Origin of the sequence: Streptomyces sp. XY431 (assembly GCF_001279805.1) — a bacterium.
Taxonomy (GTDB): Bacteria; Actinomycetota; Actinomycetes; order Streptomycetales; family Streptomycetaceae; genus Kitasatospora; species Kitasatospora purpeofusca.
This window is the reverse complement of record NZ_LGDO01000057.1, coordinates 1-41,174: the sequence shown is the minus strand read 5'-3', so window position 1 is coordinate 41,174 and position 41,174 is coordinate 1. Positions and strand designations below refer to the sequence as shown.

Below are 41,174 nucleotides of genomic sequence, written 5' to 3'. Positions count from 1 at the left end.
TCGCTCGCGAGGTCTACCGCGTGCTCACCAGCACACCAACCGAACAAATCACGCAAACCGACCTTGCTCCCGCAACTTGACGTCTATAGGAGCATCCGCCGGACGACAACGGGTGTGCGGCCCGGAGGAGCTCTCCTCCGGGCCGCACACCCGTGCGTGGTGCGCGGTGCACGCGGCGTCAGCCGGCGACGGCGCGGGCCAGTTCGGCCAGGCGCGGCAGGCTGGCCAGCACCTCGTCGGTGGGGACGCCGAAGTCGATCAGGCAGGCGATCTCGTCGACGCCGGTGCCGGCCAGCCGCTCGGCCAGGGCCGTCGCGGTCTCCACCGTGCCGAACAGGCCGTGCCGGTCGAAGTAGCGCTCGAAGGCCTGGCCGACCAGGAAGTCGAGGTCCCGCTCGGACAGTCGCGACAGGTCCGGCATCCGCCCGCCCGGACGGGCCAGCAGGCCGGTCAGGTGCAGCGAACTGCGCAGGTAGCGGGACATCGGCCCGCGCACGGCGGCGCGGACCCGGTCCACGTCGTCCCCGAGGAAGGTGTGCAGCATCAGGGTGACGTGCCCGTCGCCGCCGTCACCCAGCGGGCTTGCCCGGTACGCCTCCCGGTAGAGCCCGATCCGCTCGGCCAGGGTGTCGAGGTCCTGGCCGAGCAGGTGGGTGAGCAGCCCCGCCCCGAGCCGGCCCGCGGCCGCGAAGGTGTCCGGGTTGCCGGAGGAGGTGAGCCAGACCGGCAGTTCGGCCTGGACCGGGCGCGGGTACACGGTGATCTCGCTGTCCTGCCCGCTGCCGTCGCGGCGGGTGACCGTGCCGCCCGCCCAGAGCCGGCGGACCTCGGCGATCCGGTCCTCCGTCAGCTGCCGGCGGTCGGCGTAGTCGTCGGGCGCGAGGACGAAGTCCCGACTGTGCCAGCCGGAGGCGAACGAGACGTCGACCCGGCCGCCGGAGATGTTGTCGACGAACGCCCACTCCTCCGCCACCCGGATCGGGTCGTGCAGCGGGAGCACCACGCTGCCGGCCCGGATCCGGATCCGGTCGGTGGCCGCGGCCAGCGCGGCGGCGGTCACCGCCGGGTTCGGGTAGAGGCCCCCGAAGGGGTGGAAGTGCCGTTCCGGCGTCCAGACGGCGGTGAGGCCCTCGCGGTCGGCGAACCGGGCGCCCTCCAGCAGGAGGCGGTAGGCGTCCGCCGCCGAGCCCTCCTCGGCGGCGAAGTAGCTGAGACTGAGTTGCATGGCGGGACTCCCCCAGTGGTGCGGATCTGACGTGCGGCTCAGGCGGCCGGGCCGGCGGCGGGGACGAGCGAGGCGGCCTCGGCGAGCAGCGGCAGCTGGCCGAGGTCGGCCGGGTTGTTGATCTGGGCGTACCAGTGCACGGCCCCGGCGTCCCGGTAGGCGGTCAGGGTCTCGGCGATCTCCTCGGGCGTGCCGACGGCGCCGTAGCCGCGGATCTCCTCGACCGGCTCGCCGGTGTCGAGGACCCTGGCGGCCAGCTCCCGGGTGTCGCGTCCGACGCACAGCACCACGGCGGCGGTGACGGTCACCTCCGCCGGGGCCCGGCCGACCTCGGCGCAGGCCTTCGTCAGCCGGTCGATGCCGGCGGCGACGTCCGCGGGGGCGCCGAAGGGGATGTTGAACTCGTCGGCGAAGCGGGCCGCGAGCAGCGGTGTGCGGCGCTTGCCCTGGCCGCCGACCAGCAGCGGGGGCCGGGGCCGCTGGACCGGGCGGGGCAGCGCGGGGCAGCGGTCGATTCCCGTCCGCAGCCCCTGGTAGGACACCTCGGTGCCCGGTTCGGCGGCCCACAGCCGGGTGACGATCTCCAGGGTGTCCTCCAGCCGGTCGAACCGCTCGGCCACGCCGGGGAACTCCAGTCCGTAGGCCTGGTGTTCGCGCTCGTACCAGCCGGAGCCGACGCCGAGGGTGAGCCGGCCGCCGCTCATCGCGTCGACCTGGGCCGCCATCAGCGCCAGCACGGCGGGCTGGTGGAAGGTGGCGGCGGACATCATCGTGCCGAGCCTGATCCGCTCGGTGTCCCGGGCCAGGCCGGCCAGCGTGGTCCAGGCGTGCAGCGGGCCGGGGCCCGGGTCGCCGTCCCCGATCCGGAGCAGGTGGTCGCTGGTCATCAGGGCGTCGAAGCCGAGCCGTTCGGCCTCCCTGGCGAAGGCGGCGACCGCGGCGTAGGTGGTGCCCTGCTGGGGCTCGACCAGGAGGCGTAGCGTCATCGTGGATCCGTTTCGGATGGTCGGGGTGGGGTGGGGCGCCGGGGCCGGCCCGTCACAGCGGTGGGCCCGTCACAGCGGGCGCAGCGGCGGCGGGTGCGGGCAGTCCCGGCGGGGGAGCGCGAGCGCGGCGGCCACCGGGACGCCGAGGTCGAGGGCCCAGACGCTCCACTCACCGGGGGCGGCCCAGCGGCCGGCCGAGCGGAGGCTGTCGCCGGGGGCGTCCGGGTCCACCCGGACCTCGGTCAGTCCGCCGCCGCCGATGCCGTGCCCGGTCGCCTTGGCGAGGGCCTCCTTGAGCGTCCAGTGGCGCAGCAGCGCCGGCCAGTCCGGCTCGCCCGCCGCCCGGAGCTCCTCCGGGTGCAGGACGGCCGCCGGCAGTCCGGGCGGCGGGGGCGGGCCGGCGGGGCGGTGCCGCTCGATGTCCAGGCCCAGGGGCTCGACGCCGACGGCGCACGCGGTCCAGTCCCGGCTCTGGCTGACACTGACCGTCAGTCCGGCGGGGCGGCCGCGGCATTCGACCCGCAGCGGCCCGGCGGGCGTGCGGAGCAGCTCGACCTCGGCCGGCCCGCAGTCCGCGGCGGCGGCGACCAGCCGGCGGGCCGTCAGGCGCCGCCACAGGTAGCGGACGGCGGCGGGCCGGCTGCGGTAGCGCTCGGCGTGCCGCAGTTCCTCGGGCCGGCTGGCGGTCTCCGGAGGGGGTTCGGCGGGCACGGTCCTGACGGCGAGCCGCACCGGCGGGTGGTGGCCGGCGGGACAGTCCTGCGGCGCCGTCGTCACGAGGCGGCGCGCACGCCGGCCACCGTCGGCCTCCCGGCCGCGGCCGGGAGGGCCCAGCGCTCCCGGATCGCGGCGACGCTGCGTTCGGCGGCCCGGCCGTCGCCGTAGCAGAGCAGTCCGGGCTTGCGCATCGCCTCGTAGGCGGCGCGGTCGGCGAGCAGGCCGAGCACCTCGGCGACGATCCGCCGCCGGTCGGTGCCGATCAGCTTGGCGCAGCCGGCCGCCACGCCCTCCACCCGCTCGGTGCGGTCGCGCAGGACCAGGACCGGGCTGCCCAGCGAGGGGGCCTCCTCCTGGACGCCGCCGCTGTCGGTGAGCACGAGCGTGGCGCGGTGCAGCAGCCCGACGAAGTCGGTGTACGGCAGCGGTCCGCACAGCAGGACCCCGGGGTGGCCGCCGAGCGCGCGCTCGAAGACCTCGCGGACCTGCGGGTTGGGGTGGAGCGGGACGACGAAGCGCAGGTCGGGCCGGGCGGCGCAGAGTTCGGCGACGGCCCGCGCGACCTCCTCCGTCGGGCGCCCCCAGGACTCCCGGCGGTGCATGGTCAGCAGGACCACCGGGCCGCTGTGGGCGACGAGTTCGGACAGCCGCGGGTCGTGGAAGTCGACCGGGCGGCGGAGGATGGTGTGCAGCGCGTCGATCACGGTGTTCCCGGTGACCACGATGTCGGCCGGCTTGATGCCCTCGCCGAGCAGGTTGGCGGCGGCCTCCCGGGTCGGGGCCAGGTGCAGCGCCGCGACCTGGGCGATCATGCGGCGGTTGATCTCCTCGGGGAACGGCTCCTGCGGGTCCCCGGTGCGCAGCCCGGCCTCCAGGTGGACCACCGGGATCCGCGCGTAGGTGGCGGCCAGGGCGGCCGAGAACGCGGTCGTGGTGTCTCCCTGGACGACGACGAGGTCCAGTTCTTCGCGCCGCAGCGGCTCCTGGAGGGCGTCGACCAGGTCGGCCGCCATCGGGCCGAGCGGCCGGCCGGGTCTGAGCACCTTGAGCCGGTAGCGCGGACACAGCCCGAACGCCTCGTTGATCTCCTCGACCATCTCCTGGTGCTGGCCGGTCGAGACGAGCACCGGACGGAATCCGTCGGCGGCCGCGAGCGCGAGCGCGAGCGGCGCTATCTTGATGGCTTCCGGGCGAGTTCCGTAGACAATACCCACACGAAGGGTCATTGAGTTCCCTTCCCCCCAGTTTGTGAGCGAATCGTTTGCGCGCCGAATCGGACAGGGCCGTATTGCGGACCGACCGAGCGGAATGCGCCGCAAAGATCGCCACCACTGCGGAGAGAGGGCGGCAGCCACACCGACGAGGTACACGGGCCGCGGGTCCGGGCCCCTGCTACGGGGCGGCGCGGCGGGGCCACCCGAGGGCCCGCGCCACTTGACTGTCCGGCGACACATCAGCTTTGCACGCGTCAGTTGCCCAGGTCAACGGCTGATCGTCAGGTTCATGCTCGACTTCTGCGAACCCTTGACGCCCATGATCGCTGTGCTAGCGTGCGAGCTGCGGTTGCCGACCTGATAGTTGGGCAACCCGGACATTCAACCGCCAGTCCGGCAAAGGGCATCCGTGGATACGGACCAGCCGGGACTGCGCGACAAGCACATATGTGAACATCTGTGGGGGTAGATGTGAATGAGGCGCTCAAAGTCGCCGCGCGCACCGAGGATGTAATTCTTCCATTCGGCCGCCCTATTTACGACGAGCGTGAGACCGACGCGGTCGTTTCGGCATTGCGCTCCGGAGATCTGGCCACCGGCCGGATCGTCCAACAATTCGAGGACGACTTTTGCGCCGGCTTCGGCTTCGGTCACGCGCTGGCCGTCACCTCCGGCAGCACCGCCAATCTGCTGGCCCTCGCCGCGATGGTGGAGCTGGGACGCGCCCGACCCGGTGACCGGGTGGTCGTCTGCGGCGCGACCTTCGTCAGCGCCGTGTCGCCCGTCTCCCAACTGGGCCTGGTGCCCGTCTTCGTGGACATCGCCGAGGGCGATGTCAACATCGACCTCGACCTGGTCGAGGAGGCCGTCACCGCCCACGGCGCCGTCGGCGCGCTGCTCCCCCACACACTGGGGCAGCCGCTGCCGATGGACCGGCTCGCCCGGATCAAGGAGCGGCACGGCATCTTCCTGATCGAGGACTGCTGCGAGTCGCTCGGCGCGACCTCCGGCGGCGTCCCGATCGGCACCGTCGGCGACGCGGCCACCTTCAGCTTCTACGCCGGCCACCATCTGACGATGGGTGAGGGCGGCGTCGTCGCCTGCTCCTCGGACGAGGTCGCGCAGATGCTGCGCAGCCTGCGCGCGTTCGGCCGCGACCCCGGCTACCGGCTCGGCCGCTTCGGCTACCCCGTCGGCGACCGCCCGGTGGCCGCCGAGGAGCGGTACGTCCACCTGCGGCTCGGCTACAACGCCAAGATCACCGATTTCCAGGCAGCCTTCGGCCGGGTCCAGCTGACCCGCGCCGCCGAACTCGCCGACCAGCGCCGGGAGACCGCGGCCGCGCTGGAGGAGGTGCTGACCGCCTTCGGCTGGCAGGTCCTGGGCACCCCCGCCGCCGCCGAGGCGGTGCCGTTCGGCATCGCCGTCCTGCTGCCCGAGGGGCTGCGCAACGTCGACGTGGTGCAGCCGCTGATCGAGCACGGCATCGACCCGCGCGGCTTCCTCGGCTCCTCGCAGGCCGACCAGCCCTGCTTCGACGCCGTCCCCACGGTCGTCCACGAGCCCTACCACCGGGCACGCGAACTGGCCCACCGCGGACTGCTGTTGGGCTGTCCCCCGGCCACCGACCACGTCGCGGCCGCGGCCGCGCTGCGCAGAGCTCTGGAGTCGCTGTCGTGAAGATCCTCCTCGTGGCGGAGAAGTACCCGCCGATCGTCGGCGGCGGCGAGACCCACCTGCACCAGCTGGCCGAGGGCCTCGCCGCCCGGGGCCACGAGGTCACCGTGGTCACCGAGACCGTGCCGCCGGGCCCCGAGCGCGACGCCTACCGCACCGGCGCCGTCCGGGTGGTGGAGGTGGACGGCCTCATCGACGCCTGCCAGCGGCTGGACGGCAAGCAGGCCGTCGCGAGCCTGTACCGCGAGTTCACGGCGAGCGACGCCGACGTCGTGCACGTCTTCAACTACGTGCCCGCGCTGCTGACCACCTGGCTGCGCAGTGCCGTCAGGGGCCGGCTGGTGGTCTCCCTGTTCGAGACCCACATGCCCGGCATCCGGGTGTTCGACCTGTGGGGCGACTACGACCTGGAGCGGACCCTCCAGCGGAGCCTGGTCGACAACCTGCGGGCGGACCTCATGGTCGCCGGATCGCAGGCCTACCGCCGCTGGGCCCTGGACGCCGGCTTCGAGGACCGGGACATCCACGTCGTGGAGTTCGGCACCGACCTCGGCCGCTTCACCGAGGACGCGGAGGGCCGCGCCGCCTGGCGCGCCCGGCACGGGGTCGCCGACGGGGACACCGTCTTCCTGGTGCCCGCCCGCCCGGTCCCCCGCAAGTGCATCGAGGACGCCGTCGCCGCCCTGGCCGTGGTCGCGAAGTCCCACCCGGGCGCCCGGTTGGTGCTCACCGCCCCCACCGCGCGCTCCAACGACGCGTACGTGGACGGCCTGCGGGACCAGGCCGAACGGCTCGGGGTCGCGGACCGGATCATCTGGGAGTACGGCCTCGCCTGGCAGGACATGCCCGGCCTCTTCGCCGCCGCCGACGCCGTCGTCCTCCCCTCCTCGCACGAGGGCTTCGGCATCGCCCTGGTCGAGGGCATGGCCGCCCGGCGGCCGGTGATCACCTCCGACGTCGAGGGCCACGACGAGGTCATCGACGACGGACGGACCGGCTTCCGCTACCCGCCGCAGGACGTCGCGGCGCTCGCCGGGCGGATGACCACCGTCATCGAACAGGACATGCGGCAGCTCGTCGACGAGGCCCGGGCCGAGGCCCGGCGCCGGTTCTCCTCGGAGGCCGTCGTGGCGGGACACGAGCGCGCCTACGAGGCGGCGCTCGCACTGCCCCCGCGCACCGAGGGCACCCCCTCCGACCGAGTGAGTGAAATCCAGGCATGAGCGTCAACCACCTCGCCGCCACCGCGGCCCCCCTCGCACCGCCGAACCGGTTCACCGACCTGGCCGCGGCGCTGACGGACTGGCTGCGCCGCGGCGGCACCCGGGCGGAGAACGGCGCGTACTGCGGCTGGCGCACCGCCGAGGGCGAACTCTCCTACCACTACCCCGAGATCACCGGCTACATCCTCACCTTCTTCGCGTACAGCGCCGCCGACGAGGCCGACCTCGGCCGGGCCCGCTCGGCCGCGGACTGGCTGATCGACCGCTTCGACCGGGGCGACCTGTCCGGCCGCCCCGACCGCGGCGACGGCACCGTCTTCCCGTTCGACCTCGGCATGATCACCCACGGCCTGCTGACCTTCGGCGCCCGGACCGGGGACGAGCGGATCCTGGCGGCCGGGCGCCGCGCGGCACGACTGCTGCTCGACACCCGGACCGACGGCGTCCTGCCCACGCTGCTCACCCCCGAGGGCGCTCCCGCGCCGCGGCCCGCCTGGTCGACCACCGGCCGGGCCCACCTGCTCAAGGTGCTCCAGGCGCTGCTCAGCGCCGCCGAGCACGGGGTCGAGGGCGCCGCCGAGGCCGCCGAGCAGCTGGTACGGGAGGCCGACGCGACCGGGGCCCGGCCCGGCTCGGCGCCGCTGGCCACCTGCCCGGAGAGCGACCTGGTCAGCCTGCACGCCTCCTGCTACGCGGCCGAGGGGCTGTGGATGTGGGGCACCGCCCGCGGCGACGCGGCGGCCCTGGAGCGCGCCCGGACGATCACCGCCTGGGTGTGGGAGCAGCAGCTCGCCGACGGCGGCTTCACCACCTACGCCCACCTGACCGGCGGCCCGGCCGGCGACCACCGGCAGAGCGACGTGCTCGCCCAGGCCGTCCGGCTCGCGGTGCTGCTCGACCTCGACCCGCCCCGGCTCGCCGACGCGGCCCAGGCCCTGGTCGAGAGCACCGAACGGCACGAGGACGGCGCGTCCACGCTGTACTGGCCGGCCGCGCCGGAACGCCACCGCAACTGCTGGAGTTCGCTGTTCGCCCTCCAGGCCCTGCGCCTGCACGGCGACCGCGGTGCCTCCCTCGACTGGCGGGAGCTGGTCTGACGGCCATGGACGACCACCGCACGCTCCCCGCACCGTCCTCGCTGCTGTCCACCCGGATGCCGTTCGAACCGCTCGACTACAGCCACGCGGCGGGCTCCTGGATCCACCTGGCCGACGGCCGCCGGCTGCTCGACGCCTCCAGCGGACTCGTCTGCGTCAACATCGGGCACGCCCACCCGCACGTCCTGGCCGCGATGGAACGCCAGGCGCGGATCGCGACCTTCGCCTCCGCCGGCGCGCTGCGCCCGGCGGTCCAGGAGGAGCTGGCCGCCCGCCTCACCGAGGCGGTCGGGCGCCCCTCCGACGCGGTGAGCCTCACCAGCTCCGGCACCTCCGCGGTCGAACTCGCCGTCTCCCTCGCCCGACTGGTCCAACGCGGCCGGGGCGAGGAGGGGCGGCACCGGGTGCTGACCGCACGGCTCGGCTACCACGGCAACAGCACCCTCGCCCTCGGGCTCTCCGGGCACCGGCGGCGCCGGCCGCACCCGGACGACGCGCTCGGGCTGGCGCCCGCGTTCGACCCGCCGTACCCGGGGCACCACCGGGCCTGCCCGTTCGACACCTGCCGGGCGGAGTGCGTCGAGGAGGTGGTGAAGGCCCTCCACGAGGCGGGTCCGGAGACGGTCGCCGCCGTCCTGATCGAGCCGGTCAACGGCACCACCGGCGGCGCCTTCACCCCGCCGCCGGGTTATCTGGCCGCCCTCCGCGAGGCCTGCCACCGGGCCGGCGTGCTGGTGGTCCACGACGAGGTGCTGACCGGCCTCGGCCGCACCGGACTGCCGCTCGGCGCCGACCACTGCCCGGGCGGCGAGGCCGACCTGCTGGTGCTCTCCAAGGGCCTGTCGGCCGGCTACCACCCGGTGGCGGCCGTCCTGGTCGCCCCCGAGCACGCCGAGGTCCTGCGCGGCGGCGGACGCCCGCTGCCGCTGATGGGCACCATGTCCGCGACGCCCCTGGCCGCGGCCACCGGTCTGGCCGTGCTCGACGTCCTCCGGGAGATCGGCGCGCTCGCACCCGGCCGGGTGCGCGGGGCGGAGGTCGGCGAAGCCGTCCGGGCCGCCACCGAGGGCCTGGCGGCCGTGCGGCGGATCCGCGGCGTGGGCTACTTCCACGCCGTCGAACTCCGCCCCGGCACCCAGGCGGCGGCGCTGCGCGAGGCGCGCGAGGCCGGACTCCTCCTGTACCCCTTCAATGGGTTCGAGGCCGACGGGGGCGGAGAGGGCCTGATCGTGGCCCCGCCGCTCACCGTGACCTCGGACGAGATCGACTTCCTGACCGGGGCCCTGCGCGGCGCGCTCGCGCGTACCGCCCCGGACCGGAATCCCTGATGTGAAAGGCAACATGCTGATGGCAGGTCCCACAGCAGCACCCGCGGCGGCACCCGCGGCGGTGGCACTCGCGGCCGACTGGTCCGGCCGCCGGGTCATGGTCACCGGCGCGGACGGCTTCATCGGCTCGCACCTCACCGAGGCGCTGGTCGCCCGCGGCGCCGAGGTCACCGCCGTGGTCCGCCGGGTGTCGCACACCCAGGTCACCAACGGCTTCCGCAACCTCCCCGGGGCGGCGGCCCGCCGGCTCGCCGGGGTGCTGCACCTCGACCTGGCCGGCGCCTCCGCCGTCCAGGTGCTGAGCCGGGTCGAGTCGGACGTCTGGTTCCACCTGGCCGCGGACGCGTACGTCCCGGCCTCGCTGCACCAGCCGGCCGCCGTCGTGCAGACCAATGTGACCTCCACCCTGAACGTGCTGGAGGCGGCGATGATCCGCCGGCCCGAGCACGTCCTGGTGACGAGTTCGAGCGAGGTCTACGGCACCCAGCCCGAGGCGATCACCGAGCGGCACCCGCTCGAACCCGCCACCCCGTACGCCGCCTCCAAGGTCGCCTGCGACCGGCTGGCCTGGTCGTACCACAACGCGCTGAAGGTCCCGCTGACGATCGTGCGGCCCTTCAACTGCTACGGCCCCCGGCACGTGTACGACGCGGTGCCGCTGTTCCTGGCGAAGGCGCTGCGCGGCGAGCCGATCACCGTCAACGGCACCGGCGAGCAGACCCGCGACCTCACCTATGTGGCGGACACCGTCGAGGGCTTCCTCGCGCTGGCCCAGCTGCCGCCCACCGGCGAGGTCTACAACATCGGCACCGGCACCGACCACCGCGTCGTCGACGTGGCCCGCGCCGTCCTGGAGCTCACCGGCTCGCGCAGCGAGCTGCTCTTCGGCCCCGAGCGCGCCGGCGAGGTGCACAAGCTCCAGGCCGACCCGGCCAAGCTCACCGCCGCCACCGGCTGGCGCCCCGGCCACGACCTCACCGCCGGTCTCGCCGCCAACCTCGACTGGATGCGCACCCACCTGGAGCAGCTGTGGTCGACGCGGTCCTGATCGACGCCGGGGGCGTCCTGTTCAACAACATCTCCGAGGAGACGGACTTCCTCGACCGCCTCGCCCGCCGCTACGGCGCCGACCCCGCGCTGCTGCCCGCCGCGCTGGACGAGCGCGACGCGGCCTACGAGGTGGGCCGGGCCCACGTCCACGACGTGCTGCGGGACGCGCTGGTCGCCGCGGGCGCGCCCGCGGACCTGGCCGTCGAACCGGACTGGCTCGACGCCCAGTACCTGGACTGCCTGGTGGCGCACGCCCCGGCCTTCACCATGCTCGCGGAGCTCCGCGAGCACCGGCCGGACCTGCTGCTCGTCCTCGCCAACAACGAGGCCGCCCACTGGGACCGGGTGAAGGACGGGCGCCACGGCCACCTGGGGCTGGTCGACGTGATCGCCTCCTCGTGGCAGGTCGGCCGGGTCAAGCCGTCCGCGGAGTTCTTCGCCGCCGTCTCCCGGTCCTGCGGGCACCCGCTCGACCGCTCCCTGCTCATCGACGACAACCCGGAGGTGCTGGCCGCCGCCGAACGGCTCGGTCTGCACGTCCTGCACGCCGCGTCACCCGCGGCGCTCCCGGGCCAGGTGGCCCGCCGGCTCTCCTACGAGTCCGCCGCCGCCCGTCCCGCCGCCCTCTGATCCAAGGACCACACCTCATGACCCAGCTCGCCCCGGAAGACATCGCGGCCGCCCGGGCGCTGCCCCTGCTCCCCGAGCAGCGTCGCTTCCTCACCCGCAACCTGCCGGAGGAGCACCACTGGAACCAGGTGGCGCTGCTCAAGGCTCCCGCCGAACTGACCGCCGACCACGTCCGGTCCGCGTTCCTCTCGGTGATCAACTCCCACGACGGCCTGCGGCTCTGCCTGTTCGGCAAGGAGCGCGGTCCGCTGGGCGTCCAGGCCCGGCCGCTCGACACCATGCCGATGGAGAGCGTCGACCTGCGCGGGCTCGCCCCGGCCGAGGCCGAGGCGGCGCTCACCCGCGAGTGCACCCGGATCCAGGGCTCGATGCGGATGCACCAGTCCCCGCTGGTCCGGCTCGCGTACTTCACGCTGGACGGCGGCGAGCGGCGGATCCTGCTGGTGATCCACCACTTCGTCTGCGACGGCCTGTCGTTCGGCATCGTCCTCTCCGACCTGGAGCGGGCCTGCCGCGCGGTGCTCGCGGGCCGCGCCCCGTCCTTCGCGCCGGCCGGGACCACCGCCGCGGACTACGCGATCTGGCTCACCAAGCTGCTCGGCCGCCCGGAGCTGCGCGAGCAGATCCCGCTCTGGGAGCGGATCGGCCGCGCCACCGACCCGGTGCCGCTGGACCGGCCCGAGGCCAACACCATGGCGACCACGGACACCGTGGTGGCCGGCCTCGGCCACCAGGACACCGCCCGGCTGATGGACGAGGTGCTGCCCGCCCGCGGCCTGGGCATGGTGGACGTCTTCCTCACCGCCGCCGTCCCCACCCTCCAGGGCGCGAACGGCACCCGCGGCCTGCGCACCAACCTGATCGGCCACGGCCGTCGCGGACTGCCGGAGCAGCCGAACATCGCCCGCACGGTCAGCTGGCTGTCCACCCGCTACCCGCTGACCGTCGAGGTCGACACCGCCGGCGACTTCGACGCCCAGCTGGAGTCCGTCGGCAAGCAGACCTCCGAGGTCCCCATGGACGGCGCGGGCTACGGCCTGCTCCGCTACCTCGGCGACCCGGAGACCGCCGCCCGGCTGGGCGCCTCCGGCGAGCCGGACATCACCGTCAACTACCTGGGCAAGCAGGGCGGCGGCGCCTCCACCGCCACCAAGCTGCTGACCCGGGCCCCCGAGTCCCCCGGGCCGGACGAGACCGAGTCGGGCGAGCGCGAGCACGTGCACGGCATCGACGTCCTGGTCAGCGGCGGCGAGCTCAAGGTGGTCTGGTACTACAGCACCAACCAGTTCGACCGCGGCACCGTCGAGGGCTACGCCGCGGAGCTGCTCGACCGGGTGCGGGGCGGGCTGCTGCGATGACCGGCCGGCCGCACCCCGGGCCCGGCCGCACGGACGCGGAACTCGCCGCCGTCCAGGCCGAGGCGCTCTACGTGATGGACGACGAGGGCGTGCTGACCGCGGTCAACGACGTGGGCCGCCCCGCCCCGGCCCGGTGCTTCCTCTCCCGCACCCGTGCCTCGGTGCGGGTCTGGACCAGCGCCGAGCTGCCCGCCGCGACCGCCACCGCGATCCGCGCCTGGGCCGCGGCCCAGCCCCCGGTGGAGGACCTCACCGAGGTCGCCGAGGTGCCGGCCGAGGTGGCCCGGCTGGTCGCCGGGCACCGGCCGGTCACCGACACCTTCGTCGGCCCCGCCTTCGCGGTGCTCGACCCGCTCGCCTCCCCCGAACTCCCGGGGCTGCGGTTCGAGGTGTGCGGTCCCGACCGGGCCGAGGTGTTCCGGGCCGACTTCCCCGAGGTCACCGCCACCCTGGCGGAGCGCCAGCCCACCGTGGCGGCCTTCGACGGGGACCGCCCGGTCGGGGTGTGCTGCTCCGCCCGGGTCGGCCGGTGGGCCTGCGAGGCCGGCACCGAGACCCTGCCCGAGTACCGGGGCCGCGGCATCGCCTCCGCCCTGGTGGCCCGCTGGGCCGAGCAGGTGGAGGCCACCGGCAGGACCGCCCTCTACAGCACCGAGTGGGACAACCACTCGTCGCTCGCCGTGGCCCGGCGCCTCGGCCTGCCCCTGTATGCCGTCAACATCAACCTGTACTGACCGTGGTGCGGCCCGCTCCCCCGGAGCGGGCCGCACCGGGAAGGCAAGAAGCGACGTGTCGCAACTGACGACCGGCCACCTCCTGCGCCGGGCCAAGGACCTCGCCGACGGCAGCGGCGACCGGGAGTTCCGGCAGGTGGTGCGGCAGATCGCGGCCGCGGCGGACGCCCGGGAGCTGCTCAGCCTGGCCCGGATCGTCGACTCGCGGACCACGCCGCCGCCGGCCGACCGGCGGATCCGGGTGGCGCTGGCCGGGAGCTTCACCACCGACCTGCTCGGCCGGATCCTGCGGATGGCCCTGCTGCGCTGCGGCGTGGACGCCCAGGTGGACGTCCACGGCATCGGCCAGTACGGCAGCCTGCTGGCCGACCCGTCCAGCGAACTCCATCTCAGCGCGCCGGACTTCGTGGTCCTGGCGGTGCACCACGACGAGCTCGGCCTGCCGGCCGACTCGGCCGATCCCGACCGCGAGGTGGCGGCCGAGGTGGCACGCTGGCGCGCCCTGTGGGACCGCGCCGCCGGCCCCGGCGGGGCCCGGGTGGTGCACTGGCTGTTCGCGCTGCCCGACGACCTCGCGCTCAGCTCCTTCTCCGCCCAGCAGCCCGGCTCCCGGTACCGGATGGCCCGGCAGGTCAACGCCGCGCTCGCCGACGCCGCGAACCCGGACGTGCTGGTGGTGGACTGCGAACGGCTCGCCTCCTCGGTCGGCGCCGCGTCCTGGTTCGACCGGCGCACCTGGCGGCTGGCCAAGCAGCCGATGGCCACCGAGGTACTGCCCCTGCTCGCGACCGAGACCGCGGGACTGATCGCCGCCGACCTCGGCCTGTCCAAGAAGTGCCTGGTACTGGACCTGGACAACACGGTCTGGGGCGGGACGATCGGCGAGGACGGCCTGGACGGGCTGGTCCTCGGCGGCGACGCCGGCGAGGGCCACCTCGACCTCCAGCGGCTCGCGCTGCGGCTGCGGGACAGCGGCATCGTGCTCGCGGTCTGCTCCAAGAACAACCCGGAGGACGCCCGGCTGCCGTTCCGGGAGCACCCGGACATGCTGCTGACCCTCGACGACATCAGCGTGTTCAGCGCGGGCTGGGAGCCCAAGGCCGTCCAGCTGCGCCGGATCGCCGAGGAGCTCGGCATCGGCGTGGACGCGCTCGTCCTGGTCGACGACGACCCGGTGGAGCGGGCCCAGGTCCGCGAACTGCTGCCCGAGGTCGACGTGGTGGACCTGCCCGCGAGCAGCGGGGACTACGCGCACACCCTGCGCCGGTACCCGCTGCTGTGGCAGGTCAGGAGCACCGAGGCGGACGCCGGGCGGGCCGACTCCTACCGGGCCAGGGCGGCGGCGGGCCGGCTCCTCGAGGAGAGCCCCGGCCTGGACGACTTCTACCGCAGCCTGGCGATGACCGGCGCGTTCCTGCCGGTCGACGACATCTCCCGGCCGCGCGCGGTCCAGCTGCTGATGAAGACCAACCAGTTCAACGTCACCACCCGCCGCCACACCGCGGCCGAGCTGGACCGGCTGCTCGCCGAGCCCGGGGCCGTCCACTTCACCGCCCGGCTGACGGACCGCTTCACCGCGCACGGCCTGGTGGGCCTGCTGCTCGCCCGGCGGACCGCCGAGGTGCTCGCGATCGACACCTGGCTGCTCAGCTGCCGGGTGATCGGCCGCACGGTGGAGGACTCCATGTTCCACACGCTGGCCGAGCGCGCGGCGGCCACCGGGGCGCGGGCGATCGAGGGCAGCTACCTGCCGACCGCCAAGAACGTCCCGGTGGCCGAGCTCTACCGGCGGCTCGGCTTCGACCTGGTCCGTTCCGACCCGGACGGCGCCACCCACTGGCGCTACGACCTCTCCGGCGCGGGCCGGCCGGCCCGCAACCCGTTCATCACCGAAGGACAGTGAATGCCGCTCACCACCACCGAGCTCGTCGGGATCATCGCCGCCGAGATCGAGGACATCCGGTTCGGGGAGATCCCGGCCGCCGACATCGCGCCGGACACCCTGCTGTGGTCCGTCTCGGAGGAGGCACTCAGCCTCGGCCTGGAGTCGGTCGAGCTGTTCGAGCTCGTCTACCGGGTGGAGGCCCGCAGCGGGCTGCGCTTCCCGGAGGACTTCGAACTCGTCTCGATCACCAGCGTCGGCGACCTCGCCGAGCGGCTGACCGCCGGCTGACCGGCACCGGACGCGGAACGGGCGGTGGCCCCCACGGATCCCGTGGGGGCCACCGCCCGTCGCGTGCGCGGTCCCATCGGCCGCTCGGGGGGCCGGGCCGCCGGTCAGGCCGCGGTGGCGACGACCACCAGGGCCTCGACCGGCACCTCCAGCGGCCCCGCCGGGCCGGCGAACGGCGCGGCCCGGCGCAGGAACTCCTCCCGCAGGGCGGCCCGGCCCGGCGTCCTGAGCAGGTGCCGGGCACCGACCGAGGCCCGGGCCATGCCGTCCCACCAGGCCTCGGCGGAGGGCAGGGCGACGGTCCGGCGGTGCCGCTCGAAGCGCGGCCCGGCGAAGCCCGCCCCGAGCAACCCGGCCCGCAGCTCCCCGGGCTCCGTCCGCCGGGCCCGCTCGGCCATCACCGCGCGCACCTCCGCGGGCGCCTCGTCCAGCAGCAGCTCCCCCAGCAGACCGGTGAACGGAGAGCGGTCGGGGCCGCTCCAGGTGGTCAGCACCAGCTCGCCGCCCGGCCGCAGGACGCGCCGCAACTCGCGGAGTCCGCCGTCGAGTTCCGGCAGGTGCGGGAGCAGGAAGGCCCCCGCGGCGGCGTCCGCCGCGCCGTCCCGGAACGGCAGGGCCGTCGCATCGGCGGCGAGCACCGCTCCCCGGCCGAGGGTCGCGACGGCCGCCGCGCACATCGCCGGCGAGAGGTCCGTCGCGACGCAGCGCAGGCCCCGCTCCCGCAGCCGCGCGCCGAGCGTGCCGTCGCCGCACCCCAGGTCGAGCACCGTGGCGCCCGGCCCCGGTGCCAGGGCGGCCGCGGTGGCCTCGGCGAACAGCGCCGTCACCGGACCGAAGAAGTCCAGGTAGGCGGCGGCCTCCCGGCGGGCTTCGAGCGCCCGGAACTCCCGCAGCCGCTCCTGGGTGTGCTGGGTGTCCTGGGTGCGGGCTTCGAGCCTCACAGGCCGATCTCCTTGCTCAGCGGCCGGACGACCCGTCCGGGCCGGTCCGGACGGGTGGTGTGCCGGTGCCGGGCCCGGCCGGGGGTCGGTCCTGCGGTCCGTCGCCGGTCCTGCGGTCGTCGCCGGTCCCGGGGTCGTCGCCGTCATGGCCGGCCCCCGCCGGCCCGGGCCGCCCGGCGCAGCTCACGGGCGCTCAGGCCGGTCGGCGCGGGGTCGGGCCCGGCGCTGCCGTCCGCCCGGTCGGTCCGCTCGGTACGGTCGGTACGGTCCGCCCGCTCGGTACGGTCGGTGCCGGTTTCCGCCGGGGCGAGCCCGGCGGCCATCCGCCGTACGGTCGACTCCGTGAAGACGGTCAGCGGCGCGACGTCCAGGCCCAGCTCCGACCGGAGCTCGGCGGCCAGCCGCAGCGCCCCGGCGGAGTCCCCGCCCAGGTCGAAGAAGTTGTCGTCCGGGCCGACCTCGGGCCGCTCCAGCACCCGGCCCCAGATCCCGGCCAGCCGCTGTTCGAACTCCCTGCCGCCGAGCCGGGCCCGGGCCGGGCCCGAGGTCCGGGCCGGTGCCGGCGTCCGTCCGGACGGCGGCACCGACGCGCCGGGGCGGAGCAGCTCCGGCAGGTCGAGCTTGCCGTTGGCGGTGAGCGGCAGCCACGGCCGGACCACGACCTCGTCCGGCAGGTGACCGGCCGGCAGCCGACCGGCCAGCCAGCCTCCGACCTCGGCCGGGTGCAGCGTCCCGCCGGGGAGCGGGACGACGCAGGCGACCAGGCGCGGGGCCGTCCCCGGCGCCGCGTCCAGCGCCACGGCGGCGTGGGCGACCCCGGGGGCCTCGCGCAGCCGACGGGCGATCTCGGACGGGGAGACCCGGTGGCCGCGCACCTTGACGGTGCCGCCCGCGCGGCCGAGGAACTCGACCGTGCCGTCCCAGCGGAGCCGGCCGCGGTCGCCGGTGCGGATCAGCGAGTGCCCCGGGTCCCCCCAGGGGTCGGGGCGGTGGACCTCGGTGGTGCCGTCCTCGTCGTCCAGGTACCCGAGGGTGGGCAGCGGGCTGCGGACCGCGATCTCGCCCACCGCGCCCACCGGCAGCGGCCGGTCCGCCCGGTCGACCACCGTCAGCCGGGCCTCGACCGCGCCGGCGCCGAGCCCGGTACGGGCCGGACCGGCCCAGTCGGGAGCGACCTCCGCCGCGCTCGCGGCCTGCGGCGTCTCGGTGGTCCCGTAGATCGTGACGATCCGGGCGGCGGGCGCCGTCCGCCGCCAGGCCGCGACGGTGGCGCCGGACAGCTGGTCACCGCCGAAGCAGGTGAGCCGGACCCGGTCCAGCACGGTGTCCCCGGCGGCGGCGGTGCGGGCCAGCAGGTCGCCCATCAGCGGGGTCAGGTGCAGCACCGTCGGGCCGAAGCCGGCCAGGGCGGCGAGCATCCGTTCCGGGGCGATCCTGGTCCGCTCGGAGGGCACGGCCACGCAGGCGCCGTTCCAGAGCGGCAGCAGCAGGTCCCGGAGCATCGGGTCGTGGGTGCGGCCGGACAGCAGCACGAAGCGGTCCCGCGCGGTGAGGCCGAAGCGGTGCGACCAGTCCGCGAGGAAGGCCGTGAGCGGCTCGGCCGCGCCCAGCACCAGCTTGGGCTCGCCGGTCGACCCGGAGGTCGCCAGGACGTAGCGCGCGGTGGCGGACCGGCCGGCGGGCCTGCGCACCCGCTCCGCCGGGAGCGGCGCCGCGCGGTCGGCGGGAGCCACCGCCGGCCCCGCGTCGCCGTGGGTGAGGGTCCAGTGCGGGCGGGCCCGTTCGACCAGGCGGTCGCGCCAGGGCTTCGGCTGGGCCGGGTCCTCGGTGAGGACGACCGCGTCGGCCGACCAGGCCCCGAGGATCGAGGCGACCAGGTCGCGGCCCTCCGCCGCGGCGATCCGCACCAGCTCCCCCGGGCGCAGTCCGGCCCGGTGCAGCGCCTCGTGCACGGCCGCGGCGGCGGCGCGCAGTTCGCGGTAGTCGCAGGTGCCCCGCTCGTCCACGACCGCGGGCGCGTCGCCGGGGTGCGCGGCGATCCGCTGCTCCAGCGACCGCTCCGCCGACCGGCGCGGTGCGGCAACCGGGACCGGGGCCGGGCCGATCTCGACGCCGGTGCCGGTGGCCGGGCCGTCGAGGAGGGTGCGCAGCGTGTCCGTGACCTGCTCGGCCAACGACTCCGCCCACGGGGGGTCGAAGCGCTCGGCGTCGCAGACCACGTCCAGCACGGTGCGCCCGTCGCGCCGGTCCACGTAGAGGGTGAGGTCGAACGGGGCCCCGGAGACCGGCGGGACGGCCCGCCGGGCGGTGGCACCGGGCAGCCGCAGGCCGCGCTCCGGGAAGCTCAGCGCGTTGAACCAGACCGAGAACAGCGGGGCCGGGCCGCCGCCGCTGCCCGCCCTGACGGCGGCCACGACCTCCTCGTACGGCACGTCCTGGTTCATCTGGGCCTCCGTCAGCGCGCGCTGGGCCCGCCGGACGGTCTCCGGCAGCGCCTCGGCGAGCTCCAGCCGCAGGGCCACGGTCGCGTTGAAGAAGCCGACCGTGTCGCCCGTGGCGGCGGTGGTCCGGCCGCTGAGCGGAGCGCCCAGCACCAGGTCGGTGCGGTCGCTCCAGGCGCCGAGCACGGTGGCGAAGCAGCCCAGCAGGACGGCCGCCGGGGCGCAGCGCAGCTCACGGGCGGCCGTGTCGAGCCTGCGCGCCAGCTCCTCGGGCAGCTCGTGCCGCACCCGGACCGGTGCGGGCCGGCCGGTGGCGGCCCGCACCGGCAGGTCCGGCGCGGCCGGCAGGTCACGCAACCGCCCGGTCCAGTGGGCGAGCTGCTCGGCGGGCGGCGCCTGCCCGGCGGCCTCGGCGCTGTGCGCCGCGTAGGAGGGCGCCGGGGGCAGCGCCGGGGTCAGGCCGGCGGCGCGGGCCCGGTAGCACTCCGACAGCTCGTCCCAGAGCACCTCGACGGACCAGCCGTCCAGGACCATGTGGTGGGCCACCAGGGCGAGCAGTCGGCGCCCGTCGGTGGTCGGCAGCAGCGCCCAGCGGGTGAGCGGCCCGGTGCCCAGGTCGAAGCGGGTGCGGGCCAGCCGGGCGAGGTGGTGCTCGGCCGCGGCGGGGGTCAGCGGCCGGGGCAGGACCTCCAGGCCGTTCGCGGGCGCGGCGTGCCGGTGCTGCACCGGGCGGCCGTCCACCGTGCGGAAGGTGGTGCGCAGGGCGTCATGACGCTCCAGCAGGTCCCGGACGGCGTGGGCGAGCGCGGTCTCGTCGACGGGGCCTTCGAGCTCCCAGACGTCGACCACGTTGTAGGCGCTCTGCCCGGGCTCCAGCTGTTCCAGGAGCCACATCCGGCGCTGGGCCGGGGCGAGCGGGACGTCCTGACCGGGCGGCAGGCCCGGCCCGACCGGGGCGTCCGGCCCGACCGGTGCGGCGGCGCGGACCCGGGCGGCCAGCTCCCGGACGGTGGGCCCGGCGAGCAGTTCGCGGATCTCCAGGACCACTCCGAAGCGCTCCCGCAGCCGGACCAGCAGCCGGGCGGCGAGCAGCGAATGCCCGCCGAGGGCGAAGAAGTCGTCGTCCGGGCCGATGTCGGTCCGCCCGAACAGCTCGCCCCACAGGGCGGCGAGCGCGGTCCCGACGTCCCGGCCCGGGTCCGGCGGGGCGTCCCGGCCGAGGTCCTCGCCGCGGTCCTCGCCGGGGTCCCGGCCGGTCGCCGGCCCGGCCGCGCCGTCCGGCCGCGCGGTGACCAGCGCCAGCAGCGCCGCCCGGTCGAGCTTGCCGGTGGCGGCGACCGGCAGCGCGTCCAACCACTCGATCGCGCTCGGGATCATCGCGGCCGGCAGCCGGGCCGCGAGCAGGGCCCGCAGTTCGGCCGGGGCCGGGCGGGGCCGCTCCCCCGGCACCAGGAAGGCCGCCAGCGCCCGGTCGCCCAGCGGGTCCAGGAACGGCAGCACGGCCGCCCGGCTCGCACCGGTGGCGGCCATCAGCAGCCGGCGGACCTCGCCGGGCTCGATCCGCTGGCCGTGGATCTTCACCTGGTCGTCGATCCGGCCGACGTAGTCGTACTCGCCGTCCGGGCGCAGCCGGACCAGGTCGCCGGTGCGGTACAGCCGGCCGCCCGGGGCGTCCGGGTCGGGCAGGAAGGCCCTGGCGGTCAGCTCGGGCCGCCCGAGGTAGCCGCGGCCCACCCCGGGGCCGCCGATCCAGAGCTCGCCGTCCTCGCCCGGCGCGACCTCGTGGCCGTCACCGTCCCGGACGGACAGCCGCGAGCCGGCCACCGCGGGGCCGATGGTGACCGGCCGGCCGTCCCCGGCCCGGGAGACCCAGCAGGTGGCGAAGACCGAGCACTCGGCCGGACCGTAGGGATTGACCACGGTCGCGGTGCTGTGCTCGCGCAGCCGGCGCAGCAGCGGCTCCGGCAGGGCCTCCCCGCCGACCACCAGGACCCGCAGGGCGTCGAGCCGGGCGAAGCGCCGGTCCTCCATCAGGACTTCGAGCATCGACGGCACGAACTGGGCGACCGTGACCCGGTGTTCCCGCATCATCCCGACCAGTCGGACCGGGTCGCCGTGCGCCCCGGAGGGCACCACCAGCAGCCGGGCGCCGCACACCAGGGGCCAGAAGAGTTCGCAGACCGAGTAGTCGAAGGCGTAGGCGGTCTTGTGCAGCACGGTGTCGTCCGGTCCGAGCGGGACCGTCCGGGCCAGCCAGCCGACCTTCCGGGCGATCGCCCCGTGCTCGTTCAGCACGCCCTTGGGGCGGCCGGTGGAGCCGGAGGTGAAGACCGCGTAGGCCGCGTGCCCCGGGCCGACCTCGGGCAGCGGCCGGTCGGGACCGACGGCCGAGGGCGCCGCGCCGGGCCGCCGGTGCCCGAGGTCCGTCAGCCCGGTGCCCTCCGGGAGCGCGCCGGCCGGCGGGGGCCCGGAGACCACCACCTGCCGCACCCCGGCATCGGCGAGCATGCCGCGCAGCCGCTCGGCGGGCTGGTCGGGGTCGACCGCCAGATAGGCGCCCCCGGCCCTGAGCACGCCGAGGACGGCCGCCACCAGGACGGCTCCGCGCGGCATCAGCACCGCGACCACCTCGCCCGGCCGGACGCCGCGGGCCACCAGCTCGCCGGCGATCGCGCCGGCCAGCTCCCAGAGCCCGCGGTAGTCGAGGGCCTCCCGGCCGTCCTCGACCGCCACGGCGTCCGGGGTGCGGCGGACCTGGTCCTCGACCAGGTCCGTGAGGGTGGTGGGGGTCTGCGGTTCGGCCACGCGGCTCACTTCCTCGCTGCTCACTGCCTCGCTACTCGCTTCCTCGGCGGTCGACGCCGTCCCGGTCCTCGCGGACGTGGCCCGCGTCGACGTGGCCCGAGCCGTCGCGGTCCGCGCCGTCGCCGGGCTCCAGGCCGTGGTGGTCGACGGCGACGAAGCGGAACTCCGTCGTGTACCGCCCGATGCCGGGCCGGGACAGCCACAGCCCGTCGGGGTCCGGCAGCATCTCGCTGATCACGAGTTCGGCCGGGCCCTCCTTGGCCGCCTTGCGGACCATCCGCAGCAGCGAACGGACCAGCAGCGGGTTCCGCGCGTCGACGTACACCGGCTTGCGCTCCCCGGTGACCCGGACGAAGGTCCGCCGGGGCAGGCCCAGCCGCTCGGCCAGCAGCCCGAACGCCCGGTGGTCCGCGGCCTCGTCCGGCGAGGCGCCCAGGTCGAGGCCGTCGGCCGGCACCCGCCAGGTCTCCCGCACCACCACCAGGCCGTCGATCGTGATCCGGGGGACGTGCGGCAGGTCGGGGACCATCCCGAAGGCGTTCACCGTGACCATGGAGAGCAGTTCGCCGAGCACCTCCAGCAGCTCGGCCCGGAAGCCGCCCCCGGCGTCGCCCACCCACAGCACGCCGTCCTCGCGGGTGATCGTCAGCCCGGCGGCGGGCAGCACCGCGGCGGTGGGCGCACCGCCCGGGTCGTTGCCGATCGACCAGTAGGTGTACGTGGGCGACAGCAGGGCGAGCGGCGGGAAGGTGCGGGAGGTGACGGCCCGCCACTCCTTGGGCACCCGCCACTCCTTGGGCAGCATCGGCACCACGCGGTGGCCGATGCCGTCCCGCTCGACCCGTTCCAGCAGCTGGGCCGGGTCGGGGTGCTGGGCGCAGAACACCCGGTTCTCGGTGGTGTTGACGGCGGCGTGCAGCTCGCCGAGCACGAACAGCGCGTCGCCGGACGCGACATCGGCCGGGTCCGCCGCGCTGACCATCAGGTCGGGGCTGTGGTAGCGGGCCGCCGTCCAGCCGGCCCGCGGACAGTCGAAGGTCTCGCGCACGGCCGCGCGCAGCTCCGCCGAGTCCAGGGTGACCGGCCCGTCGGCCCGCTCGACCGCATCGGCGAGCAGCGCCCACCACCGCTCCCGCAGCCGGGACGACACCTGGGCCGGGACGACGGCCTCCGCGCCCACCAGGTGCGGGCCGAGCAGCAGGGTGAGCGAGCTCAGCCGGACGGGGCCGTCCGGGTCGCGCGCGACCAGCCCGTCGTACAGCTCGTCGGCGATCCGCAGGTACTCCCGGGCGACCTCGTGGGTCAGCCAGCGCGCGGACTCCAGGACGAGTGCAAGGGCGGGGCCGAAGGCGGCCACGGCCGACCGGCCGAGCCTCAGCTCCACGTCCCGGACGGTGTCCTCGTACACCACCGTCCGGCCCGCCCCGAACTCGCCGTCCCTGCGGTAGGCGCCGGCCCCGGTGACCTCCTCGAACTCCCGGTGCAGCGCGGCGACCGCCGCCACCACCGCGTCCGGGTCCCCGGCCGCCCCGGCCACCCGGTCGCGGGCCGCGATCAGCCGGTCCAGCTCGGCGAGCGCGGCCCGGACCGGTCCGTCCTGCGCGCAGGCCAGCAGCCGCGCGCGCAGGTCCTGCTCCGGCCGGGAGCCGAGCGGCACGGTCAGGTCCCAGCGCAGCAGGCCGCGGCGTTCGAGCGCGGCCAGCCGCTCCGGGACGGCCTGCTCGTCCGCGGGGTCGAGCAGACCGAGCCAGCTCGCCTCCTCGGCCAGTTCCCGGGCGGAGCGGGTGCCGTTGGCGGCGGCGAGCAGCACGGCGGACAGCTCGTCGAGAGTGATCGGCGCGCGGTACGGCGCCACCGCCACCCCGCCGCGCAGCTCCACCGAGGGGTTGCGGCGCGGCGCGACCCACGGGCGCAGGCCGTGCCGCTCCAGCAGCGCGTCCGCGACCGCGTCCACGGCCCACACCTCGAAGTAGACGGAGCGTGCGGACAGCAGCCCGGCCCCCGCGTCCACCCGCATCCCGTCGCCGTCGTCGACGGTGCCCCAGGCGACTGGTCCGAAGAAGCCGATGGTGTCGTTCTTGGTGCAGTAGCGCTGCACGTAGCGGGTGAGGACGGTCTCCTTCTCCCGGACCCGGTTGTTGCGCCGCTCGGGCAGCGGGCGGGCCGCGAAGCCGTCGAGGTGGGTGGCCACCAGCTTCGGGTTCTGCCAGGCCACGGCCTCCCGGAAGAGCGGCTCCCGGGCCACCTCCAGGAGTGCCTCGGCCGAGCTCCGCGCCGCCTGCTCGAAGCGGGCGGCGTACGCGTCCGGCCGCTCGTCCGCCGCCGGCGGCGCGGGGTCGGTCGCGAGCCGGTCGACCCACTCCGCCGGCATGCCGGCGGTGCGGACGACGAACTGGTCCCAGAGCGCGAACGCGCCGGTGTCCAGCGGGATGTGGTGGGCCGCCCGGCCGGGGCGCGCGGGTCGCTCAGCCATGGAGGGCCTCCGCCACGGTGCGCTGGAGCTCGCCGAGGGTCGGGTGGTCGAACATCGCCGAGATCGGCAGCTCGACCCCCAACTCGTCCCGGATCCGGTCCACCAGCTGAATGGCCGCCAGACTGTCACCACCGGCGTCGAAGAAATCCTCCTCCGGACCACCCGCAGCACCCAGCACCTCCGCCCACAACTCGGCCACCGGACCACCGACCGGCACCACAGCCCCGACCGCCGCCGGTACCGCCACGGCCTCGACGAGCGGTTCCGCCACCGCCGCCTCCCGGCCGCCCCGCAGGGAGGCCTGGGTGAACGCGCGGACGCGGTCGAGCTTGCGGCGCAGCCCCTCGGGGGCGATCACCACCTGCGGGCCGAGGTCCCGGGCCAGCAGCCCGGTGAACAGCCGGGCGCCCAGGACCGGGTCGAGCACGGAGTCCTCGACCCCGGCCCGCTCCGGGTCGGCCGGGACGGCGGGCAGGACGGGGACGGCGGAAGGCGTGCCCGGGGTACCCTCGGCGCCCTCGCCGCCGGCGTCCCCGCCGGTCCGGCGCAGCCGCTCGACGGCCTGGGCCGCCATCGCCCGGTCGATCACCCGCAGCGTGAACCCGCGCACGGTGACCACCTCGCGCCCGGCCTCGTCCAGCAGTGCGAGGTCCCGGACCAGCGTGCCGCGGGCAGCGTCGGCGTGCGGGGTGACCAGTGCCGTGACGGTCGCCGGCAGCGCCTCCCGGACGACGATCTCCCGGTACGCGAAGGGCAGCGCGTTGACGCCCTCCGGCAGCGGCAGCGCGAAGGAGGTGGCGCAGTCCAGCAGGGCCGCGTGCAGTTGCTCCGTCGCGACGTCCGCGGCGTGCGCGACCGGCAGCGACAGTTCGGCCAGGACGGTCTCCCCGCCCGCGGCGATCCGCCGCAGGTTGTGCCAGCGCGGGCCGACCGTCATCAGCCCGGAGCCGTCGTTGTACTCCGGCAGCGGCCGGGGCTCGGGGTGCTCGGCGCGCAGCCGGCCGAGGTCGTGCACCGGCATCTCCTCCGCCACCGGGGTGACGGTGCCGCCGGCGTGCTGCACGGTCCTGCCGCCGTGCTCCGAGGTGACCCTGAACCGCCGTCCGGCGCCGTCCGGTTCCAGGGTCAGCGCGAGCCGGACCGGACCGTCGACCGGCAGCGGCGCGGTGAACGTGACGTCGGAGAGCCGCAGCGGCCCGGGGTGGAGGGTGCGGGCGGCGCGCAGCACCAGCTCCAGGTAGCCGGTGCCGGGCAGCATCGGTACGCCGTTCAGCCGGTGCTCGTCGAGCAGCCAGGCCTCGGGCGTCAGCACGACCTCGAAGGCGCCCTCGGGGCCGTCCGGACGCGCGGTGATCCCGACGCCCGCGTCCGAGCGCCACCGGGGGTCGTGGCGCGAGGCCTGGGCCGAGCTGTCGGCGGCCATCCCGGCGCCGTCCCAGGAGGGCCAGTTCACCGAGACGGTGCGCCCGGGCCGGCGCCGGGCGCGGTCGTGCGCGAAGGAGTCCAGGAAGGCGTTGGCCGCGCCGTAGTCGGCCAGGCCGAACTGGCCGCTGAGCGCCGCGACCGAGGAGAACAGCATGAAGAACTCGGGCTCGTCGCCCAGGAGTTCGTCGAGCAGCAGGGTGCCGCGCACCTTCGGGGCGAGTACCCGCTCCGAGGTCGCGCGGTCCTTGACCGCGATCATGCCGCCGCCGGTCACCCCGGCCGCGTGCACCACCCCGCGGACCGGCCCGAGCTCGGCCCTGGCCCGGGCGACCGCGGCCGCCAGGGCGTCCCGGTCGGCGACGTCCCCGGCCAGCGGCAGCACGGTCGCGCCGGTCGCCTCGATCCGGGTGATCGCCGCCACGGCGGCCAGCTGGTCGGCGGTCAGGCCGGTGCCGGAGTGCCAGTGCTCCCGGGCCGGCAGGCCGCGACGGCCCAGCAGCGCGAGCCGGACCCGGCCCAGTGCGGCCAGTCGTTCGGCGGCGATCAGGCCCAGGGCGCCCAGGCCGCCGGTCACCAGCCAGACGTCGCCGTCGGCCACCTCCGGCTCGGCCGCCAGCGCGGCGGGTTCCACCGGGCGGTAGTCGGGCGTCCACACCCTGGTCCCGCGCACGGCCAGCTGCTCCCAGCGGGCGCCGCGGTCCTCGGCCAGCACCGCGCGCAGGGTGCGGGCCGACGGCCCGTCACCGCCGTCCGCCGTCCCGGGCCCGGCGTCGATCACCCGGGTGCGCAGCCGCTCGGACTCCTGGGCGGCGATCTGCAGCAGCGGGACGGCGGCGGCCTTGGCCGGCTCGACGGCCTCGGTGCCGGAGACGTCCCGGATCCGGTCGCCGAGCACGGTGAGCCGGACCGGACGGCCCGGCCGGCCGCTCCGGGCGAGCTCCCGGACGGTGTCCAGCAGCGCCCGGTAGCCCCGGTCCAGCCAGTGCTCGGCCGCGGCCCCGTCGTCGAGACCGTCCGGGCGACCGCCCAGGAGGCACAGCTGGACGATCTCCAACGGGCCCTCGTGGGCGCGGAGTTCCTCGGCCACCCGGGCCAGTGCCCGCTCGCTGTCCGCGGCTCCGACCACGACCGAGGTCACCGTCGCGGCGTCGCCGAGGAGCCGCTCCGCGAAGCCGGCGCAGCGCTCCTCGGTGTCGCCGAGCAGCAGCCAGTGCCGGCCGGCGGTGTCCACCGACGCGTCGGCGCTCCCGTCGAGCGGCCGCTCGCGCCAGCCGGGGACGGTGATGCGGTCGTCCACGGGTGCCTCGGCGTCCGTGCCCGCCGCGGGCCGCGCCGGACCGGCCGCGGCGGTGTCCGTGCCCGGGGCCGCGACGGGCTCCACCGGGTCCGGGTCGATCCAGAACGACGACCGGTCGAAGACGTAGCCGGGCACCGCGGCCGGGATCCGCGGGTGCTGCCCGGAGACGGCCCGCCAGCGGACGGGGACGCCCTGCTGCCACAGCCCGGTCGCGGCGGCGCAGAGGACCGCCGAGGCGTCGGCGGTGGCCTGGGAGGGGAGCGAGACCGCGACGGACCAGTCCTGCGGGGCCCTGGCCGCGGCCCGCCGGATCGCCGGCGCGAGCGACTGCCCGGGCCCGAGCTCGACGAACACACAGGCCCGGTCGGCGCCCGCCGCCTCGACCGCCTCCCGGAACCGCACCCGCCCGGAGAGCTGGCGGCCCCAGTGCGCCGGGTCGACCGCCTGCGCGTCGGTGACGGCGGCACCGGTCAGACCGGAGAACCAGCGCACCACCGGCGGGCGCGGGTCCGACTCCGCGGCCAGGGCGGTGAGTTCCTCCGCCGCGGCGGCCATCAGCGGGGTGTGGCAGGCGCGGTCCGCGGCCGGCACGCCGACCCGGCGGCCCTGGGCCTCCAGCAGGGCACGGACCTCGGCCAGAGCCTCGGCCGGTCCGGCCAGTACACAGGCCCGCGGGCCGTCCTCGGCGGCCACCCAGACCCCGTGCTCCTCGGCCAGGGCGGCCGCCTCGGCCTGCGGCAGCGGCACACCCAGCAGCCCTCCGGCCGGCGAGGCGGCGACCAGCTCGGCGCGGCGGACCACCAGCCGGGCGGCGTCGGCGAGGTCGAGGACCCCGGCCAGGGCGGCCGCGGCGACCTCGCCGACCCCGTGGCCGAGCACGGCGTCGGGGGTGACGCCCCAGGACTCCCAGAGCCGCCCGAGCGCCCACTGCACCGCGAACAGCGCGGGCTGGGCGTACCGGGACTCCCCGAGCCGCTCGGCCGCCTGCGGGCCGCCGTGCAGCAGCAGTTCCCGCAGCTCCTTGTCGAGCACCGGGCCGAACAGCTCCAGGCAGTGGTCGAAGGCCTCCCGGAACACCGGCTCCCCGGCGTGGAGTCCGCTCGCCATGGCCGGGTGCTGGGCGCCCTCGCCGGGCAGCACGAACACCACGTCCGGCGCCTCGCCGACCGGCTCGGAGCCCCGGCGGGCCAGTTCGCTCAGGGCCTCGGCGAGGGTGTCCGCGTCGTCGCCCGTCACCACCAGCCGGTGCGGGTGGTCCAGCGGGCGGCGGTGCAGCGCCCTGGCGACGTCCGGCAGCGCGGAGCCGGTCCCGGCCAGGTGGTCGGCCAGGCGCTCCGCCATGGCCCGCACCGAGGCCGCGGAGGCGGCGGCGAGCGGCAGCACCACGGCGCCCGGCGCCTCGTCCCGGCCGCGGACCCGCTGCGGGGCCTGCTCGATGACGACGTGGGCGTTGGTACCGCCGATGCCGAAGGAACTGACGCCGGCGATCCGCGGCCCGGGCGCCCAGGGCTCGGTGCGCGCGCTCAGCGTGAACGGCGAGGCGGAAAGGTCGATCAGCTCGTTCGGCGCGGTGAAGTTGGCCGTCCCGGGCATGACGCCGCGGTCGACCGCGAGCACGGCCTTGATGAACCCGGCGATGCCCGAGGCGGGGCCGAGGTGGCCGACGTTGCCCTTGACCGAGGAGAGCCGGCAGAAGCCGGTCCGGTCGGTGAACCGCCGGTAGGCCCGGGTGAGCGCCTCGACCTCCAGCGGGTCGCCCAGCGCGGTGCCGGTGCCGTGGGCCTCCAGGTACCCGACCTCGGAGACCTCCACCCCGGACACCGCCAGCGCCTCGTGGACGGCGCCGAACTGGCCGTCGACACTGGGCGCGGCGAACCCGGCCTTGCGGCTGCCGTCGTTGTTGATCGCCGAACCGCGGACCACCGCGAGGATCCGGTCGTCGTCGCGCAGCGCGTCCGCGAGCGGCTTGAGCACGACCGCCCCGGCGCCGTCGCCGAAGATCGTCCCGTCCGCCGCGCTGTCGAACGGCCGGCAGACGCCGTCCCGGGAGAAGATCCCGCCCTGCACCCAGCGGTAGCCGCCGCCGTGCGGGAGCTCCAGCTGGACGCCGCCGGCCACCGCGACGTCGCAGTCGCCGTTGCGCAGCGCCTGGCAGGCCAGGTGGATCGCCACCAGCGAGGTCGAGCAGGCGGTGGCGACGGTCAGGGCCGGGCCGCGCAGGTCGAGCTTGTAGGAGACGATGGTCGCGATGTAGTCGTTGTGGTTGCCGGCCTGGATGCCGATCTCGCCGTAGGTGCGGGTGGCCCTGGCGTTGCGCCGGACGTTCAGCTCCGCGTACCGGTTGGTGGCGCCGCCGCCGAAGACGCCGATCGAGTCGCCGCCGCGCAGGTCGACCCCGGCGTCCTCCAGCGCCGAGTACGCCACCTCCAGGAACACCCGCTGCTGCGGGTCCCGCAGTTCGGCCTCGCGGGGGCTGAACCCGAACAGGCCGGCGTCGAAGTCCGCCACCCGGTCGAGCAGCGGGGCGCGCTTGACGTAGTGGGGGTCCGCGACGGCGGACTCCGGGACGCCCGCCGCGCGGAGGGTGTCGTCGGACAGGTCGCTGACGCTCACCCGGCCGCTCAGTACGTTGGACCAGTAGGTCTCCACGTCGGGAGCACCCGGGAAGCGGCCGGCGACGCCGATCACCGCGATGCGGTCGTCCTCGTGGGTCATGGAGGGTCCTCCTGTCCGGGCACCGGGGAGCGGCACCCGATCGATAAGACGGGGGTTCGGATCGCGGGCGCCGGCCGCCGGGGGTCCGGCGGCGCACGGTGACGGACCACCGGGGTGGTCGGCGGTCGGCGGTCCGGGCGCGAAAGGCGAACGGCGAAGGTGACGGTGACGGTGAAGGTGACGGTGACGGGTGAAAGGGCGGAGCACGGGGAGCGAAGGGTGGGGAGCGGAGCGCGCGGGGCGGGAGCTCAGCCGCTCCCGGCAGGTACCTCCGTCGGCGCGACGTCCGCGGGAACGCCTGTCCCGTAGGGGAGTTCACTGGTCGGGACGGGCAGCGACACCCCGCCGTCGACGGCGAGGTTGACCCCGGTGATGTAGGCGGCGGCGTCGCTGCACAGGAACAGCGCCGCGGCGGCCGTGTCCTCGGGCCGGGCCAGCCGGCCGAGCGGCACCCGCTGGGCGTGCCGCTCGAAGGAGGGCGGCAGGTCGGGCCGGCCGACCGCCATTCCGCTGAGGGCGCCCTCGGACGGGGTCGGCCCCGGGGCGATGGCGTTGACCCGGATCCCGTGCCGCCCCCACTCCCGCGCCCAGGTCGTGGTGAGCCCCAGCACACCGGCCTTCGCCGCGGCCGCGTGCGCGAAGTAGGGGAAGCCCCGGTGCGGGTCGGTGACCACGATATTGAGGACCACGCCGCTCTGCTGCTCGATCATGTGCGGCACGACGGCCCGGGTGCAGTGGAAGGTGCCCAGCAGATCGATGTCGACGACGGTCCGGAACGAGCGGGCGGACATGGTCTCCGCCGGTGACCAGAAGTTGGCGGCGGCATTGTTCACCAGCACGTCCACCGCGCCGAAGTGGTCCAGGGTCAGCTCGACCGCGCGCGCGACCTCGTCCTCGTTGCGGACGTCGCAGACCGCCGTCTCGCACCGCACACCCAGGGCGCGCAGGCGCCGGGCGGCCGCGTCCAGGCGGTCCCCGCTGCGCGAGGCCAGCACGACACCGGCGCCGTGCAGGCCGAATTCCCGCGCCATCGCATACCCGATACCCGAAGCCCCACCGGTGATGACTACCGATTTGCCGGCATAGAGCTTCGCCACAAAATGACTCATGAAGAAACCAACTCGCGCATTGCAGGATTGCACCCGGAGAAACCGCTCCGGGTCAATGGAAAAGCTCTGTCGAAAAGCCTTGACAAAGGGGGTCGAACAGAACTTCCGAGATTCCGCGGACGACACACGGGGGAATCCTTCACACACTCCGACAGTGCCTGCCGGAATCCCCCTCGACGGGGCCGGACCCGACCCGCACGAGGGCTGCGGCAGTACCGCGAACCACCCGGCCGTCAGCCGCCCCAACGCCCCTACCTGGCCTGCCGTCGAACCACGACGACCCCCGTCGCCCCCGCCGTCCGCGCGGCGGTCGGGCCCGGCCATTCCGGGCCGGCCGGCGGGGAAACCAGATCACCACCGATTGCTCACATATTCCGCCGGTCAGTACTGGAGAATTTCCATCGACACCCCGGCGCCCCCTCCCACCTGGGACGATACGGATCTTGTCGTGCCATGTCAAGGAACTCTTTCGCCCCTGGGGCGGGGCCCGGCCGGCCCCGAACAGGGGTGGCAAACGGCTCCCGGCGACCGCGGTCGCAGTTCGCCCGACACGCACCCCCGGCCCGGGGGGAACCAATGCGGTGCGGGAATTCCGAACTCCCGCACCGCCGTCAGGCACCGTCGTCGGGGCCTTCGACCGCCCGATCACCGACTGCACCGCCGGCCTTCGCGCGTTCACCCGGACCGGCGCCGCCGACTGCACCGCGGGCGAGCCGATCCGGACCTCCACCGCCCCCGGGCCGCGCGAGTACGACACCCCCGGCACCGGGTACATCGGCGACCAGCTCTACTGCGCCGCCGAGCGATCGCCGGACTGCCCAGGAAAACGCCACCGGGACACCGCACTTGACGATCGATCATATTCTGCACGCCGACGACATCACCTGCTGCAACGCCCGTGAGGGCCCACTGCGCTGCCAGCACCCCCCACGGGGGCGGTGGCCAACCGCCCGGAGCCGTTCGGCGTTCCGGCACGCGTTCCGGGAGCGCGTTCCGTCGTTCCGAGGCGCTCCCGGCCCGGGCCCAGCCCTAGCCCGGCAGGGCGTCCAGGGCGGGGGCGATGGTGGCGAAGGCGCGGTCGGTCAGTTCGGCCGGGTCCTCGGCGCCGTCGCTGGCGCTCCACAGTTGCAGGACGACGTCGAACGCGGTCAGCGCCATCCCCGCGGCGAGCCGGGGGTGGAGGCCGGTCGCGGAGCCCAGGTCCAGCCGGTCGGCCAGCTCGGCCGCCAGCTCGTCGCGCCACTGCGCCTGGCGCTCCAGGAAGCGGGCGTGCAGCGCCGGCGTGCCCAGGATCAGCTGCACCACCCGCAGCGCCTGCTCGGCATGGCCGGCGCAGGCGTCGATGGAGACCCAGACGGTGTGCCGCAGTGCCACCGACGGCGACTCCTCGGCCGGCCTGCCGGCGAGCTCGGCCCGCATGCCGACGCCCATCTCCCCGAGGAACTGGACGACCACGTCCTCCTTGGACGCGAAGTAGCGGAAGAAGGTGCGCTTGGACATGCCGGCCGCGGCCGCGATCTCGTCGACCGTGACCGCGTCGAACCCCTTCTGCGCCAGGAGGTTCAGCGCGGCCTGGGACAGCTCGTCGGAGACCAGCTGACGCTTGCGCTGGGCCAGGCTCGCTTCAGGGCGGGTAGTCACCCCCTCATGTTACACGCCGCGCCGTCTTTGACCCCTAAGGGCGCGCTTGACACTCGGTGACAGGTAGGGCAACGTGTGACGCATGACGAAGCAGCAGGGCTGGACCGCCGATCGGATTCCGGACCAGACAGGGCGGGTGTTCGTCGTCACCGGGGCGAACAGCGGCCTCGGCCTGGCGACCACCCGGGCGATCGCCCGCAAGGGCGGCCAGGTGATCCTCGCCGTGCGCGACGAGGTCAAGGGCCGACGGGCGGCCGCGGAGATCACGGCCGCACAGCCGGGCGCCCGCCTGGAGGTGCGCCGCCTCGACCTGGCTGACCTCGACTCGGTCCGCTCCTTCGCCGAACGGCTGCGCGTCGACGGGACCCGCCCGGACGTCCTCGTCAACAACGCGGGCGTGATGGCGCCGCCGCGGACGCTGAACGCGCAGGGTCACGAGATCCAGTTCGCCGCCAACCACCTCGGCCACTTCGCCCTCACCGGGCTGCTGCTCGACCTGCTGGCCGAGGGCAAGGACCCCCGGGTGGTCACGGTGAGCTCGACCAACCACCGGCAGGGGAAGGTCTTCTTCGACGACCTCTCCGGCGAGCGCAAGTACTCGCCGATGGGCTACTACAACCAGTCCAAGTTCGCCAACGCCGCGTTCGGCTGGGAGTTGCACCAGCGCCTCACCGCGGCCGGCAGCCCGGTCCGCAGCCTGCTCGCGCACCCCGGCTACACCGCCACCAACCTCCAGACCAGTTCCCCGGTCGGCATGGTGAAGGTGCTCTTCGGCCGCATCCTGACCCCGCTCGCCCAGGCCCCGGACCAGGGCGCGCTGCCCCAGCTGTTCGCCGCCACCGCCCCGGACGTCGAGGCCGGGCAGTTCATCGGCCCGAGCGGGATGGCCGAGCTGCGCGGCGCCCCGAAGGTGGTCCAGCTGGCCCCGTCCGCCGCCGACGCCGAGACCGGCAAGCGCCTGTGGGAGCTGTCGGAGCGGCTGACCGCCGTCCGGTTCACCTTCCCCGCCGTCGCCTGACCCCGTCGTCCGACCCCCGGACGACCCCTGCCCGACCCCGCCGCCGGATCCGGCCGCGGGAGCAGGCCCCCGAACCAGGGGTCGCCGCGCATGACGCCCCCGGCATGCGCGGCGACCCCTGCGCCACTCGCGCCCCCGCACCACCCGCGCCGACCCCCTTGGCCCCTGCGCGGGACAACTCGTTCACACCCCCCGAACCCGGCTCCCCGTTCTCCCCGCGGCGGCACCGGGAATCTCGGCATTCCGTTTTGCAATATCGCCGCAATGAAAATCCAGCACCCCCCTCCGAACGACACGAACGGAACGACTCCCACCGCTTCCCGGAGGAGCTTCTCCGGCGAACCAAGGACTTTCCCCGAGCCAATCGTCATGAGCATGTGAGGTGGATCACTATCGAAGATCCGTCCGATGACGACCTGTTAGGGTGATGGCTCAATGTCGAGTTCCATCCACGGGGGTAAAAGTGGGGGAAGTAGCAAGCGTTGATGTGGCCGCCTTTCCGGCGTTCCCGTTCATCGGGTCGGACCACGACCCGTTCATTCCGGTCAGAGATCACGACCTGAAGCACCTCGACGAGTCGACCGGCAGAATCAGACTCCCCTTCGGCGGCTGGGCCTGGCTGATCACCAAGCACGAGGACGTGCGGCAGCTGCTGCGCCACCCGGGCTTCAGCTCCGACCAGTACCGCCCCGGGTTCCCGGTCCTGAACCCGATCCCGCCGACCCGCGAGGGCGCGTCCGGGCTGTTCATCTTCATGGACGGCGACGCCCACAGCCGCTTCCGGCGCATGCTGACCGCCGAGTTCATGATCAAGAACATCCGGCGGATCGAGCCGCTGATCGAGGAGACCGTCAACGAGGCCCTCGGCCGCATGCGCGAGATCGGCCCGCCGGCCGACCTGATGAACGAGTTCGCGCTGCCGGTGCCGTCGATGACCATCTGCCACCTGCTCGGCGTGCCCTACTCGGACCACGACTTCTTCCAGCACCACAGCCGCGCGATCATGGACCGGAACTCCGGTCCGGCCGAGGTCGGCGCCGCCATGGGCGCCCTGAACGGCCTGCTGGGCGACCTGATCGCGCACAAGCGGACCCACCCCGGCGAGGACCTCCTCAGCCGGCTGGTGGCCGAGCGCGTGATCCCGGGGGAGCTCAAGGAGGAGGAGCTCCTGAGCATGGCCATGCTGCTGCTGGTGGCGGGCCACGAGACCACCGCGAACATGATCGGGATGTCGGCGCTGGCGCTGCTGGAGCACCCCGAGCACCTGGACGCCCTGCGCGAGGACCCGGGCCTGGCGCCCAACCTCGTCGAGGAACTGCTCCGGTACTGCACCGTCGTCCGGACCGGTCTCCCCAGGCTCGCCCTGGAGGACGCCGTCATCGGCGACCGGGAGATCAAGGCCGGCGAGAGCGTCGTGGCGATGCTGTCGATGGCCAACCGGGACGGCTCGGTCTTCCACGACCCCGAGTTCTTCGACCCCCGGCGCAACGAGGCCCACCGGCACATGGCGTTCGGCTTCGGCCTGCACCAGTGCATCGGCCAGCCGCTGGCCCGGGCCGAGCTGCGGATCGCCCTGGTCCAGCTGGCCAAGCAGTTCCCCAACCTCCGGTCGCAGACGACCCTGGCGGACGTCCCGAAGCGCCACGAGGCGGTCACCTTCGGGCTGGGCGAACTGCCGGTGACGTGGTGACCATGCACATCACCGTCGACCGGGACCTGTGCTGCGGGTCCGGCAACTGCGTGGAGACCGTCCCCGACGTGTTCGACCAGGACAACCGGGACGGCATGGTGCTGCTGCGGATCTCCCAGCCGCCCGAGCACCTCCAGGAGGCGGTCGAGCGCGCCGCCCAACTGTGTCCGGTGGGCGCCATCGAGATCTCCCGCCGGAATTCGACGGACTGACCGACGCAGCACTGCACGGGGGCGAGCACGCCGCGTCTCGACAATCCGCCCTTCCATCCCCGCACCGTGTCCGGAATCCGGCCACCCGCAGAATTCTCCCGCGCGGGCGGCCGGATCCGGCCCGGGTGCGCCGCGCACCCGAAGCGGCTTTCCACGGATTTCCCGGCGATTTCGAGAGCGTCTTTTACTGTCCATTTCACCGGGTAACGCGACCACGATCTCGCGCTGCCCGGAAATGCGGGCCGAGCCCGGCGTGCCGATCATTCACGCCCGGCCGGCCCCGCCCCTCCCCCCTGTGTGCCCACATAACAGGAGAGCGGAAAAGTTGGATAGTGGCAGCAGCCAGACACGAGTATTTGTATGCAGTAGACACCCCTACGCGCGACTGGGCATTCGTGGGGCACTGAAGCAGGACGACGCACTGACCGTGGTCGGCGAGGCCGCGGACATCATCGGACTGCTGACGGCGACGGCGGTGCGCGAACCGGACGTCGTGGTGCTCGAAGCCCGGACCCAGACCGACCACCTGCACGAGCTGACCGCCCTCGACACCGCCCTGGTGGTCGTCGTGGAGGACGCCGAGACCGCGGCCGACTGGATCCGTCTGACGCAGGCCAACGTGCGTGCCGTCGTGCACTCGGACGATCCCGAGGAGGTCCTCGTCGAAGCGGTCCGCCGGGCCACCACCGGCGACTGCTACGTCTCCCCCGGCCTCAGCGGCCTGCTCCTCCGGTTCGTGCGGGACACCCTACCCCGCCCCCTCTCGGTCGTCCCCACCCACGCACCCTTGACTTCGCGCGAGTCCGAGGTGCTCCAGCTGGTGCGGCGGGGCATGGCCAACAAGGAGATCGCTCGTCGGCTGGGCCTGAGTGAAAAGACCGTCAAGTTCCACGTCTCCAACGTGCTCGCGAAGGCCCACATGGCCTCCCGGGCACAGCTGATCGCCTCGGCCGCGGCCATGTGAGACGACGGCCGCGGACGGCGAGGAGGACGACCGCACGACAGCGGGGCGTCCGCACGGAACCACCGTGCGGACGCCCCGCTGTCGTGTCCGCGTTCAACACCGGCCCCCGGTGGGCAGACTGACCGGACGTCCGACGGTCGGCGGACACGGCGGCGCCGGCCCCGGCGCCCGGGATCCGGTCGCCCACCTTGGTCTAAAGTCCTGGTTTCGCGCCGCCGATCCTGCCCCGAAGCCCTGCCTTCCTGCCGTTCCTCTGGCGGAAGTCCCGGTCCGGTCCGGAAACGGATACTCCCGGTATGAAGCCCTCCATGTCCGGTGACCAGACGATCGGCCGCACCCACGACACCGCCATCGCCGTGATCGGAGCCTCCTGTCGGGTCCCCTCGGCATCGGGTCCGGCCGCGTTCTGGCAACTCCTGACGGAGGGCACCGACGCCCTCTCGCCCTGGCCGGAGCAGCGCGGCCCCGGCGGCGCGTCCTGGACCGGCGGCTTCCTCGACGAGGTCGGCACCTTCGACGCCGCCTTCTTCGGCGTCGAGCCCGACGAGGCCGCGGCCATGGACCCGCAGCAGCGCCTCGCCCTGGAACTGGTCTGGGAGGCGATGGAGGACGCCGGGCTGCCCGACCACCGGCTGCGCGGCTCGCGCACCGGCGTGTTCGTCGGCGTCTCCTCCGACGACTACGCCGCCCTCGCCGCCCGCAGCGACCGGGCCGGCCACGGCGAACTGCACGACTTCACCGGCCGGCACCGGGCCGTCGTCGCCAACCGGGTCTCCTGGACCCTCGGCCTCCAGGGCCCCAGCCTCTCCGTCGACGCGGCCCAGGCCTCCTCCCTGGTCGCCGTCCACCTCGCCTGCGAGAGCATCCGCCGCGGCGAGTCCGACCTCGCCTTCGCCGGTGGCGTCAACCTGATCCTCTCGCCGGACGGCATGCGGGCCGCCGCCGGCCTCGGCGCCCTCTCCGCCAAGGGCCGCTGCGCCGTGTTCGACGAGAGCGCCGACGGCTTCGTCCGCGGCGAGGGCGGCGGCGTGGTCCTGCTCAAGCCGCTCGCGCAGGCCGTCGCCGACGGCGACCCCGTCTACTGCGTGATCCGGGGCAGCGCCGTCAACAACGACGGCGGCGGGGAGCGGCTCAGCGACCCCGATGTCGCGGGCCAGCAGCAGGTCCTGCGGCAGGCCTACGCCAATGCCGGGATCGGCACCGAGGCCGTCCAGTACGTCGAACTCCACGGCACCGGAACCCCCGTGGGCGACCCGGTCGAGGCCGCCGCGGTGTCCGCCGTGATCGGCCGCGGCGCCGACGGCCGCCGGCCGCTGCGGGTCGGCTCGGTCAAGACCAACATCGGGCACCTGGAGGCCGCGGCCGGCATCGTCGGCCTGCTGAAGGCCGCACTGGCGCTGCGCCACCGCCGGCTGCCCGCCAGCCTGCACTTCCGCACCCCCAACCCGGCGATCCCGCTCGACGAGCTGAACCTCCGGGTGCAGACCGAGCTCGACGCCTGGCCGGACCCGGAGGTCCCGCTGGTCGCCGGTGTCAGCTCGTTCGGCATCGGCGGCACCAACTGCCACGTCGTGCTGGCCGAGGGGCCCTACTCCGGCCACCCGGCGGACGCCGCCGCCCCGTCGGCCGGGGCCGCGCCGGTCGAGCTCACCGCGCCGGTCGACACCGCCACGCCCACCGCCGCCATCACCACCGCGCCCGCCGCCGCCGCGACCGCCGCGCGGGGCCCGCTGCCGTGGGTGCTGTCCGCCCGCTCCGGCCGCGCGCTGGAGGCACAGGCCGGCAAGCTGCTCGCCCACCTGGGCGCCGACGCCGGAGCGGCCGCGGCCGACGCCGCCGGGATCGCCCGCTCGCTGGCCACCGGCCGCTCCGTCTTCGAGCACCGCGCCGTCGTCCTCGGCACGGACCGCTCCGACCTCACCGCCCGCCTGGAGCGGCTCCACGAGGAGGCCGTCAGCGGCCTCGCCGCCCCGGCCGGGCGGACGGCCTTCCTGTTCGCCGGCGGCGGCGCCCACCGGGTCGGCATGGGGCGCGAACTGTACGCCGCCTACCCGGTGTTCGCCGCGGCCCTGGACGAGGTGCTCGCCCACCTCGACCCCGCCCTCGGCCTGCGCGAGGTGCTGTTCGGCGAGCGCGCCGACGCCGGGCCGGCCCTGGACGGCATGCGCTGCATGCAGCCCGCCCTGTTCGCCTTCCAGGTCGCCCTCTACCGCCTGGTCACCTCCTGGGGCGTCGAACCGGACCTGCTGGTCGGACACTCCTTCGGCGAGATCGTCGCCGCCCACGTCTCCGGCGCCCTCTCGCTGCCCGAGGCGGCCGCGCTCGCCGCCGCCCGCGGCGAGCTGATGGAGGCCCTGCCGGCCGGCGGCGCCATGATCGCCGTCGAGGCGACCGAGGAGGAGGCGCTCGCCGCGCTCGACGGCGTCACCGATGTCTCCATCGGCGTCATCAACGGGCCGACCTCGGTCGTGCTCTCCGGCGCCGAGGAGTCGGTGGCCCGGATCGCCGACGACTTCCGCGCCCTCGGCCGCCGCACCACCCGGCTCCGGGTCCAGAACGCCGCCCACTCGCCGCTCACCCTGCCCATGCTCGACGAGTTCGCCCGCCGGATCGACGGCCTGACCGTCGCCGAGCCGCGCATCCCGATCGTCTCCACCGTCACCGGCCGCACCGGCACCCCGATGACCGAGGACTACTGGATCGGGCACGTCGGCGCGACGGTCCGCTTCCACGACGCGATCAACGCCTGCCGCGCGCAGGGCGTCACCCGGTTCGTCGAACTCGGTCCCGACGCCACCCTGACCCCGCTGGTCCGGCCCGACGAGGCCGAACTCGCCGTGGCGCTCCAGCACCGCGACCACCCCGAGCCGCAGACCCTGCTCACCGGCCTCGCCCAGGCCTGGGTCTCCGGTGTGCCGGTCGACTGGGCCGGGACCATCGGCGCGGCACCGACCGTCGACCTGCCGACCTACGCCTTCCAGCGCGAGCGCTACTGGCTCGACGAGCGCCCCGCCGCGCCCGCCGCCGAGCAGCACCTCAGCTCCGCGACCCTCGCCCTGCGCGACCGGATCCGCACCGAGCCGGAGGGCTTCCTGCGCCGCTGGCTCACCGAGCACCTGGCCGAGGGCACCGGCGGGACCGGCTTCGCCGCCGACGAGACCTTCCGCGACCTCGGCTTCGACTCCGTGCTCTCCGTGCAGCTGCGCAACCGGCTCGCCTCGGCGACCGGCCTGCGGCTGCCCGCCAGTGTGCTCTTCGACTACCCGACGCCGAACGCCCTCACCGCCTACCTGCACGAGCGGATCGTCGGCGTGCTGGACGCCGCCGACGACGACCGGCGGACCGCCGCCCCGGTCGCCGCCACCGACGAGGACCCGATCGTGGTCGTCGGCATGGCCTGCCACCTGCCCGGGGGGATCGACTCGCCGCAGCAGCTCTGGCAGTCGGTGCTCGACGGCACCGACGCCATCTCCGAGTTCCCCACCGACCGCGGCTGGGACCTGGCCGGCCTCTACCACCCGGACCCGGCGAACCCCGGCACCAGCTACGCCCGCCACGGCGGATTCCTCTCCGGGGCGAGCGAGTTCGACGCCGACTTCTTCGGCATCAGCCCGCGCGAGGCCGCCGCCATGGACCCGCAGCAGCGCCTGCTGGTCGAGACCGCCTGGGAGGCCCTGGAGCGGGCCGGCGTCAACCCCGACGGACTGCGCGGCAGCCGCACCGGCGTCTTCGTCGGTGCGATGAGCATGGAGTACGGCCCGCGGCTGATGGCGTCCGGGCGGATCTCCTACCTGCTGGGCCTGGAGGGCCCGGCGATGACGGTGGACACCGCCTGCTCCTCCTCGCTCGTCGCCCTGCACCTGGCCGTTCAGGCCCTGCGCAACGGCGAGTGCTCGCTGGCACTGGCCGGCGGTGTCACGGTGCTCTCCACGCCGGGCATGTTCGTCGAGTTCTCCCGTCAGCGCGGCCTCGCCGCCGACGGCCGCTGCAAGGCCTTCTCCGACGACGCCGACGGCACCGGCTGGGGCGAGGGCGTCGGCCTGCTGGTCGTCGAACGCCTCTCCGACGCGCGACGCAACGGCCACCAGGTACTGGCCGTCGTCCGCGGCTCCGCCGTCAACCAGGACGGCGGCAGCAACGGCCTCACCGCGCCCAACGGCCCCTCGCAGCAGCGCGTCATCCGGGGCGCGCTGGCCAACGCCCGGCTGGGTGCGGCCGACGTCGACGCCGTGGAGGCGCACGGCACCGGCACCACCCTGGGCGACCCGATCGAGGCCCAGGCCCTGCTGGCCACCTACGGCCAGGGCCGCGACACCGAACAGCCGCTCTGGCTCGGCTCGTTGAAGTCCAACATCGGCCACACCCAGGCCGCCGCCGGCGTCGCCGGTGTCATCAAGATGATCGAGGCGATGCGGCACGGCGTGATGCCGCGCACCCTGCACGCCGACACCCCCTCCCACCACGTGGACTGGGAGTCCGGCGCGGTCAGCCTGCTCACCGAGCAGCGGGAGTGGCCCGAGCTGGACCGGCCGCGCCGTTCCGCCGTGTCCTCCTTCGGCATCAGCGGGACCAACGCCCACGTCATCCTGGAGGCCGCACCCGAGGAGCCGGCCGCCGGGACGCAGGAGCCGGTGGCGGAGTCGCCCGAGGCAGCGGGTGAGGGTCCGGTGCCGTGGGTGCTGTCCGCCCGGAGCGAGTCCGCGCTGACCGAGCAGGCCGCGCGCCTGCTGGAGCGGATCACCGACGGGACCGAACTCGACCTGCACGACGTCGCGTTCACCCTCGCGAACGGTCGCGCCCTGCTGGACCACCGGGCCGTCGTGGTCGGTGGCAACCGGGACGAACTGGTCGAGCGGCTGCGGGAGTTCAGCAGCGCCGGCGCCTCCGCCGGGGCGATCACCGGCCGGGTCGCACCGGGTGCGGCGAACGGTGCGGTGTTCGTGTTCCCGGGTCAGGGTTCGCAGTGGATCGGCATGGCGCGTGAACTCCTGGACTTCTCGCCGGTCTTCGCGGAGAAGATGGCGGAGTGCG

The 41,174-nt window shown here is 75.0% G+C and carries 26 protein-coding genes; 16 read left to right on the top strand and 10 right to left on the bottom strand.

Annotated features, from left to right (window positions below):
• Positions 1–178: 178 nt before the first annotated feature.
• From ADK60_RS08960 to wecB, 4 genes are all read right to left on the bottom strand, one after another.
• Complete coding sequence (locus ADK60_RS08960; RefSeq protein WP_053644687.1) at positions 179–1,225, bottom strand: MupA/Atu3671 family FMN-dependent luciferase-like monooxygenase; 1,047 nt, start codon at positions 1,223–1,225, stop codon at positions 179–181.
• 38 nt (positions 1,226–1,263) lie between these two features.
• Positions 1,264–2,211 (bottom strand): TIGR03560 family F420-dependent LLM class oxidoreductase, encoded by a 948-nt coding sequence (locus ADK60_RS08955; RefSeq protein ID WP_053644684.1) that lies wholly within the window; start codon positions 2,209–2,211, stop codon positions 1,264–1,266.
• A 69-nt stretch (positions 2,212–2,280) separates the two neighbouring features.
• A complete protein-coding gene (locus tag ADK60_RS08950; protein WP_053644682.1) occupies positions 2,281–2,988 on the bottom strand; it encodes a 4'-phosphopantetheinyl transferase family protein in 708 nt (235 codons plus the stop codon).
• Positions 2,985–4,154 (bottom strand): non-hydrolyzing UDP-N-acetylglucosamine 2-epimerase, encoded by a 1,170-nt coding sequence (wecB, locus tag ADK60_RS08945; protein ID WP_053644681.1) that lies wholly within the window; start codon positions 4,152–4,154, stop codon positions 2,985–2,987. The genes ADK60_RS08950 and wecB overlap by 4 nt, the downstream gene beginning before the upstream one ends.
• Before the next feature lie 447 nt (positions 4,155–4,601).
• Here wecB and ADK60_RS08940 point away from each other — a divergent pair, with 447 nt between their 5' ends.
• Genes ADK60_RS08940 through ADK60_RS08895 form a run of 10 tightly spaced genes read left to right on the top strand, consistent with a single transcriptional unit; the run spans position 4,602 to position 15,412 of the window.
• On the top strand, positions 4,602–5,822 hold the full coding sequence (locus ADK60_RS08940; RefSeq protein WP_079008175.1) for a DegT/DnrJ/EryC1/StrS family aminotransferase: 1,221 nt from the start codon (positions 4,602–4,604) through the stop codon (positions 5,820–5,822).
• Positions 5,819–7,042, top strand: a complete 1,224-nt coding sequence (locus ADK60_RS08935) for a glycosyltransferase family 4 protein (protein ID WP_053644677.1) — start codon at positions 5,819–5,821, stop codon at positions 7,040–7,042. Before ADK60_RS08940 ends, ADK60_RS08935 begins: the two co-directional genes overlap by 4 nt.
• Positions 7,039–8,139: a hypothetical protein gene (locus ADK60_RS08930; RefSeq protein WP_045942560.1), complete on the top strand. Its 1,101-nt coding sequence runs from the start codon at positions 7,039–7,041 to the stop codon at positions 8,137–8,139. The genes ADK60_RS08935 and ADK60_RS08930 overlap by 4 nt, the downstream gene beginning before the upstream one ends.
• Before the next feature lie 5 nt (positions 8,140–8,144).
• Positions 8,145–9,467 (top strand): aminotransferase class III-fold pyridoxal phosphate-dependent enzyme, encoded by a 1,323-nt coding sequence (locus tag ADK60_RS08925; RefSeq protein ID WP_045942561.1) that lies wholly within the window; start codon positions 8,145–8,147, stop codon positions 9,465–9,467.
• Between the two features lie 19 nt (positions 9,468–9,486).
• Entirely contained in the window at positions 9,487–10,515 is a 1,029-nt protein-coding gene (locus ADK60_RS08920) for an NAD-dependent epimerase/dehydratase family protein (protein ID WP_045942566.1), read from the top strand.
• Positions 10,497–11,147: an HAD family hydrolase gene (locus tag ADK60_RS08915; RefSeq protein ID WP_045942562.1), complete on the top strand. Its 651-nt coding sequence runs from the start codon at positions 10,497–10,499 to the stop codon at positions 11,145–11,147. Before ADK60_RS08920 ends, ADK60_RS08915 begins: the two co-directional genes overlap by 19 nt.
• Before the next feature lie 17 nt (positions 11,148–11,164).
• Positions 11,165–12,505, top strand: a complete 1,341-nt coding sequence (locus ADK60_RS08910) for a condensation domain-containing protein (RefSeq protein ID WP_045942563.1) — start codon at positions 11,165–11,167, stop codon at positions 12,503–12,505.
• Positions 12,502–13,239, top strand: coding sequence for a GNAT family N-acetyltransferase (locus ADK60_RS08905; protein ID WP_053644675.1), 738 nt, complete (start codon positions 12,502–12,504; stop codon positions 13,237–13,239). The genes ADK60_RS08910 and ADK60_RS08905 overlap by 4 nt, the downstream gene beginning before the upstream one ends.
• A gap of 55 nt (positions 13,240–13,294) precedes the next feature.
• Positions 13,295–15,142 (top strand): HAD-IIIC family phosphatase, encoded by a 1,848-nt coding sequence (locus ADK60_RS08900; protein WP_053644673.1) that lies wholly within the window; start codon positions 13,295–13,297, stop codon positions 15,140–15,142.
• On the top strand, positions 15,143–15,412 hold the full coding sequence (locus tag ADK60_RS08895; RefSeq protein ID WP_045942564.1) for a hypothetical protein: 270 nt from the start codon (positions 15,143–15,145) through the stop codon (positions 15,410–15,412).
• A gap of 104 nt (positions 15,413–15,516) precedes the next feature.
• Here the strand turns inward: ADK60_RS08895 and ADK60_RS08890 are convergent, their stop codons facing one another.
• The 5 genes from ADK60_RS08890 to ADK60_RS08870 all read right to left on the bottom strand — a co-directional run bounded on the left by ADK60_RS08890 (position 15,517) and on the right by ADK60_RS08870 (position 30,618).
• The gene (locus ADK60_RS08890) at positions 15,517–16,353 is read right to left on the bottom strand and encodes a class I SAM-dependent methyltransferase (protein WP_053644671.1); all 837 of its coding nucleotides are present in this window, start codon (positions 16,351–16,353) and stop codon (positions 15,517–15,519) included.
• A 143-nt stretch (positions 16,354–16,496) separates the two neighbouring features.
• The gene (locus ADK60_RS47530) at positions 16,497–21,599 is read right to left on the bottom strand and encodes a non-ribosomal peptide synthetase (protein WP_053644669.1); all 5,103 of its coding nucleotides are present in this window, start codon (positions 21,597–21,599) and stop codon (positions 16,497–16,499) included.
• 31 nt (positions 21,600–21,630) lie between these two features.
• Complete coding sequence (locus ADK60_RS08880; protein WP_053644667.1) at positions 21,631–24,072, bottom strand: lantibiotic dehydratase; 2,442 nt, start codon at positions 24,070–24,072, stop codon at positions 21,631–21,633.
• Positions 24,065–29,509: a type I polyketide synthase gene (locus ADK60_RS08875; RefSeq protein WP_053644665.1), complete on the bottom strand. Its 5,445-nt coding sequence runs from the start codon at positions 29,507–29,509 to the stop codon at positions 24,065–24,067. Before ADK60_RS08875 ends, ADK60_RS08880 begins: the two co-directional genes overlap by 8 nt.
• A 248-nt stretch (positions 29,510–29,757) precedes the next feature.
• Complete coding sequence (locus ADK60_RS08870; protein WP_079008173.1) at positions 29,758–30,618, bottom strand: SDR family oxidoreductase; 861 nt, start codon at positions 30,616–30,618, stop codon at positions 29,758–29,760.
• Between the two features lie 581 nt (positions 30,619–31,199).
• Here ADK60_RS08870 and ADK60_RS44635 point away from each other — a divergent pair.
• Complete coding sequence (locus ADK60_RS44635) at positions 31,200–31,520, top strand: hypothetical protein (protein ID WP_159400361.1); 321 nt, start codon at positions 31,200–31,202, stop codon at positions 31,518–31,520.
• A 127-nt stretch (positions 31,521–31,647) separates the two neighbouring features.
• Here the strand turns inward: ADK60_RS44635 and ADK60_RS08865 are convergent, their stop codons facing one another.
• Complete coding sequence (locus ADK60_RS08865; protein ID WP_053644662.1) at positions 31,648–32,259, bottom strand: TetR family transcriptional regulator; 612 nt, start codon at positions 32,257–32,259, stop codon at positions 31,648–31,650.
• Between the two features lie 82 nt (positions 32,260–32,341).
• Between ADK60_RS08865 and ADK60_RS08860 the strand changes: the two genes are divergently transcribed.
• The 5 genes from ADK60_RS08860 to ADK60_RS08840 form a co-directional block, all read left to right on the top strand.
• Positions 32,342–33,277, top strand: a complete 936-nt coding sequence (locus ADK60_RS08860) for an oxidoreductase (protein ID WP_053644660.1) — start codon at positions 32,342–32,344, stop codon at positions 33,275–33,277.
• 487 nt (positions 33,278–33,764) lie between these two features.
• Positions 33,765–34,967: a cytochrome P450 gene (locus tag ADK60_RS08855; RefSeq protein WP_063772553.1), complete on the top strand. Its 1,203-nt coding sequence runs from the start codon at positions 33,765–33,767 to the stop codon at positions 34,965–34,967.
• Positions 34,968–34,969: 2 nt separating this feature from the next.
• Positions 34,970–35,179 carry a ferredoxin gene (locus ADK60_RS08850; RefSeq protein WP_045942577.1) on the top strand — a complete coding sequence of 70 codons (210 nt, stop codon included), beginning with the start codon at positions 34,970–34,972 and terminating at the stop codon, positions 35,177–35,179.
• A gap of 427 nt (positions 35,180–35,606) precedes the next feature.
• Positions 35,607–36,143 carry a response regulator transcription factor gene (locus tag ADK60_RS08845; RefSeq protein WP_052709422.1) on the top strand — a complete coding sequence of 179 codons (537 nt, stop codon included), beginning with the start codon at positions 35,607–35,609 and terminating at the stop codon, positions 36,141–36,143.
• A gap of 308 nt (positions 36,144–36,451) precedes the next feature.
• Positions 36,452–41,174, top strand: a 4,723-nt coding sequence (locus tag ADK60_RS08840) for a type I polyketide synthase (RefSeq protein ID WP_159400360.1), incomplete at its 3' end; no start/stop codon positions are given.

Coding starts and splice junctions, on each gene's coding strand:
- ADK60_RS08960 (WP_053644687.1), bottom strand. CDS start 1,225: ATGCAACTCAGTCTCAGCTACTTCGCCGCCGAGGAGGGCTCGGCGGCG.
- ADK60_RS08955 (WP_053644684.1), bottom strand. CDS start 2,211: ATGACGCTACGCCTCCTGGTCGAGCCCCAGCAGGGCACCACCTACGCC.
- wecB (WP_053644681.1), bottom strand. CDS start 4,154: ATGACCCTTCGTGTGGGTATTGTCTACGGAACTCGCCCGGAAGCCATC.
- ADK60_RS08930 (WP_045942560.1), top strand. CDS start 7,039: ATGAGCGTCAACCACCTCGCCGCCACCGCGGCCCCCCTCGCACCGCCG.
- ADK60_RS08925 (WP_045942561.1), top strand. CDS start 8,145: ATGGACGACCACCGCACGCTCCCCGCACCGTCCTCGCTGCTGTCCACC.
- ADK60_RS08920 (WP_045942566.1), top strand. CDS start 9,487: ATGGCAGGTCCCACAGCAGCACCCGCGGCGGCACCCGCGGCGGTGGCA.
- ADK60_RS08910 (WP_045942563.1), top strand. CDS start 11,165: ATGACCCAGCTCGCCCCGGAAGACATCGCGGCCGCCCGGGCGCTGCCC.
- ADK60_RS08905 (WP_053644675.1), top strand. CDS start 12,502: ATGACCGGCCGGCCGCACCCCGGGCCCGGCCGCACGGACGCGGAACTC.
- ADK60_RS08895 (WP_045942564.1), top strand. CDS start 15,143: ATGCCGCTCACCACCACCGAGCTCGTCGGGATCATCGCCGCCGAGATC.
- ADK60_RS08880 (WP_053644667.1), bottom strand. CDS start 24,072: ATGGCTGAGCGACCCGCGCGCCCCGGCCGGGCGGCCCACCACATCCCG.
- ADK60_RS08875 (WP_053644665.1), bottom strand. CDS start 29,509: ATGACCCACGAGGACGACCGCATCGCGGTGATCGGCGTCGCCGGCCGC.
- ADK60_RS08870 (WP_079008173.1), bottom strand. CDS start 30,618: ATGAGTCATTTTGTGGCGAAGCTCTATGCCGGCAAATCGGTAGTCATC.
- ADK60_RS08860 (WP_053644660.1), top strand. CDS start 32,342: ATGACGAAGCAGCAGGGCTGGACCGCCGATCGGATTCCGGACCAGACA.
- ADK60_RS08850 (WP_045942577.1), top strand. CDS start 34,970: ATGCACATCACCGTCGACCGGGACCTGTGCTGCGGGTCCGGCAACTGC.